This window comes from Eubacterium sp. CAG:161 (assembly GCF_000432355.1).
GTDB lineage: Bacteria > Bacillota > Clostridia > Lachnospirales > Lachnospiraceae > Eubacterium_G > Eubacterium_G segne.
Window position 1 is genome coordinate 76,385 of sequence record NZ_HF991873.1, and the last position, 57,671, is coordinate 134,055.

At 35.6% G+C, this 57,671-nt stretch carries 50 protein-coding genes, 1 riboswitch and 1 other annotated feature (1 of these 52 cut by a window edge); of the genes, 10 read left to right on the forward strand and 40 right to left on the reverse strand.

Annotated elements, in window-relative coordinates:
• From Q5O30_RS09495 to metG, 5 genes are all read right to left on the reverse strand, one after another.
• On the reverse strand, positions 1-1,466 hold a 1,466-nt coding region (locus Q5O30_RS09495; RefSeq protein ID WP_302674680.1), incomplete at its 3' end, for a glycosyl hydrolase family 28-related protein.
• A 106-nt stretch (positions 1,467-1,572) separates the two neighbouring features.
• Positions 1,573-5,769 carry a CARDB domain-containing protein gene (locus tag Q5O30_RS09500; protein WP_021953514.1) on the reverse strand — a complete coding sequence of 1,399 codons (4,197 nt, stop codon included), beginning with the start codon at positions 5,767-5,769 and terminating at the stop codon, positions 1,573-1,575.
• 219 nt (positions 5,770-5,988) lie between these two features.
• On the reverse strand, positions 5,989-6,852 hold the full coding sequence (gene rsmA, locus Q5O30_RS09505; protein WP_021953515.1) for a 16S rRNA (adenine(1518)-N(6)/adenine(1519)-N(6))-dimethyltransferase RsmA: 864 nt from the start codon (positions 6,850-6,852) through the stop codon (positions 5,989-5,991).
• 3 nt (positions 6,853-6,855) lie between these two features.
• On the reverse strand, positions 6,856-7,632 hold the full coding sequence (locus Q5O30_RS09510; RefSeq protein WP_021953516.1) for a TatD family hydrolase: 777 nt from the start codon (positions 7,630-7,632) through the stop codon (positions 6,856-6,858).
• Between the two features lie 102 nt (positions 7,633-7,734).
• The gene (gene metG / locus Q5O30_RS09515) at positions 7,735-9,684 is read right to left on the reverse strand and encodes a methionine--tRNA ligase (protein WP_021953517.1); all 1,950 of its coding nucleotides are present in this window, start codon (positions 9,682-9,684) and stop codon (positions 7,735-7,737) included.
• Positions 9,685-10,024: 340 nt separating this feature from the next.
• Positions 10,025-10,272: a binding site (T-box leader), on the reverse strand.
• Positions 10,273-10,456: 184 nt separating this feature from the next.
• On the opposite strand from metG, the gene Q5O30_RS09520 reads away from it, so the two are divergent.
• Positions 10,457-11,842 (forward strand): zinc ribbon domain-containing protein, encoded by a 1,386-nt coding sequence (locus Q5O30_RS09520; protein WP_021953518.1) that lies wholly within the window; start codon positions 10,457-10,459, stop codon positions 11,840-11,842.
• 31 nt (positions 11,843-11,873) lie between these two features.
• Complete coding sequence (locus Q5O30_RS09525; RefSeq protein WP_021953519.1) at positions 11,874-12,677, forward strand: YIP1 family protein; 804 nt, start codon at positions 11,874-11,876, stop codon at positions 12,675-12,677.
• A gap of 227 nt (positions 12,678-12,904) precedes the next feature.
• Here the strand turns inward: Q5O30_RS09525 and Q5O30_RS09530 are convergent, their stop codons facing one another.
• The 14 genes from Q5O30_RS09530 to Q5O30_RS09595 form a co-directional block, all read right to left on the reverse strand.
• The gene (locus tag Q5O30_RS09530; protein WP_021953520.1) at positions 12,905-13,933 is read right to left on the reverse strand and encodes an Abi family protein; all 1,029 of its coding nucleotides are present in this window, start codon (positions 13,931-13,933) and stop codon (positions 12,905-12,907) included.
• A gap of 268 nt (positions 13,934-14,201) precedes the next feature.
• Positions 14,202-14,879 carry a fructose-6-phosphate aldolase gene (locus Q5O30_RS09535; RefSeq protein WP_021953521.1) on the reverse strand — a complete coding sequence of 226 codons (678 nt, stop codon included), beginning with the start codon at positions 14,877-14,879 and terminating at the stop codon, positions 14,202-14,204.
• A gap of 75 nt (positions 14,880-14,954) precedes the next feature.
• Positions 14,955-15,872 (reverse strand): glycyl-radical enzyme activating protein, encoded by a 918-nt coding sequence (locus Q5O30_RS09540; protein ID WP_021953522.1) that lies wholly within the window; start codon positions 15,870-15,872, stop codon positions 14,955-14,957.
• Between the two features lie 18 nt (positions 15,873-15,890).
• The gene (locus Q5O30_RS09545) at positions 15,891-18,245 is read right to left on the reverse strand and encodes a formate C-acetyltransferase/glycerol dehydratase family glycyl radical enzyme (protein ID WP_021953523.1); all 2,355 of its coding nucleotides are present in this window, start codon (positions 18,243-18,245) and stop codon (positions 15,891-15,893) included.
• 1,061 nt (positions 18,246-19,306) lie between these two features.
• Positions 19,307-20,071, reverse strand: coding sequence for a DeoR/GlpR family DNA-binding transcription regulator (locus tag Q5O30_RS09550; RefSeq protein ID WP_021953525.1), 765 nt, complete (start codon positions 20,069-20,071; stop codon positions 19,307-19,309).
• Positions 20,072-20,140: 69 nt separating this feature from the next.
• Positions 20,141-20,977: a Cof-type HAD-IIB family hydrolase gene (locus tag Q5O30_RS09555; protein ID WP_021953526.1), complete on the reverse strand. Its 837-nt coding sequence runs from the start codon at positions 20,975-20,977 to the stop codon at positions 20,141-20,143.
• A 54-nt stretch (positions 20,978-21,031) separates the two neighbouring features.
• Positions 21,032-22,723 (reverse strand): phosphoenolpyruvate--protein phosphotransferase, encoded by a 1,692-nt coding sequence (gene ptsP / locus Q5O30_RS09560; protein ID WP_021953527.1) that lies wholly within the window; start codon positions 22,721-22,723, stop codon positions 21,032-21,034.
• A gap of 17 nt (positions 22,724-22,740) precedes the next feature.
• A complete protein-coding gene (locus Q5O30_RS09565; RefSeq protein WP_021953528.1) occupies positions 22,741-23,004 on the reverse strand; it encodes an HPr family phosphocarrier protein in 264 nt (87 codons plus the stop codon).
• A 184-nt stretch (positions 23,005-23,188) separates the two neighbouring features.
• Complete coding sequence (locus tag Q5O30_RS09570; protein WP_021953529.1) at positions 23,189-23,497, reverse strand: PTS fructose transporter subunit IIB; 309 nt, start codon at positions 23,495-23,497, stop codon at positions 23,189-23,191.
• Positions 23,498-23,619: 122 nt separating this feature from the next.
• On the reverse strand, positions 23,620-24,855 hold the full coding sequence (locus Q5O30_RS09575) for a PTS fructose transporter subunit IIC (protein WP_021953530.1): 1,236 nt from the start codon (positions 24,853-24,855) through the stop codon (positions 23,620-23,622).
• A gap of 44 nt (positions 24,856-24,899) precedes the next feature.
• On the reverse strand, positions 24,900-25,343 hold the full coding sequence (locus tag Q5O30_RS09580; protein ID WP_021953531.1) for a PTS sugar transporter subunit IIA: 444 nt from the start codon (positions 25,341-25,343) through the stop codon (positions 24,900-24,902).
• A 194-nt stretch (positions 25,344-25,537) separates the two neighbouring features.
• Complete coding sequence (locus Q5O30_RS09585; protein WP_021953532.1) at positions 25,538-27,502, reverse strand: transcription antiterminator; 1,965 nt, start codon at positions 27,500-27,502, stop codon at positions 25,538-25,540.
• A 26-nt stretch (positions 27,503-27,528) separates the two neighbouring features.
• Positions 27,529-28,476, reverse strand: a complete 948-nt coding sequence (gene manA / locus Q5O30_RS09590; protein ID WP_021953533.1) for a mannose-6-phosphate isomerase, class I — start codon at positions 28,474-28,476, stop codon at positions 27,529-27,531.
• A 112-nt stretch (positions 28,477-28,588) separates the two neighbouring features.
• Positions 28,589-28,723: a hypothetical protein gene (locus Q5O30_RS09595; RefSeq protein ID WP_302674682.1), complete on the reverse strand. Its 135-nt coding sequence runs from the start codon at positions 28,721-28,723 to the stop codon at positions 28,589-28,591.
• A 16-nt stretch (positions 28,724-28,739) separates the two neighbouring features.
• Between Q5O30_RS09595 and Q5O30_RS09600 the strand changes: the two genes are divergently transcribed.
• Entirely contained in the window at positions 28,740-30,455 is a 1,716-nt protein-coding gene (locus tag Q5O30_RS09600) for a DUF885 domain-containing protein (RefSeq protein WP_302674683.1), read from the forward strand.
• A gap of 258 nt (positions 30,456-30,713) precedes the next feature.
• Here Q5O30_RS09600 and Q5O30_RS09605 read toward each other — a convergent pair whose 3' ends face one another.
• Positions 30,714-31,310, reverse strand: coding sequence for a LytTR family DNA-binding domain-containing protein (locus Q5O30_RS09605; RefSeq protein ID WP_186840331.1), 597 nt, complete (start codon positions 31,308-31,310; stop codon positions 30,714-30,716).
• Positions 31,311-31,423: 113 nt separating this feature from the next.
• Entirely contained in the window at positions 31,424-31,750 is a 327-nt protein-coding gene (locus Q5O30_RS09610; RefSeq protein ID WP_021953536.1) for a helix-turn-helix domain-containing protein, read from the reverse strand.
• Positions 31,751-32,084: 334 nt separating this feature from the next.
• Here Q5O30_RS09610 and Q5O30_RS09615 point away from each other — a divergent pair, with 334 nt between their 5' ends.
• On the forward strand, positions 32,085-32,807 hold the full coding sequence (locus Q5O30_RS09615) for a helix-turn-helix domain-containing protein (protein WP_021953537.1): 723 nt from the start codon (positions 32,085-32,087) through the stop codon (positions 32,805-32,807).
• A 49-nt stretch (positions 32,808-32,856) separates the two neighbouring features.
• Here Q5O30_RS09615 and pfkB read toward each other — a convergent pair whose 3' ends face one another.
• From pfkB to Q5O30_RS09665, 10 genes are all read right to left on the reverse strand, one after another.
• Positions 32,857-33,765: a 1-phosphofructokinase gene (gene pfkB, locus Q5O30_RS09620; RefSeq protein WP_021953538.1), complete on the reverse strand. Its 909-nt coding sequence runs from the start codon at positions 33,763-33,765 to the stop codon at positions 32,857-32,859.
• A gap of 45 nt (positions 33,766-33,810) precedes the next feature.
• Positions 33,811-34,335, reverse strand: a complete 525-nt coding sequence (locus Q5O30_RS09625) for a spore maturation protein (RefSeq protein ID WP_021953539.1) — start codon at positions 34,333-34,335, stop codon at positions 33,811-33,813.
• 93 nt (positions 34,336-34,428) lie between these two features.
• Entirely contained in the window at positions 34,429-35,772 is a 1,344-nt protein-coding gene (locus tag Q5O30_RS09630) for a cation:proton antiporter (protein WP_021953540.1), read from the reverse strand.
• A 112-nt stretch (positions 35,773-35,884) separates the two neighbouring features.
• A complete protein-coding gene (locus Q5O30_RS09635; protein WP_021953541.1) occupies positions 35,885-36,559 on the reverse strand; it encodes an ECF transporter S component in 675 nt (224 codons plus the stop codon).
• Positions 36,538-38,178: an ABC transporter ATP-binding protein gene (locus Q5O30_RS09640; protein ID WP_021953542.1), complete on the reverse strand. Its 1,641-nt coding sequence runs from the start codon at positions 38,176-38,178 to the stop codon at positions 36,538-36,540. The genes Q5O30_RS09635 and Q5O30_RS09640 overlap by 22 nt, the downstream gene beginning before the upstream one ends.
• Positions 38,151-38,990 (reverse strand): energy-coupling factor transporter transmembrane component T, encoded by an 840-nt coding sequence (locus tag Q5O30_RS09645; protein ID WP_370553118.1) that lies wholly within the window; start codon positions 38,988-38,990, stop codon positions 38,151-38,153. Before Q5O30_RS09645 ends, Q5O30_RS09640 begins: the two co-directional genes overlap by 28 nt.
• A 26-nt stretch (positions 38,991-39,016) precedes the next feature.
• The gene (locus tag Q5O30_RS09650) at positions 39,017-39,505 is read right to left on the reverse strand and encodes a DUF4430 domain-containing protein (protein ID WP_021953544.1); all 489 of its coding nucleotides are present in this window, start codon (positions 39,503-39,505) and stop codon (positions 39,017-39,019) included.
• Between the two features lie 117 nt (positions 39,506-39,622).
• A complete protein-coding gene (locus tag Q5O30_RS09655) occupies positions 39,623-40,720 on the reverse strand; it encodes a DUF4430 domain-containing protein (RefSeq protein ID WP_021953545.1) in 1,098 nt (365 codons plus the stop codon).
• A gap of 29 nt (positions 40,721-40,749) precedes the next feature.
• Positions 40,750-40,935: riboswitch (cobalamin riboswitch) on the reverse strand.
• 60 nt (positions 40,936-40,995) lie between these two features.
• Complete coding sequence (locus Q5O30_RS09660; RefSeq protein WP_021953546.1) at positions 40,996-41,610, reverse strand: nucleoside recognition domain-containing protein; 615 nt, start codon at positions 41,608-41,610, stop codon at positions 40,996-40,998.
• A gap of 128 nt (positions 41,611-41,738) precedes the next feature.
• Positions 41,739-43,118, reverse strand: a complete 1,380-nt coding sequence (locus tag Q5O30_RS09665; RefSeq protein WP_021953547.1) for an exopolysaccharide biosynthesis polyprenyl glycosylphosphotransferase — start codon at positions 43,116-43,118, stop codon at positions 41,739-41,741.
• Between the two features lie 298 nt (positions 43,119-43,416).
• On the opposite strand from Q5O30_RS09665, the gene Q5O30_RS09670 reads away from it, so the two are divergent.
• Together Q5O30_RS09670 and Q5O30_RS09675 are read left to right on the forward strand one after the other, a co-directional pair.
• Entirely contained in the window at positions 43,417-44,769 is a 1,353-nt protein-coding gene (locus tag Q5O30_RS09670; RefSeq protein ID WP_021953548.1) for an LCP family protein, read from the forward strand.
• A 20-nt stretch (positions 44,770-44,789) separates the two neighbouring features.
• Positions 44,790-45,854 carry an undecaprenyldiphospho-muramoylpentapeptide beta-N-acetylglucosaminyltransferase gene (locus Q5O30_RS09675; RefSeq protein ID WP_021953549.1) on the forward strand — a complete coding sequence of 355 codons (1,065 nt, stop codon included), beginning with the start codon at positions 44,790-44,792 and terminating at the stop codon, positions 45,852-45,854.
• A 135-nt stretch (positions 45,855-45,989) separates the two neighbouring features.
• Here Q5O30_RS09675 and Q5O30_RS09680 read toward each other — a convergent pair whose 3' ends face one another.
• The 4 genes from Q5O30_RS09680 to Q5O30_RS09695 form a co-directional block, all read right to left on the reverse strand.
• The gene (locus tag Q5O30_RS09680) at positions 45,990-46,442 is read right to left on the reverse strand and encodes a hypothetical protein (RefSeq protein ID WP_021953550.1); all 453 of its coding nucleotides are present in this window, start codon (positions 46,440-46,442) and stop codon (positions 45,990-45,992) included.
• 94 nt (positions 46,443-46,536) lie between these two features.
• Positions 46,537-47,265, reverse strand: coding sequence for a DUF4367 domain-containing protein (locus Q5O30_RS09685; protein WP_021953551.1), 729 nt, complete (start codon positions 47,263-47,265; stop codon positions 46,537-46,539).
• 33 nt (positions 47,266-47,298) lie between these two features.
• The gene (locus tag Q5O30_RS09690; protein ID WP_021953552.1) at positions 47,299-47,715 is read right to left on the reverse strand and encodes an HIT family protein; all 417 of its coding nucleotides are present in this window, start codon (positions 47,713-47,715) and stop codon (positions 47,299-47,301) included.
• Entirely contained in the window at positions 47,708-48,349 is a 642-nt protein-coding gene (locus tag Q5O30_RS09695) for a rhomboid family intramembrane serine protease (protein WP_021953553.1), read from the reverse strand. The genes Q5O30_RS09690 and Q5O30_RS09695 overlap by 8 nt, the downstream gene beginning before the upstream one ends.
• A 219-nt stretch (positions 48,350-48,568) precedes the next feature.
• On the opposite strand from Q5O30_RS09695, the gene Q5O30_RS09700 reads away from it, so the two are divergent.
• Positions 48,569-49,030, forward strand: a complete 462-nt coding sequence (locus tag Q5O30_RS09700; protein ID WP_021953554.1) for a GtrA family protein — start codon at positions 48,569-48,571, stop codon at positions 49,028-49,030.
• Positions 49,031-49,058: 28 nt separating this feature from the next.
• Here Q5O30_RS09700 and Q5O30_RS09705 read toward each other — a convergent pair whose 3' ends face one another.
• From Q5O30_RS09705 to Q5O30_RS09715, 3 genes are read right to left on the reverse strand one after another with little or no spacing between them, the layout of a single operon-like run.
• Positions 49,059-49,619 carry a DUF5662 family protein gene (locus tag Q5O30_RS09705; protein WP_021953555.1) on the reverse strand — a complete coding sequence of 187 codons (561 nt, stop codon included), beginning with the start codon at positions 49,617-49,619 and terminating at the stop codon, positions 49,059-49,061.
• Positions 49,620-49,640: 21 nt separating this feature from the next.
• Complete coding sequence (locus Q5O30_RS09710; protein WP_021953556.1) at positions 49,641-50,435, reverse strand: RimK family alpha-L-glutamate ligase; 795 nt, start codon at positions 50,433-50,435, stop codon at positions 49,641-49,643.
• Between the two features lie 10 nt (positions 50,436-50,445).
• A complete protein-coding gene (locus tag Q5O30_RS09715) occupies positions 50,446-51,324 on the reverse strand; it encodes a RimK family alpha-L-glutamate ligase (RefSeq protein ID WP_021953557.1) in 879 nt (292 codons plus the stop codon).
• Positions 51,325-51,629: 305 nt separating this feature from the next.
• Here Q5O30_RS09715 and Q5O30_RS09720 point away from each other — a divergent pair, with 305 nt between their 5' ends.
• Genes Q5O30_RS09720 through Q5O30_RS09730 form a run of 3 tightly spaced genes read left to right on the forward strand, consistent with a single transcriptional unit; the run spans position 51,630 to position 54,879 of the window.
• Positions 51,630-52,307, forward strand: coding sequence for a hypothetical protein (locus Q5O30_RS09720; protein ID WP_021953558.1), 678 nt, complete (start codon positions 51,630-51,632; stop codon positions 52,305-52,307).
• Between the two features lie 49 nt (positions 52,308-52,356).
• Positions 52,357-54,258: a BMP family ABC transporter substrate-binding protein gene (locus Q5O30_RS09725; RefSeq protein WP_021953559.1), complete on the forward strand. Its 1,902-nt coding sequence runs from the start codon at positions 52,357-52,359 to the stop codon at positions 54,256-54,258.
• A gap of 27 nt (positions 54,259-54,285) precedes the next feature.
• Positions 54,286-54,879: a metallophosphoesterase gene (locus Q5O30_RS09730; RefSeq protein WP_021953560.1), complete on the forward strand. Its 594-nt coding sequence runs from the start codon at positions 54,286-54,288 to the stop codon at positions 54,877-54,879.
• A 499-nt stretch (positions 54,880-55,378) separates the two neighbouring features.
• On the opposite strand, the gene Q5O30_RS09735 is transcribed toward Q5O30_RS09730, so the two are convergent.
• Positions 55,379-57,214, reverse strand: a complete 1,836-nt coding sequence (locus Q5O30_RS09735) for an ABC transporter ATP-binding protein (protein ID WP_021953561.1) — start codon at positions 57,212-57,214, stop codon at positions 55,379-55,381.
• Between the two features lies 1 nt (position 57,215).
• On the reverse strand, positions 57,216-57,671 hold the final stretch of the coding sequence (locus Q5O30_RS09740) for an ABC transporter ATP-binding protein (protein WP_021953562.1). The gene runs 1,440 nt beyond the window's last position; only the last 456 of its 1,896 coding nucleotides appear in the window; its start codon lies beyond the right edge, outside the window — the gene reads right to left on this strand; the stop codon is at positions 57,216-57,218.

Sequence of the window (57,671 nt, forward strand, 5' to 3'; positions counted from 1 at the left end):
CCTGCTGCCATAAATGAATCACATAAATAGTTGTTGTAAACCTTGTGACCCTGACCACCATAGATTGCCAATAAACCGGCTCTCCATCCTAAGTCAATTGTGTTATATGCAAATACGTTATTTACTTCATCTTTTGCACCCATGGTCTGGTCATTCCACATTGCCAAGCCATCATCACCATTGTTTCGTACTGAACAGTTATATACTACTGCATTACTTGTTCCCTGACAGAAGTTTACACCGTCAGCTAAGTTATTTCTAATTCTGCTATTTACAACTTTAACTCCATCACAGTAATCGATTTTTCCATTGTAATCACCAAACCAGAAACCACACTCAAAGTGTTCTTCCCAAATATCATGAATTACGGAGCCATCTGCCCATATATCCATAAAGCATTTATAAATTGCCTGTTCATTATGTCTTGAACGTAATCCTGAGTTAAGATACATATTACAGAACTCAACATTTTTACAATATCCGTCAGCTACTGTGCTTCCCTTTGCATTTGGGTTTCCGCCTGAAACACCACCACCGGAAACTTCTTCACTTGTAAACTGAATATTTGTGTACCAAATTCCGGCACCTGTAATCTTCATATTTTCAGCACCGATAGTCCACATTCCATCTAATAAATATGTACCTTCCGGAATGTATAAATCCATTCCCTTCTTATCCGCATCTGCTACTGCCTGCTTAAATGCTGCTGTATTTTTGCTGGCAATTGCAGCATCAAATGTATCACGGTCTCCATGTTCACCATAAGCTACAGCACCGTATTCTTCAACACTTACTGAATTATCAGGCTGTTCAATTGCTTCCGGTACATCCTCGATTTCAAGGAAATCAACACCATATTCATATCCACCTGCACCTGTGCTTTGAATTTTAATCTTATCACCACTCTTTAATGGTGTATCAAGAAGAAAATGTACTTCATCAAATGCAAATGCGCCTATTGCTCCTGCACTATCGCTTGGGCTTCCACTACCAAAGTTAAAATACTGCCACATCCAGAATGAATCTAATTTTACGGTTTTTACTTTTTTGTTATTTACATATACATCCAGAGAACCCTTTACACCTGTTCCACCATTTCCGTCAGGCAGTGTAAATCTCATTGTTACACCTGCTCCTGTTGTTTTCATGGTCCATTCTACGGATGAACCACTTCCCGGAAGTCCTACATAGGACTGTGCTGAAGCCTGAGTTGCAATATTATTAGGATTCCAATCTGTAGATGTCTTAAGTATTGCTCCTCCGCTAAGCACTGCATCTGTTGAATCATATCTTGTGTATGGCATTTTTGCTCCTACACGTCCGTTTGCATCTGCTGTCGGAATAGTAAATTGATCCGCAACACCTGCTGCTTTTACTTCTTCCTGACCTTTCTTCAAAGCAACCGGCTGCACTGTCATTGCCAGTGCCAATGTGACTGCTAATACTTTTTTTACAATCTTTCTCATTAATTACTCCTTTCCGTTAGGTTTGCAGAAAGAGAGAACCAGCCCCCCAGTCAGTTCTCTCCTTCACTTTTAAAAGTTTTTTCTATAATTAATATTTAATTAATGACTATTCTATCTCAGAAGCATCAGCTACTGTATTTCCCCAATTGTAATCAACCTGTGCATAATCAGGGTTTACAACCTTAAGGATGTTGTTGTACAGGTAATCATGGGCTGTGATTGTATTCATCATCTTGTTTGAATACAATGTATCTGCTATGTCATATACTGAGTATGAGCTTACCTTGCTGTATACATATGTTCCATCACTAAGCTCTGCATATGCTCTTACCTTATACTGTGCTGAGTATTCTTTTGCTGTGTTTGCTCCAAACAGTGTTGTTCTTACAAAGTATGTTGCTGTGTCTGATGATCCGAACTTAACATTTTCTGCTGTTCCAACCGGTGTTGACTCAAGTGCTGTTACATACTTACTTGTTGTTCCAACTACCATGTCATCATCTGATACGTCAAATGATGCATCTCCTGCCTTGGTTACTGCATATATGAATCCCCAGTTCTTAACTGCCTTATTGTTGATTGTAGGTTCTACTGATCCAACCACTCTGCTTCCTCCAAGGGTTGTGCTAATCTGGTATCCTTCAATCTTTACGCTGCTGCTTATTGTTACTTTTCCGGGATCGATAACTATGTTATCAAGATCATCCGGTGTGTCAGGATTTTCAATGAGTCCTGCACTTGGTACAACAAGTGTGATGCCTGTTGTGTTATTGTTTTCGTTTACTTCATTTTGAAGACGGTTTACATCATCTACCCATGCTGTAACTGTATGTGTTCCGTTTGTTGCACTCCAGTAATTTATTCCGTTTGAACCTGAGTTACATGTAAGCTTGATTGATGCTCCTGCCTTAAGTCCGCTTGAATATGTGTCACACCATCTGATGTCTGATGTGTTTCCGTCTACCTGTAACTGGTATCCGATTACTGTTCCTGCAGGAATGTCTGTATCTCCCGCATTCATTACTGTTGCCGTAAATACTAAATGGTCTCCTGCATTTACTGTATTCTTATCATATTCAATGTCTGTTACCACAAGATCATATCCTCCTGTAACTCTTGTTACGTTGGCTGACTTTCTTCCTACATTGAATTTCTTTGTTACTGAGTTCTGTGAATCTCCTATTGCAGTTGCCACTACTGTGTGTCCGCCATATCCTGCTGTCCATGTTGTTGTGGCTGTAACCTTAACTGTTTCTCCTGCCTTGAGTCCACCTGTATATGCTTCATTCTTAACTGTTGTGCTTCCGTCTATTACTGCCTTGAATCCGATTGCCTGACCTGCAGGAATGTCATCTCCTGTGTTGTTGCAAAGCAATGCTGTAAACTTAACTGCGTCACCTTCCTTAAGTTCTGATGAACCTGATGCATTCTCCCATGCAAGTCCCTGTACTGAAAGCTCGTACTTAACTTCCGGTGCTTTTGTTGTTGGTTCCGGTGCCTTTGTTGTTGGAGCTTCTGTCGGTTTCTGTGTAGGTGCCTGGGTTGGAGCCTCTGTTGGCTTCTGTGTAGGTGCTACTGTAGGAGCCTGTGTAGGTTCCGGTGTCTTTGTTGTTGTTTCTTCTCCATCTGATAAATCAGGAAGTGTATCTGTAAGCCATGCCTGTTCAATTGATACTGCTCCTGCTGCTCCTGTTGCTCCTGTATGAACATGGAATGCTGAGAAGAATGATGGTGATACACCTGTTGCACCTAAATCTACTACAACTGTCTTTGTAGCTGAGCTATCATCAAATGATGTTCCTGCTACTGTCTTAAATGGTTTATTTGTTCCATCATCATTCTGATTTGGATCAAACCAATATACTGCTGTAGGTGGGTTTGCATTATCACCTAATCTCATTGATGTAATATCACCTGAATATGTAACTACAAGATATTTCATTGATGATGAAATTGAATCTGATACTGTTGCCTGTTTTTGCCATTTATAATCTGTTGTCCATGAGTAAGAACCTTCAAAACTTGTAAGTTCAACATCACCTGCACCAGGTCCTAAAGGTTTCTTTGTAGGAGCTTCTGTTGGTAATGTTTCTGACGGATCTCTTGTTGTTACTTCAGGATCTGTCTCCGGCTCTGTACCTTCTTTAACTATCTTCTGTCCGTTTGTAATGTCATAACCAGGAAAACTGTTTGCATTTGAGTTAGCTGTGTATACTCCACCACTGTATGTGTAATTTCCACCGGCATCAATTCCAAATTTGTAATTTGTATTTCCATATGCACTTTCGCTTGATGGAATAGTTGGAAGGTTGCTTGCATCATCACAGTAATATGGCCAATGCTTATCAGCACTCTCTGAAAGATATTTTGTTACTACGTTCTTTACAAGTAAATTCTTATATGTAATGTTTGTTCCGCTCTGTCTTACAGCAACTTCGCTATGTTTGCTACATGAGTAATCATCATTCATCTTATCAAGGCCAACACCAAAAATTAATGTGTTGTTCATTGATACACCTTTACCATTAAAGTTAAATGTACGAATACCATTAGCCTGAGCATCATATATTTCATTGTTACTAAATGTTACATTATTTACTCCACCTGAAACATCAATTGCTCCAAGACTCTCGTTCCATGAATCTTTATTTGTACCTGTTCTTACAAGAACGTTATTTGCTACTTCGATTTTTGTTGTGTTGTTGAACTGGCATCCTGAAAAGTTTGTATTCATATGAATACCTGCTGCTGTAAATGTATCTCGGATGTAGTTGTTATATACCTTATGACCTTCACCACCGTAAACAGCTATACCACCTGCTCTCCAGATAAATTCAACTGTGTTGTAGCAGAATGTGTTATTGTATTCATCATCAGGCTGGAAGTCTGTTGCGTTCCACATTGCAAGTCCGTCATCACCGTTGTTTCTTATGTCACAGTTATGAACATTTGAATCTCTTGTTCCCTGACAGAAGTTAATACCATCGGCAAAGTTATTACGAACTCTACAATTGTAAATATTTAAATCACTTTCTTTGTTAATTGAATTGCTATCGTATCTTCCAATCCAGAAACCACATTCAAAATGTTCTTCCCAAACATCGTGGATACTTGTTCCTTTTGCAAACAAATCTCTAAAGCACTTGTAATTTGCCTGCTGGTCAAATCTTGAATGAAGGTTTGAATTGATATACATATTACAGAATTCTACGCCCTGGCAATAACCTGTCTTCTCACCACAGATACCACCTGAACCCATACCTGAGTTAGTGAACTGTAATTTTGTATACCACATACCTGCACCTGTAATCTTTACGCCGTCAGCTGCAAGAATCCATGTTTCATTCATATAATGAACACCTGATGCAAGATATAAAATCTTGTTTCCTGCTTCAGCCTTCTTGATGTAACTTTCCATCTGTGACTGTGTATGTGTTCCTGCAGGTACTACTGTTGCTCCACTTGGTGCGCTAATGTAATCTGTATATTCAACTTCAATAAAGTCGATTCCAAGTGTGTAGTCTCCTGTATTTGTAATAGTAATTGTACTTCCACCTGTTAATGGTTCGCTAAGTCTGAAATGTACTTCATCAAAAGCAAATGCAGGTGTACCGTTACTATTGTTAGCATCAACAGGATGTCCACTTGGGAAATACTGCCATGCATAGTCTGATGTAACCTTTACCTCACTGCTTGATAAATATGTATTATATCTCTTTGATGAATCTTCATTGTCATAACCCTGAACAGATGCACCGTTACTTGTTTTTACTGAAAACTTGCTCTGAAGTCCAAGTGGTTTTCCTGCGCCGTCGCTTCCACCGCTTCCGTCAGGCAATGTGTATCTTACGTTGACACCGTCTCCTCCACGTCCTGTTTTAATAGTCCATGTAATTGACTGACCTTTTCCCAATTCAACATATGACTGGTTTGATGCCTGGCTGGCAATGTTAGATCTGTCCCAATCTAATGATTCTTTCTTTGTTCCTGTATAGTTATCCTGATAAGATACTGTTCCTTCATCCATTGCAGCTAAATTCTTTGCATTGTTTGTGTAAGAATTTTCAATTGCCGCAGGGCTTGTGTCGTATCTGAAATATGGCATCTTAGCGCCTACCTGCCATTCAGTATTGTTCTGTGCAGCTTCTAATCTTGACTGTGCTGCCGGTACATCGGCTGTATTAGTAGCCGGTGCTGCTTCAACTGTATTAGGTGATAAATTAAAGAAATTACCTGATACAGGCTGAACCACCATTGCTGCTGTCAATGAAAGTGCTACAACTTTTTTGATTAACTTTCTCATATATACCTCTTCCTTTCTTTAAATTTCCCCACTTCTGCTAAGTTTAACGTTAAACTAAGCTTATCACGGATTTGAGCTTTAGTCAATTTGTTTAAATCTGATTTTTTCAACAGATTTTTGTTTATTTTTTTGTGCATTTTGTACAAAAATAGAGAGTAACACCTATTGTTACCCTCTATATTATGTATAAAAACGTTATTAACTATTTTATTTTTATATCTATTTTCCCTTCAGTGCATTGCTAAGTATTGCAAATTCTTCTAAAGTCAGCTTCTCGCCTCTTATGTTTTCGTCCTTTCCTATAGCTTTTATGGCATCTGCAATCTGTTCCTTGGTAAAGTCAAGTTCCGAAGAGTTCTTAAGACCATTAACTAAAGTCTTTCTTCTCTGATTAAATGAAGCCCTTATTATTCTAAACATAAGTCCCTCATCTGCTACTGAAACTACCTGCTGTGTATGTCTTGTAAGCTTAATTACTGCGGAATCAACATTAGGTCTTGGCATAAAACAGTTTGCCGATACATTAAGCACAACTTTCGCATCTGCATAATACTGTACTGCTAAAGACAATGCTCCGTAGTCCTTACTTCCGGGACCTGTCTGCATTCTGTCTGCCACCTCTTTTTGAACCATAATTGTAATGCTGTCTATTGGAACCTTACTTTCAAACAATCCCATAATAATAGGTGTTGTTATATAATATGGAAGGTTTGCCACGACTTTTATGGGTTTTCCACCGTTTTTTTCTTCTGCCAATGATTTTATGTCAACCTTTAATACATCCTCATTTATAACTTCAACATTATCATATTCCGATAACGTATCCTTCAAAATAGGTATAAGCATCTTATCAATTTCCACTGCCACAACCTGCTTTGCCGCCTCGCAGAGATATTGCGTCATGGTTCCGATTCCCGGACCGATTTCCAAAACAAAATCATCTTTTGTAATTCCTGCTGCACTTACAATATTTTCTAATATGTTAGAATCTATAAGAAAATTCTGTCCGAATTTCTTTTGAAAGGCAAATCCGTATTTGTTTATTATCTCTTTTGTTGCTGCCGGTGTTCCAAGATACGCCATTATTTATATCCTCTTTCTTCCTATACCATATACATTTTTTGCATTTTCACATGTTATGTCAATAACCTCAGTAGGACTGATGCCCTTAATTTCAGCTATTTTATTTACAACATAAGGCAGATTAAATGAATCATTTCGCTTTCCTCTGTTAGGAACAGGTGACATATATGGGCAATCTGTTTCAATAACCATCTTATCCATTGGCATGTATTCTACCACTTCCTGAAGCTTTCTTGCATTGGAAAAAGTAACAACTCCGCCAATTCCTAAATAAAAGCCCATGTCCATAAACTGTTTCGCCATTTCCTTTGTGTATGAGAAGCAGTGAACAATTCCACCCATTTCGTCAGCCCTGTTAGCCTTCATGACATCATATGTATCCTTAGCAGCGTCACGGCTGTGAATAATAATAGGAAGCTGTGCCTCTCTCGCTATTTGCATCTGACGCTCAAAAGCTTTGATTTGCTGGTCTTTGTTTTCATTCCAATGATAATCCAGACCGATTTCTCCTACGGCAACAATCTTTGGCTTGTAAACACTGCGCTCTAACCATTCATAATCTTCTTCAGTTAAATCAGCTACATCATCCGGATGCACTCCAAGGGCTCCATATACATAAGGAAACCTTCTTGTAAGTCCTATGGTAGTCTTACATGAATGAATGGATGCTCCCACATTTACTATGTATTCGACTCCTCTGTTTCTCATACGTTCTAAAATCTGTTCACGATCATCATCAAATGCCTCATCATCATAATGAGCATGTGTATCAAAAATCATATTTCCTCCAACTTTTCCTTCATAAATGCTGACGGTAAAATGCACAATCCCACTCCCTAAGGAATGGGATTTTACATAACTTATAAAGTTTCTCTTTATATTTTAGCAGATTTCACTTCCACTTACTATATCTTTATCTACAGTTACTACTGAAAGATTTCCCTCATCATCCCCGGCTGCAAGTATCATTCCCTGAGACTCAACACCACAGAGCTTACAAGGCTTTAAGTTTGTAATAACGGCAACCTTCTTTCCTACCATTTCTTCCGGCTTATAATATTTAGCTATTCCGGATACTATCTGGCGGGTTTCTGCTCCAATCTTAATCTGTGAAACAAGAAGCTTCTTAGCCTTTGGAACCGGCTCACACTTAATTACCTCACCTACCTGAATCTGAACCTTGTCAAAATCATCAATTGTAATCTCAGGTTTAGCCTCTACTTCCGGATATTTTTCTCCTTCAATATCTTTTTTCTGGGCTGCCTTAATTTCTTCAACTTTTTCCATAACGTCCTTTATGTCCATTCTGGCAAATAAAATTTCCGGCTTTTCAGTAACCTTATTACCTGATTTGTATTTGCCAAATTCTTCCATATCGTCAAAAGCTCTTGCTTCTGCGTTAATCTGCTGAAGAATTTTCTTTGATGTTTCAGGCATAAATGGCTCTAAAAGGCTTGCGCCAATATTAATACCTTCAATTAAATTGTAAAGCACTGTTGCAAGTCTGTCCTTCTTGTCTTCTTCCTTTGCCAATGCCCAAGGCATTGTTTCATCAATATATTTATTACATCTCTTAAATAATGCAAAAATTTCAGTAATTGCATCTGCAACTCTAAGTTTATCCATTTTTTCAGCTGCCTTTTTAGGTGCTGCAAGAACAGTTTCCTTAAAGTCTGCATCTACATCATCGCTAACCCCTTTATTTTCAACAACTCCATTAAAATACTTATTTGACATGGAAATTGTTCTGTTTACAAGATTTCCCAATGTATTTGCCAGGTCAGAGTTCATTCTCTCAACCATAAGCTCCCATGTTATTGTTCCATCGTTGTCAAAAGGCATTTCGTGAAGAACAAAATATCTTACCGCATCAACTCCAAATAAGTTAGCCAAATCATCAGCGTAAATAACATTTCCCTTTGACTTACTCATTTTTCCGTCTCCCTGTAATAACCAAGGATGTCCGAAAATCTGCTTTGGAAGAGGAACGTCAAGAGCCATAAGCATTATCGGCCAGTAAATTGTATGGAAACGGAGAATATCCTTGCCAATAAGATGTAAATCTGCCGGCCAGTATTTGTTATATAACTCATCATTGTTTCCGTCTACGTCGTATCCAAGTCCTGTAATGTAGTTTGATAAAGCATCTATCCAAACATAGATAACGTGCTTTGGATCAAAGTCAACAGGTACTCCCCACTTAAATGAAGTTCTGGATACACACAAATCCTGTAATCCCGGAAGAAGGAAGTTGTTCATCATTTCATTCTTTCTGGATTCCGGCTGTATAAATTCAGGATGTGTATTAATATGTTCAATAAGTCTGTCTGCGTACTTGCTCATTCTAAAGAAGTATGCCTCTTCCTTCGCCGGTGTACACTCCCTTCCACAGTCAGGACATTTGCCGTCTACTAACTGTGATTCCGTGAAAAATGACTCACAAGGTGTGCAGTACATTCCCTCATAATATCCTTTGTAAATATCACCCTGGTCATAAAGCTTCTTAAAAATTTTCTGAACCTGTTTCTCGTGATATTCATCTGTTGTTCTTATAAATTTGTCATATGATGTTCCTACAAGATCCCAGATTGTTTTGATTTCTCCTGAAACTTTGTCAACAAATTCCTTTGGAGTAACTCCGGCTTCTGCTGCCTTTAACTCAATTTTCTGTCCATGCTCATCTGTTCCTGTCTGGAATCTTACGTCATATCCCTGCTGTCTTTTGAAACGTACAATGCTGTCTGCCAAAATTGCCTCGTAAGTATTTCCAATATGAGGCTTGCCTGATGTGTACGCAATTGCTGTTGTTAAATAAAATGTTTTCTTTGTCATCTTTTTTCTCCTTATATTTATTATCTGCTATTTTTTGCAATTATTAACATATTTGTGAAACCTTTGTTTAATATAATGATATCAGGGTCAAAAGGTCAAAAAGTCGTTCGTGCTTGCACGATAAGACTTTTGAACTTGGGACCCGCCAAACATGAGAAAGTAGCGATTTACGCAGTAAATCAGCGTATTTCGAATGTTTGAGAATTGCGGAAGCTGCTTTGCAGTGGAGCAATTCGTGGATATCAAGTTAGGGGCAAAATACCTTTTGACCCTAACATCATATAATGTAAGTATTACTGCCACCATGCTTACACAAATAAAAATAACTCCCATCTTTTTTTGCAAAGACGAGAGTTCAAACTTCGTGGTACCACTTTACTTCATATAAAGATGTTGTATCTTTATATCTCATTTGCGCTGTAACGGGTGCAACCGTCAATAGCTACTTCCAGAAATGGAATATATCCCATCTGTTTCACCATTGCTGCTCCAGGGCCATGTTCAGTAGTTTCTCTCACTGCCCGCTTCCACCTTACCGGGCTCTCTTTAAGCGAATCCGCTACCTACTCTTCCTTTCGTGGCATTTGTCTTCTGCTCATAATTCTATTATTTTATGGGCATTTTGTCAACAAAATATCATTAGGTGGGAATGGCACCAATATGTAACTATTTAGATTGTTAATTTTTCAACATGATTTGACATCTATGTGTTGTTTTTTGTAGAATAGTGTAATAAGAATATATTTTAATAAAAAGGAAAGGGGGATGATTTATGTTTTGTCCAAATTGTGGAAAAGAGCTTATTTCTGGTGCTAAATTTTGCCAGAATTGTGGATGTGACATATCCAAAGAACTTGAAGAAAATATAACATACAATCCCAACGAAAATGTAACTAATAACGTGAATGAAGCTGATAAAATCAAGTTAGGAAATTCAGCATCTTCCAAAAAGCTTAACAAAAAAGTACTTATTCCTGCAGTTATTGTAATAACAATTATTATCATAGTTGCAATATGTGCTGTTGTTTTCCATTTTTTCACCTCAAAAGAAGTTAACCTCACAGATTACGTTAAGAACGTAACTTTTGAAGGATTTAACACTAAGGGAACAGCTGAAGTGAATGTCGATACCGATAAGTTAAAGAAGGATCTTGCCGCAAAGTTAAAAAAACCTAAAGCATCTGATTTTACTGATGGTAATACTGACTATGATGATATTTTAGACCAATTACAGGGAATCTTAGATAATGTCACTGATAATTCTGCTTACGCGCAAATTCTTATGGACAGCATTTCATTTGATATAGAACCTTTGTATGACCTAAGTAATGGCGACACTGTAAAAGTGGTTATAGATTACGATAACGAACTGGCAAAGAAATTTGGAATCAAGTTCACCAAAAGTGAAAAAACATATAAGGTAACGGGATTAGAAATGATGCAGGATGTCGACCCATTTGAAGGTGTTTCAATTAACTTTGAAGGTGTATCTCCTTATTTATCAGTAGATATTTCGGCAGACAACGCTATATTTTCTGAAGATGATTATATAATTTCAGATTCAAAGGAATATTATTCTAAGGGTGATACGGTCACTGTTAATTTAAGCGAAGATGCAATAGCTGATTCTGAAACCGAATACGGATACAATTTAAAATCAATTAGTAAAAATTTTATTTTGGATGAAGTGCCTGAATATATTACATCTCTTTCACAATTATCTGATGATGATAATAATAAATTACAAAGTCAGGCCAAAGACGTTATTCAGGCATATTTTGCTCAAGAAGATGATAACTTTAAATCTTCAAAATTAAGTTATTCAGGCTCATATCTTTTGACTTCCAAAGATATTGGAAACGGCTATTACTCTGACAATAACATATTGTACTGCGTATTTAGCGCCAAAATTTCTACTATTGACACCGACACTGAAAAGGTTACCAAAAACATGTATTTTCCTGTAGAATTTAAAAATCTTACAAAGTGCGGTAATGAAGCTATTGTATACGAAGATTGCGATAACTATATTCAAGGCTTTACTGATGTTGGCTATTCATACGTAAACGGTTTTGATAAACTTAAGAAAATGTATAATGAACTTGTGGTTCAACGAAAAGCTGATTTTAAAAGCGAGTCTTCAGACGCTTTAAAATAAAAATATATTTAAAAGGAGGAGAAAATAAAAAATGGCAAAATTTTGTATTCATTGTGGCAGACCACTGGAGGAAGGGGAAGTGTGTAACTGTCAAAGTAATGTAAACCCTCAGGATGCTGTACAACAACCAAACGAAACTTTACAGAGTAATAATGTTCAAAATCAAGGAACAACTAATGGCAGCAGTACTAATCAAAACGTGTCATCCAACGAACTTGGAAACAAAATCAAGTTTGTTTTTTCCAAAGTCCTAAACATGTTTAAATCGCCTTCAGCAACTATTAACGAATTTATTGAAAAAAATGATTCACAATACGGTGTAATTATGATGGCAATTAATGTAATTGGTATATTTGTTATTTCACTTATCCAATTCCTTTACTTAAATAGTAAGCTTTATAACATGTTACCTGTTGCCCAATTGGTAATCATAGCGGTAATTATCGCAGCCGTAAGCACTTTCGGTTTTGCATCCTTATTATTTGTATTTACAAATAAAGCTTTCAAATCCGATGCATCTTTAGCCCATATTTTTTCAATAAATGGCGTTACATCTGTTTTATCAATTTGTCTTCAGATTGTTGTAATTTTATTTACACTTCTTAGTGCTAAATTCGGTTTGATTTTATCTGTAATTTCTTTCATTTATACATCTGTAATATTTATTACAAATTATAATGAAACAGTTAAATTGGATACTGATAAGAAAACTTACGCTTTATTCATTACATATGGTGCTATATTCATTATCCAATTAATTATATTCTCCATGTTTGTGTCATCTGCAATTTCAGGCACACTTGGATCATTTTCAAGTTTATTTGGTTCATACTAGGAAATTATTTTACGTTATAAAAATGCTCGCAAGCCCATTATCTATTGTGGTTTGCGAGCATTATATTTTTTCAACAGCCTTGTCAATCTTTTACTTCAACAAGTTTTCTCAAAGAATTAGTGTAAAAAAAAGAGAACCAGACACATCCGATTCTCCCAGGTACGCTCCGCAGAACAATACCGCAATTCACACTATTATTATACACAAATTGTGTCTGTGATGCAACTCTATTTGGAAATAAACTTTCTCAATTGCACTAATTTATTTGTATAATCAGTGTATACAATCCTATTATATACATTTGTCGGAATTTTATTCCTTAATTCATCTGTTATTTCTTGAAAATTATTAACTATTCTCTTCATCTCCGTTTTTGTAACTTTTAAAGCCTTAAGTATGTATATAATTAATACCAGATAGTCTGTAATGGTTTTAAATGTTATATTTGCAACCCCCGTTGTATTTGTAATAGCATTACTTACTTGTTTATCAATTTTACTACCATTTGAAAATCTCGTATCAAATACAACATCATTATGTGCAATTGCATTTCTTAAATCCTTAATCGAATATATAAGTCGCTGTGGCAACATTGCATTATTGTCATCTGACTGTTTTATATTTAACTTTATCGAAAAGTCCCTTCTCGTATCATAATTTAAGCATGAGACAAAATGTCCAAATTCTCCAAGACTCAATAACTCAAAAATACCCCAAATAGGCATATTTAAATCGTTTTGCAAATAATGATTTGCTATTTTATTCCCATTTCCAAAAGCATTTGTTTGGACACTATATATTCTATTTCTTAAATCTAACCTTCTTTTAAGTTGTCTTTTATACCGTTCTTCTGCCTCTCTTCTCTTTTCTCTACTTGAAAATGTTCTCCCTCTTGTAGAAAACATTTTATAATTATCCAAAAGTTGATTATAAATATCTAAAAAACTATCTGACTTTGTTTTTCCCACCAATATTTCAAGAACGTAGTTTTTTAATGCTGTTTCTATAATCATAACAGCCGGATAAAACAAAGCTTTTATTTGGGAATCGTAATTATAAATAGCTGATAATTCTTCAAAATCAGAAAACTGTATCCTGTTAGTAGGGCTATTAATATATCTATAGTCCTTATAGCCATGATAGTATCCCATATTCATTAATTTTCTTTTTTGAATTGAACCACCTATATTAATACACTTTTCATCTCTTAAATAGTTCATTAAACCATTTGTTGTCTTTGGTTTATTTTTTGCCATCTATTCTCCTTACTTTTAACATCATACTAAGTTGTATTTATTATAACATCATTTATACAATACTAAAATGCTTATTTATATTTTTATAGAAATATCTGTAATATTTATTATAAATCATATTGAAACAATCAAATTGGATACCAATAAAAAACTTATGCTTTATTCATTAAAAGATTAGAAGTATATATACCCACTGCGACAAAAATTATTACATTAAAAATGGCGGGCTCCGCTACCGGAAACCCGCCTATTAGAAAGAGATTGTGAATTAGCAATTTGCCATTGTTTTTCCTTCTCCTGTAATTGACTCAAAGTCTTTGTTAAATGCGTCGATTGCTGCGTCGATTGCTGCATTTTTAATAAGACCTTCAATTACGTCTGTTGCTACTGTAGATGCCCCTATTCCATATTTAGTAAGTTCAAGTACCTGCTGTGAATTCTTGAAGCTTGCTGCAAGAACTTCACATGGAAGATTATTATTTTCAAAAATATCCTGAATATCCATAGCTACCTGAACGCCGTTATATCCAAAGTTATCAATTCTATTAATGTACGGTGCTGTATATTTTGCACCGGCTTTTGCTGCTAAAAATGCCTGCATTGGTGTGTAAATAGCTGTTGCTGTAATGTTTACTCCCTCTGCTGCTAAAGCCTTCATTGCCTTAAGTCCCTGTGGTGTTGTAGGAACCTTTACAAATGTATTTTCTCCTAATTTTTCTCTAATTACTTTAGCTTCTTCAATCATGCCTTCTGCATCTTTTGAAACTACCTGAACATGAAGTTCTCCGTCTTTTCCAACGATTTCCCTCAGTTCTGAGAGAACCTCATATGGATTTCTTCCACTTTTAGCCAAAATAGACGGATTAGTTGTAACACCATCACAAGGATATAATTCCCAAACTTTTTTTACCTTCTCAATGTTTGCGTCATCAATAATTAACTTCATCTTTTTTACCTCCAAAATTCTCTCTTTCTATATTTAATTAACCGCCGTTAATTATTTACTTATACTTCTAATTACTTATATTTCCAATATAAGGTTCTTCACGCCATTGTCTGTGGCAATTTTTCCAAATGCCCTCATCTGGTCATCGCTGTATAACGGCGGATTGTTTTTAAAACAAAATTCCTTATCCACCATGTCATACTTTGCCTGTGCCAATGGATTGTAATTTAAAATCTCGTATTTGACTTCCGGATACAAACCGCTTATAAACTTCGCAATTCCTGCAATATTTTCTTCAGTAGCAGTCATACCAGGTATTAGTGGTGTTCTTATTATAACATTTTCTTTCTTTTCTGACATAAGCAGCCACTTCAAATTTTGCACTATCCTAGTGTTATCTACGCCCGTATACTTTTTATGAAGGTTGCTATCCATTATTTTTAGGTCTGCGTATACATAGTCAATATACTTCATGGCTTCCTTATATATAGGCATAGGAATATGAGATGCCGTCTCAATGGTGGTAGTTATGTTTTTTTCTTTTAAACCTTTTAAAATTTCAATAGCAAATTCATGTTGAAACAAAGGCTCACCACCGGACAAGGTAACCCCGCCACCGTATTTAAAAAACGGTGCATCCTTACAGGCTTCCTCCACTACCTCCTGAGATGTCATTTCCCTGGAATCCATGGTTAGTGCCACTGCCGGACAACCATCAATTATATTATGCCAGTTCTCCACCTTGGAAACATCCAGCTTTATCTTTCCGTCAACTTCCGTTACGCCACCGTTTTCCGCCAAATGCACACATGTATTACAATGTATGCATTTATTTGGGAAATACAGAGGTCTTTGTTTAATTGAAATCCCCTCAGGATTCTGACACCAGACACAGTTTAAGGTACATCCCTTAAGAAAAACCGTTGTCCTGATGCCATGTCCGTCATGGGTAGAAAATCTCTTAAAATCGAAAACGTAACCTTTCAAATTCACATCATCACTTTCTTAAATTTAAATATCGTCATAACTTGTTCTGGCAATAATTTCATCCTGAAGTTCTCCCGCCAGTTCCACAAAGTATGCAGTATATCCTGCAACACGGACTGTAAGATTTCTATACTGTTCCGGATTCTTCTTAGCCGCCAACAAATCTTCTTTTCTTACAACATTAAACTGTATATGAGGTATCTCCAAATCCACAAAAGTTCTTAACATCTTAGCGAATTTGTCGATTCCATTTTCAGTTTTGAAAAATTCCGGTAAAAACTTCATATTAAGAAGTCCTCCGTTAGTAGTCCAGCTCTTATCTAACCTTGACACTGACTTAAGAACCGCTGTCGGTCCATGTTCATCACGTCCGTAAACCGGTGACATACCTCCATCAGCTAACGGTGTCTGGGAATATCTTCCATCAGGAGAGGCTCCCACATTTTCACCCATTGGTACATGAGCTGAAACAGTATACATTCCTGTATGATATTTTCCGCCTCTGTAATTGGTAAACTTTCCAATTCTTTCACGGAAATATTTTGCCCATTTTGCTCCAAGATTATCAACCCACTCAACATCGTTTCCGTATTTAGGAACCTTGTTAAGAAGCATTGTTCTTAAAATCTCGTCACCTTCATAATTGTTCTCAAGTGCCTTAAGAAGTCTTTCCTTTGACACCTTTTTCTCGTCATACACCATCTGCTTAATTGCCGCAAGGCTGTCTGCCAGATTTGCTACCTGTATCATCTGAATACCTGACAAATTGTACTTTGCACCGCCTCGTGTAACGTCAATTCCTTTATCCATACAGTTATTAATAACTGATGACAAAAACGGTGTAGGAAGAAGGTCCATGTGTGCCTGCTCAACCTGCTCACATGCCTTTATCATCTTATCCATAAAATAGTCTATATTCTGTCTGAAGGCTTCTTCCAAATCTTCAAAAGTTTCATATGTTGTTAGATTTCCTCTATCCGGTGCCAGCTGCTTGCCTGTTATAAGGCACTTGCCACCTGTTAAAGTAAGTTCTAATGCCTTATTTAAGTTAAACATTGCTGCATCTGACCATCCCAGATTATCTCCCTGAGTAGTAAGTTCAACACAACCTACAATGGCATAGTTTCTTGCATCCTTTTCTTCAATATCCAAATCCTTTATCATGGCAGGAATAACCGCCTTGTCATTAAAGAACTGTGGCATACCGCTTCCAAGGGAAACAACTTTTATGGCTGCCTTCAATAATTTGTCACTGGTTTTTTCACAAAGTCTTACTGAAAGATTTGGCTGTGGCAAACCGATATGTTCCTGAGATTTCAGGAATAAATAAGAAAGTTCATTTTCATATGGCTCTCCATTTTCATCCTGACCACCTACCGCAATGTTAAATCCAATAGGGAATCCCGCAAAGAATTTAGCACTGTTTGAGTTCCTCATATATACAATTTCATTAAATTTAAGCCAAAGGCTTTCTATAATTTCCAATATATCCTGGTCACTAACACCATTTTCTCTGTCATGTTTATAATAAGGATACATATAAACGTCCATTCTTCCCGGTGAAAATGATGATGCATTTGATTCCATCTGCAGGATTACAAATAAGAACCACAATGACTGAGCTGCCTCGTGGAAAGTAACCGGCGGTCTTTCTGCAATGTTTTTACAGATTTCAGCCACTGTCTTCATGTTATCTGCCCACTTTGGATTTTCCTTAGCTTCCTCTAATAACAAATAATGATATCTCATAATGAAGTTAATAGCTCCGTCCATAACAGTTACAACACTCTTATAGAAAAGCTTCTTTTCTTCATCTGTTTCTTCATCTAAATGTTTCTGTGCCTCTGCCTTGAGACCTGCCGGACCTTTCTTAAGCCATCCTTCGCAATCAGGATTAATGTGTCCCTGTGCATGATCTTTCTGATTTATTTTTGCTACCTTTGATATTTCATCAATCTCTTTTCCGTAGCGTGCCTTAAGCACATCCTCTAATGATTTTCCCTGCCAATAAGGATATATTACTTCTCTGAAATATTTAATATCCTCTTCATGAACATTAAACTTGTCCTGTGGTCTGGTTGGAAGAGTTTCAAATTCCTTATCTACCCATGTGCTGCCGCTTTCCGGGAAAACTACTCCGTATCTCACACCGGCTGTTCTGTTTCCTACAATCAGCTCTTCCGGTTCAATGCTAATACCTATCTTTTCTAAGCAGTTCTTAAGCGAGTACGCTCTCTGCATAATACGTGGCTCACCTTCATGTGCTTTATATGTGTCTGTAACAATCTTTGCCTGTTCAATAGATGCATATCTTGGAACCGAGAGCATTCTATTCTTTAATGTTTCAATTCTGTCTGTTTTAACTAAACAACTCAACATATCCACCTCCTTCATTTCTATGGTTTCATTTTATAACGGGATATATGTAAAGTCAACGATTTTCTTATTATTTTTTATTACTTTTTATTGTTTCTTATTGTTTTCAATATGTAATGGTGATTTTGAGGGCTAAAATAAGCTTTTAAGTTATCATATTGTGGTGGGAATTAGTCCATAAGTTATGAAATAACTCCGGCGGATATGAATACATGAAATTTAAAATTATAATGGATAATTCTTGTAAAATAAGCCTTTTCATATGTTAAATATACCCAAACGCTTCCTCACATTACTGTGTAACCAACACGATTACCATAAAAATAAAGAAAATTAACGATGCCTTGGTAATTCCACATGTGCTCGCACCGATTTGAGCTAAGAAACTACCTTAGATATAAGGCATTACGTAATATTAGGGTATTTTGATGTCAAAAAAAGCCTGACTGGATTTTTTCCCAATCAGACTTCTTTATTTAAATATTCCTTACGTCTTTCCAGTAAAACCATGGTTATGCAAACAAAAATATTTTTCAAGTGATATGCTTCGTAATTTTACGCTCTCTTTTGTGATTTTCTATTATAAAAACAAATGGAAAACATAATAATCTGAAGTACAATTTCATATGCAACTAAGCAAATTGTTATTGGTAAAGCTTCATTAATAGAACCGTTAGCGTATATCCAAATTATACATATACACAACAATGTACTAATTGGATTCAATATGACTGCACACTTTCTGTACTTTTCTCCTAAATTCCCGGTAAAAATACTAGATATTAACTTTAAAACAATAAAAATAAAAAAAATGTATTTCATATAAATCTCCCTAATAAATTTTTTCTTTAAGCAAAAACACTATAACATTATTTATCAACAATATCAATGCTTGTCATAATAACACTTTTATTTTTATAAATTTTTACCGCCACATAAAATCAGGGGCACCCCAAAATGTAATCCAACATTCTAACTTCTTGAATTACACCCGGGATGCCCCTTTTGAAAGATAAATTATGACATACTTATTAAAAACAATATTTTTGTTTATCTAATCTATTTTAATAGAACAATTCCACGTTGTACTGTTGCAAGTCCTTCAGTGCTTTTTCCTCCGGTTTGCTATCCATTACAATTCCTGCGAAATCACTAATATTTGCATATTTATAATTACCTTCACGGGCAAGCTTTCTCGTTTCCAACATAACGTAGGACTTGTTGCTGACATCCATTATCATCTTTTTAGTTAATGCGTCATCTGTAGCATATGTATAAACTTTGTCCCTGTCAGTGTCCACACCTACTGCACCCATAAAAGCCTTATCAAAATTAAATTCCTGAATCTGTTTGTTTGTATATGAACCAATGAAACCGTCTCTTCCCCTGTTCATCTTTCCACCAACAAACACAAAATTTGTATCTGAAGGTTGCACAAAAGAAAGCATAACATCTATCATATTACTTACAACGGTTATTTTCAGATTGGCTTCAATAATTAATTTAATCAGTTCTATATTACTGGTAGAAATATCAAGAAAAATCATATCCCCTTCTTCTATCAGTTCAAACGCCTTTTGCGCTATAAGCTGCTTTTCTTTTACATTCTTTCCCTTTCGCTGGGAAACATATATTTCATGGGTATTCACACGATTCTTAATGGCACCGCCATAAGTCTTTTTTAACAGCCCTTTTTTCTCTAACGCAGATAAATCTTTTCGAATACTGTCTTCTGTAACTTTAAATAACTCGCTTAATTCCTTAACTAATACGGAACCTTCTCTGTTTACAATTTCGACGATTTTATTTTGTCTTTCTCTTGCCAGCATAAATCCTCCTTAGTAAAATTTATACCTACTATTGTGTACCATTGTTTAATTTATGTCAAATAAGTTTTCTTATATTTTGCCGTTTTTTAACCATTCTTCTATGGTAATTCCAACGCCGCCGTCTGCGTTGCCTTCTGTCGTAATAAACTTTGCTTTTTCCTTTGCCAAATCATTTCCTGTCTTTAATGCATAAGAACATCCGGCATACTCAAGCATTGTGGCATCATTTTCTGAATCACCAAATGCCATAATATTTTCACTATTTATTCCAAGAAAATCTGCTAACCATTTAAGTCCATTCCCCTTGTCAGCTCCCACAGCAGTTATCTCCATATTTCCTTTATATCCTGCCGAATAAACCAAATCAGGAATTTCACTTAAATCCTTCATCAAAGGTTCAATACATTCATCAGGAATATGTGAAACATTAAACTTTTCAACATTTTTAGTCCTTATAATATCCCACGGGCTGTCGCATCTCTCCATTATTTTTCTGTATTCAGTTAAAAAGACTTCAGGAAGACCTTTAGCTTCAAAATAATGTTCATATGTATAATCCGTAATGTAACCTGCACCATCTGCATAAATCTCATATACCAACGGATATTTTTCAAAAACACTTAATATTCTCTCTAGGGATTTAAAAGGAAGGTAGCAGCTGCAGAGAACCTTTGCGCTGTGCATGTCCACCACAGCTGCTCCGTTTGATAGTATCAAATAGTCTACGCAACCTAACAAATCGCATTCCCTTTTTGTTAATGAATATGGTCTTCCGGTGCTTACGGCTATTAATGCACCGTTTTCTTTAGCCTTTCTAAACGCATTAATATTAATTGGGGGGATTGTTAAGTGGTCATCTGCAACGAGAGTACCATCTACGTCAGTGGCTATAAGTTTGATATTCATTTTGGGCTCCAATCCATTAAATATTGTAATACTATTTGCATTTCGCAAATTAAATTATAATAACTTTAAGACTTCCTCCTCAGTAATGCACTGCATAACCTTTTCGGCTAATTCCTTACATGCCCCAACATCGCAATCAGAAATAATCTTTCTTGTTTTCAAAACACTTGTGGCACTTACGCTGAATTCATCCAGACCAAAAGCCAAAAGTAATGGTATTAACTTTGGATCAGCTGCTGCTTCACCACACATACCAACCATGATTCCTTCTTTTCTTCCGCACTCAATTATTCTCTTAATAGCACGGAGAACCGCAGGGTTATATGTGGAATACAGGTATGCTACCTTTGCATTACCTCTGTCAACTGCCATAGTATATCCTGTTAAATCATTTGTACCTATACTAAAGAATGCAGCTTCCTTTGCCAACGCATCTGCCATCATACATGCCGCCGGTGTTTCCATCATCACACCAATTTCTATGTTTTTGTTATACGGAACGTCTTTTTCGTCAAACTCTTTCATAATGTCAGCTACCATAGTCTTAACCTGACGAAGCTCATCTACTCCTGTAACCAATGGAACCATTATCTTTATTTTACCATATGCACTGGCTTTTACAAGTGCTTTTAACTGTGTTTTGTAAATATCTTGTCTCTGAAGGCAAAACCTTATTGCTCTAAATCCTAAAAAAGGATTTTCTTCCTTTTCAAGTCCGAGATACGGTACATCTTTGTCGCCTCCTATATCAAGGGTTCTTATAATTACCGGCTTACCTTTCATTGTTTCGGCAACCGCTTTATATGCTTCAAACTGTTCATCTTCCGTAGGAATGCTGTCTCTGTCCATAAACAAAAATTCAGTTCTGAATAATCCGATACCTTCTCCGTCACATTCAACAGCTTTCTTTGCATCTTCCGGCTTTCCAATATTGCATACTAATTCTACCTTTGTTCCATCTTTTGTAACAGACGGCTTTCCGGCATATGCCTTAAGAAGAGCCTTATCCTTTGCAAACTGTTCACGTTTATCTTCAAATTCCTTAACAACATCCTCTTCCGGATTAACTAATGCCTCACCACTTGTTCCGTCTAGAACAACAGTGTCACCATTCTTTACAATATCACATATTCCTTCAATACTTAAAACCGCCGGAATTTCCATTGCTCTTGCCAATATAGCTGAATGAGATGTTTTTCCACCCATCTCTGTAAGAATACCTTCAATATTTTCAGGCTTAATTCCTGCTGTCATAGATGGAGTCAAATCTTTTGCCACTAAAACAGTTCCTGCCGGTACCTGGGAAATATCAACATCTTCAATTCCCATAAGTAACTTAATCATTCTTGCTTTAATGTCTCTAAAGTCTGTAGCTCTCTGCTGTAATAATTCATCAGGTATCTGTGAAAACATTTCTGCTGTCTGCTCTAACACCTGATCAACTGCCATTTCAGCAGTAATCTTTTCAGCTACAACAAGTGAGGAAATCTGTTCCTCAATCATTGGATCCTGAAGCATTTGTATATGACCTCTTAAAATGTCTGCGTCCTTTTTACCAACAGTTTCATCCATTTTATCAGCCATCTTATTTGTAATTTCCACAAACTTTTCAATTGCCTCCTGTAATCTGGCAATCTCTGAGTCTGTTTCCGGAACATGCTTTGTTTCAATAGTAATGTCGTGGTCTTCAATTATAACAACTTTTCCTATTCCGATACCTTCGGAACCTGCAATACCTTTGTACATAATCTTACCTCTTATTATTATTCACCAAAATTCTGACTTTCAAGTTCAACAATCTTTGCCATTGCTGCTTCTTCGTCCTCACCATCACACTCAAAGGTTACTTCTGCACCTGTTTTGATACATGCTGAAATGATGTTTATAAGACTCTTTGCGTTTATTCTCTTTTCACCAAATACAATTGTTATGTCGCATGCGAATTTACCCATTTCCTTTGCGATAACTCCTGCCGGTCTCATGTGTAATCCCTCCGGATTGTTTACTGTTAATGTCTTGCTTACCATATTTTCGTTCTCCTTCTTATTCGATACTTTATTTAAATTGCTTTCGCAACAGTTTTCTAATTTAATGTTTTACTCTACGATTCTCTCTTAATTTTATATATCCGGGCAGGCATACGCTCCACCCGCCCGGATAAATTTGGCTTAATAATTTTAATTTGAGTTTGGCTTAAACAGCTATCTGCTATTATTTAAGCATTCCAACCATCTTAGCTACGATGGCATCTGCCTGCTTAATTGCCTGACCTGTAGTGATTTTAACTTTCTTTAAGTTATCAAAACGACCTGCATTCTTAATAGGCATATCTGTTGTTAATATTACTGCATCTGCTGTAGCAATATCTTCTGCTGTAATAGCGTTTTCAATACCTATAGAACCCTGTGTTTCAACCTTACACTCAATTCCTGCTTTTTTGCAAGCCTGCTGAATAGCCTCTGCTGACATATAAGTATGTGCAACCCCTGAAGGGCATGCTGTAACTGCTAAAAATTTCATATCATTCACTCTCTTTCTTGTTAATTTAAATTCGACTTATCAGTTTATTTTATACAAGTTATATTTTCCTGACTTAAATCCGACTTATCAGTTTATTATACAAATTATATTTCTTATATGATTTATTCAAATGAGATATCAACATCTCCTAAATCCTCCGGTTCAGGTGCAACATAATCTTTCTTTAATAATGCACACAAACCAACGTAAATTGCTACACCAACTAAAATACAGATTACGTAAAGTGGCCAACCTGACATAAAGCTTTCACCCTGAATAACAGGAGCTACAATTAAACCACCCCAGCAAGCTGACATCTTAGCACCAACTCCAAGGAATCCTGCAAGACCACCTGCAATTGCTGATGCAATCATGTTAATAGGAATCATTCTTGTCGGATCAGCAGCTGTATATGAAATAGCACCTTCTGTAATACCACAGCAACCCATCGCTATAGCACCGATGCCTGCATTCTGTTCTTCCGGTGAGAACTTCTTTCTTAAAACTAATGAAGCAACACCACATCCGATTGGAGGAATACAAATAGCAATACCAACAGGAGCTGCGAATGTGTAAATACCTGTACCTACAAATGCTACCATTAAAATTGAGTAAGCAACTTTGTTTACAGGACCACCAAGGTCAAATGCTATCATAAGTGATGCCAAAGCACTAATTCCTGCAAGGGCAAGACTTCCATGATTTCCATGTGCCATATCTGTCATTACACCTTCAAGCCATGTCATAAATGATGCAATTGGTGCTCCACATGAGAACATTATAGCACCTACAATTAACACACCAACTACAGGGATAATGATAATCGATTTAAGTGACTGCATTGACTTTGGAAGAGGAATCTTCTTTAAGTAATGCGCTACAATACCTGCAATTAAACCTGCAATAGCTGCTCCTATAAATCCGGCTGAAGCTGTCTGTACTGTTCTTGTTGAATTAACATAATACTGAACATTGTCAATTGTTGTTAAAACTGCTCCATCAGGAACTGTAACACCCTTAGTAATTTCTACCAAAGTCTGAACAGGTGCTCCTAAACCTGTAGGAATATTCAGTGCCATAAATCCGCCTGCCATACCTACTGCAATTCCGGGTCTGTCTGCAATTGAGTAAGCAATATATGCTGCAAATACAGGACACATTAATCCAAGAGCATCAGCTCCGATTGTCCATAACCAATAAGGAAGACCTGAACCCCATCCCGGAGCTGCTCCTTCACCTGTTAATAATACTGCGATGGCCATTAAGATACCACCACCAACAACAACCGGAATCATATATGACACACCATTCATAAGGTGCTGTTTGGTGTTTTTTAAGATATCTACCAATTCTTTCATAACTTTTCTCCTTTTCAAAACGTATTTTATCCTGACCTCAGGATTTAAACTGTGCCAATAAGTTCAATAACTTCATCGGCATTTTTTGCATTCTTTAATTGTTCTCTAAAGTCTTCATGCATAACCTTTCTGAACAATCCTGCAAGAATTTCTAAGTGTCTGTCACCCTGTCCCGGTGAAGGAACACCGATTTGGAATATCATGTCAACGCTTTCCGTATCATCCCATTTAACAGGATGCGCAAGACGTACAAAAGCAAGTGATGGTTCCTTAACATGTACTGACTTTGAATGTGGTGTAGCAACTGAGAAACCAACTGCCGTACTTGAACTTGCTTCTCTTGCCATAACATCTGCTACATAACCTTCTTTGTCAATAAGTCTGTCGTCCTTGTCCATCGCATCAGCTATTAATCTGATAATCCCTTCTGCATTCTCTGCCTTAACGTCAAACATAACAATCTCTTTGCTCATTAATTCTTTAGCCAAACCTTTGTCCTCCTTTTCTTAAAATTATTACCACCATTGTGTAATTTCATTCTAAGGGCTTTATTACTTTTTTTCAATTCTCGCAAAAAAAGAAAATTGCACTAAAGTTAGTGCAATTATTCTCAAGCTTAGTATTTTTCTTGCATTGAAACGTTTTGAAAAATCAAAAGCTTTTCATTATTTTTTATTAATTTTTATTGTTTATAATGCAATTCTCTTTTGAATATGTCCCCTATCTCCTCCGGAGTCTGACATTTACGTATTTTTCCTATTCTGGTTTCTGAACCTACCAATCTGGTAAATGCCATGAAAAATGACTTAGTAGTTTCAATGTTGTTAAAGTTAAGGGCTAAAAGGAATATTGTGCTAACCATTTTTCCTCCCCAGTTTACCGGATACTCAAGTTTAACCACAAAAACTTTTGGTTTTATAACATTTTCCGGCATTCCATGAGGAATGGCAACTTCATTTCCAATAGCTGTTGATTCTATTTTTTCTCTTGTTATTACATCATCGTAAAATTCTTTTTTTACATATCCACCTTCGCAAAGACGCTTGCAAACCTCTTTAAGAATGGCCTCACGCTCCACTTTTTCCCTGACAATCAGTATATGGTCCTTATCAACTATTTCATCAAACTTTTCGCTTCCAAACCGTGGATTTGACAATGCCTCAAAGCATGCATCCTTAATTTTCTGTTCATCATCCCTGCTGACAATAGGCGATATATGTACTACCTTGTCCTCATATTCAAAGTTTGGCAGTAACGACAGGATAATATCAGAATCATAGTCCTCTATATTCTCTATTTTTTGGGAGGATAATATGGCAACTATCTTTACATCATCAATTTTGTTTTCTATTTTTCTTGCCACAATATTAGCTGCGGCAATTCCGCTGGTACCAATTAACACCGCTTTGACGTTTTTCACATTTCTGTGAAGTGCACCTCCTAAAAACAGTGCGATAAAAGAGATTTCATGGTCTGTAGGTATCTCTCCTGTATATTCTTCGTAGAATTTTCCCAATGTAAAGCATGTGGCAAAAATTCCCGAATACATTTCCCTTATATCTCCTAAGAAAGGATTGCTAACCTCAAAACCATACTGTGTTCTAATAAATGACGGTGGAATAAACGCTTCTAAGCTGGTTCTTAAAAGTTCATTTCCCTCTAAATCCGCATTTAAAATTTCAGAAAGATATTTTAAAATTTCAGCGCATATTTCCTGATTTTTGCTGTCAAATCTGCTATTGTTTACCAGTTGTGTACGATTTTTCTTAAGCTGCACTGCTGCCGCTGCAAATAGTATGTCTATATACTGCTTCTCATATTCATTAATCTGCATTTTTCCCAGCTGCTCATACATCTGACACACTTTTCCAACAATTTCAGGATTGCTTAATTTTCCTTCTTCTTTGACAATATTCTTCTCTATAACATTTCCCATTCTGATTCTAAATAACTGGATGCTAAGATATTCTGCCAACATTCTAAAGGAATAGTCTGTATAGGCAACATCAAATTCCTTCTCTATTGCCCCTATTACTTCAATGGCCTTCTCATAATTATCCCTTCCAAAGTTATTTATCCACAAATACTCTTCTTCATAATTAACCCTGTAATCGTGTACATTGTCCACTTTATTATTTCCAATGGCATATCTGCAATAACTTTTCATTGCCTTTCTTATGGAAAATTCCTCACCGGAAATAAACACACCATGTCCTGCAACCCTGTTAATATGAATATTATATTTTTCAAGTTCCTTTGATATGGTGTTAATGTCATCGCCAATCATTTTCTTACTAACATTTAATTCCTCTGAAAACAATGACAGGGTATAAGTGTCCCATCCGCTTAAAAGAATGTACATTATATAACCCATTCTCTGTTTTTTGGACATTACCATTTTTTTGTCACGTTTCATGGCACTAACCTGCTCAATCTGGTTTTCAGAAAAGTCTGCCACAAAACCTATTCCCGGCTTTCTTTCCAAGGTCATTCCCTGCTCCTTACAAAAATCCGAGACCTCCTTAATATAGGTTTTTACACTTCTTTCTGATACGCCAAGATACAGTGCCAGAGTCTTTGACGTAATAGGTGTACGGTTATTGTCAATTAATTTTTCTAATATCTGAAGACTTCTTTCTGATAACATATCTCTTTCAACTTTCTTAATATCTTTTAGCAGTATGATATCATTACTGTTAATTTTCCCTCAATGTTACATTGTTTTAATGTAGCAGGAATAATAAAATGTTCACCCTTTCCTATCTTCTGTCCGTTTATCATTCCGCTTCCATCTATAACACTTGCATTAATAAATGGTTTATCATTTTCAAAACTGTATTTTCCGTCTATTTCCCATCTCTCTAATGTGTAGAAAGGACATTTTACTAACCTTTCACTGCTCATTCCCGGATAGTTATTAACAATTCTCTCCTGGTTGTAATCAACGTGAGGAGCTTCAATACAGTCTATACTTTGTTTTAAATGCAACTGTCTTGGTTTTCCGTTCTGCAGTCTGTCATAATCATAAACTCTATATGTTATGTCACTGCTTTGCTGTGTTTCTATGAGCAATGTTCCGCCTTTAATTGCATGAAGACATCCGGGGTTTATCTGGAAAAAATCACCTTTTTTAATTGGAACAACTCTTATTAATTCATTCCATCGTCCCTGATTTATCATATCTGCAAGTTCTTTTTTATCCTTTGCATTATGACCTATGACAATACTGGCATCTTCCTTGCAGTCAAGAATGTACCAGCATTCCGTTTTCCCTAATGAACCATTTTCATGTTCTGCCGCATAGGCATCATTAGGGTGTACCTGAATGCTTAAATCCTGCTGCGCCCCTATTATTTTTACAAGAAGTGGGAACACGTCGTTTTCAATATTTCCAAATAACTCTCTGTGATTTTCATAGCACCATGACAATTTTTCTCCGGCAAATTCTCCGTTTAAAATTGTGCAGTCACCACTTTTGTGTGCACTTATTCCCCAACATTCACCTGCATTGTCTCCAGCCTGCTCATATCCAAAATTTTTCAATAAATCTCCACCCCAGATTGCGTCCTTAAATACCGGCTGCAAAAGAATAACTTCATTTGAGTAACTTTGTCTTTCCATGTTAAATACCTCTTTTTCGTTTTTTCTCAGTAGCTAATTTCAACAATCCTCTTTCCAATATAACTTTGATTGTAACATATTTTACAAAAATATCATACATTTTAATATTTTTTTATATTTTATTATAAAAGGACTTTGGAGTCACTACAAAAATGACGTTAAAATTAACTACTTTTTCTAATTTTTTCAAAAGAAATCTCTTTTCATCGATTATTATTGGCATTTTTATTATCTTTTTATGTGCCATTACTGTTTTCCCTCTTTTGTCCGAAAAAAAAGAAAATTCCTTTGAAAACAATACACAGCAAAACTTTAATATCTACGCAGACAAACTTTTAACAGACCAACTCTCTTCCGACACTCTCAGTTTGCATTTTTATTTATCTGATACTTCAAAATACGGACTGGATAACATTACCCCCACTTTGGGAAACTATACATATGAGTCTATGACTTCATCCCAAAACCACTTTATAAACGAAATTAATCTTTTAAAAAACTTTAATTATAAAGACCTTTCCACGGAGCAGCAGATAACCTATGATGTTTTAATGGAGTATTTTAAAGATCAGCTGGATTTTTCCGACTTATGCCTTTGTTCTCAGGTATTAAGTCCTACTACGGGGCTTCAGGCTCAGCTTCCTGTTCTTTTATGTGAATATACTTTTTCCTCCCAAAAGGATATTGAAAATTATCTTTCTATTTTGTCTCTCATAAAGGATTATTATGGACAAATATGTGAATTTCAAAAATTAAAGGCTGAAAATAATTCTTTTATAAGTAAATTTGCCTGTGACAAAATAATTGCCCAGTGTAAGGAATTTATTGGCAACAAAAATACCTGTGAAAATCTTTTGCATACATCATTTTTAAACAGATTATCCGGTGTTACATTTTTAACTGACCAGGAAAAAAATAATTATATAACAAGGGATATTAATGTAATTGAGGAAAGCATTTACCCTGCCTACGAAAATATCGCCAATACTTTGTGGTCATTGCAAAAAAAGGGAGCCTGTAAAAACAAAAACGGTCTTTTCTACCTGAAAAACGGCAGGGATTACTATGAATATCTTGTAAAAAATTATACGGGAAGTTCTAAATCTGTCAGTGATTTAAAAGCTGAAATTCAGCTTAATCTCACAGGGTATGTGCAGGCAATTTATTCTATTCTCACAAAAGACCCTGAACTGGAGAAAAAGTTTTATGGTAAAACAGAATCCGACTTAAAGCCCAATGACATTATATCTTCACTGTCAAAGAAAATTTCCAATAATTTTCCTACAACAGTGGGAGACAGCCGGCTTTCCGAAATTTCATACACCTTAAAATATGTGGATAAAAGTCTTGAGGATTTTTTAAGTCCTGCTTTTTATTTAACTCCTCCTATAGATAATCCACAACACAACATTATTTATATAAACGGTAGCGAAAGTATGAAAAATCAGGATTTTTATGCCACAATTGCCCATGAAGGAATACCGGGGCATATGTACCAGTCATGGTTCTTTTCATCTACTAATCCCCACCCTGTAAGGCACATTATTAACTACGGTGGCTATACTGAAGGGTGGGCAACTTATGTGGAATTTATGTCTTATCAGTATCGTTATAAAGACCAAAATCTTGCCAAAGCCTTTGCCTGTAGTTCTGCATATTCTCTGGCTCTTTATTCTATTTGCGATATTGGAATTAACTATGACGGATGGACTTTTAAAGACACCACCAAGTATCTGGCAGATTATAATATCACTGACAAAAAGGTTTGTGAATCCATTTTTCAGTCTGTTATAGAAGAGCCTGCCAATTATCTTCAATATTATGTAGGCTTTATGGAAATTACCCGGCTTAAGGATTCTCTTAAAAAGAAGCTGGGAGATTCCTTTAACTTAAAAGATTTTCACAAGGCTTTTTTGGCTGTGGGACCTGCGCCTTTTGATGTGGTAAATAAGTGGATAATGTACGAATATGCCAAATAATTTCTAAATTCAACAAAGCCGGATATTCTGCCTGTATATCCGGTTTTGTTTTAGGTATTAATATTTTATCTACAGCCCTTTTCAACTGTATATTATGATGTGAGTGACAAACTCGCATAGCAACGAAATAACCCCATTACATCATTGGATGGCACAATCTATTTTGTGCACTCACATCACAATATAATTATAACAACACTACTTAATAATTTACATTTTTGTACTGAAATGTACTTTTTCTGTATTGAACGGCGGTTTTTAACTGCTAAACTTACTTTTCATACTTTTTATCATTGATGGCCCGATATCTATTTCCTCTTTAGTTCCTGTAATTGTTATAATTCGGTTTACATAATCTATACTTTTAATGTGTCTTTTATTTACCACGTAAAATCTGCTGCACCTTACAAAATCCCCTGAACTTATTTCTTCAATGATATTTTCAAGAGTTCTGTTTTTTACGGTAAAAGCTTCCTTTTTCGTGTATATGTAAAGTCGTCTTCTTTCACTTTTTATGTACAATATATCCTGTATTTTCACAGAATATATTATGCCCTCATCTTTAATATAAAGATTCCTTTTTTTAATTTGAGGTTTGGGAAATTCTAATGCAGTTTCTACAACTTTTATAAGTTCACTTCTATCGTAAGGCTTTTCCATAAATGCATAGCAGTGTAACTGCTCGTACATAAATAACTTGGGATCTTCTAAATATGACAAAAAAATAATAGGTGTAAAACAATATTGTTGCACCCTACGTATTGCCTCTGCAAAACGTATGCCCCCTACACTGTCTCCGTCACTGTCAGTTGCCACGGTATCTATAATAAAAAGGTCAATATAATCATGTAACATTATTCCACATGCCTCCTGAAAGTTATCTGACCTATAAATTTTTATTTTGTGATTTTTAAATTCCGGTAAATTCAATACTCCCTTTTTACTATCATTTAATAATAGAATTTTTTTCATTCTTCATTCTTATCCTTTGTTTTTCCATAAATATTATCTAATTTTAAAAGCAATAACATTTTATCATGCTCAGAATACTTTCTTATATCTTTTTTCCCCTTTTTATCAAATAGAATTTCGTCCGCCGAAATATTATATGCCTGGTTTAACTTACACAAACATCCCGTAGATAAATTTCTCTCTCCGTTTTCTATTTTTCTGTATGTTGAGTATGACATTCTAATATCCTCAGCAACCCTTTCCTGAGATAAACCTATCTTTCTTCTGAGTTTTATTACACGTTTAGAATATTTCAACATTTCATCTCTTGTATATCTTTTCATATTTCACTCTCATAATGTATAAGTTAGTAAAAATGCTATTCTTTTTTATTTATTAACACCAGTCACTATTACTGTACCAAAGGGACATAATTTTGCAGAACCGGCCTTCTAATGTATTTGGGATTACCTATATTATTATTCAATAAAGTTTCATTATTACTTTAAATTGTTACTTTTTCCTTTTATTATTATATTCTTATAACTTTTTAAAAAAATAATTTTCTTTTTTACACATACACCGTTATTGTTGCACTAAATATGTTATAATTATAGGTATTATTTTCTTTTATCATATTTCACACACATCTTATTTGCTAAAAGGAGAATTATTTTCATGAATAACAAAGATGAATTCCTTTATTATTACAAAACCGTACTTATGAACAATATCTATAGAAAACTGTACTTTTATAACTGGTCTCTCAGGCAATTATCGGAAGAAGCAGGTCTTCCCTATGAAACCATTAAGAAATTAACAGGTGGAAAAATAAATAATCCATCTATATATAATTTGATAAAGATTTCTGAAGCTTTTCAATGTAGTGTTGACGAGCTTATTTCAGATACTGCTTCTGTGCAAAATAACAGTCCCTCTTTGTCAAACAGATGCTTCAGTTTTTTATCCGAATTATGTGATCTTGAAGATCATCTTTTAGAACATAATCAAAAATTTGACACTGATTATATTGCTATTGTTAATGCACATGGCTTCTATTCCCGTGGTTTTTCATGCACAAACTTAAGCTCTGATATTTACAATTTTGCTAAATACAGAAAAAAGTATGGTGATTTAGATATTTTAGGGATAACCATTTATGACTCATCCCCTGACCGTTTATTTTACAAAGATGAACTTATTCTGATATGTAAAGACAGATATCCTTCTTACGGGGAATGTGGAATATTTATGTATAAAGATAAGATTTATATTAGAAGATATGTCCCTGACAGATATTTTTGCCTTGAGGCATTACGTGGTTTTGACAAGCCCCTCATTCTTAAACATATTGACGAATGTCTTTTCTTAGGAAGAATCATTGGTATTATTAAAAAATAAAACAGAGCAGGCTTAAACCCACTCTGCTTATAATAAAAACACTTATAAATTACATTTCAAATGTTTTTCCTAAATTTTCAACTTCTTCTTTTGTGGCAAGATTATCGCTGAAAGCACTGGCACTTCCTGTAAGTAAGCCGTTTCTAAGTGCCTCTTTGTAATCCCCTGATTTTAGGTATCCTGCAATAAATCCCGCTACCATGGAATCTCCGGCACCAACGGAATTTTTCACCTTGCCTTCAGGGCATTTGCTCTTATATACTTCACCGTTTTCCGCCACTAAAACAGCTCCTTCTCCTGCCATGGAAACTAAAACATTTCTGGCACCTTCCTGCTGCATCTTCTTTGCATAAGGAACAACATCCTCTCTTGTTTTAAGCTCTACGCCATATATTTCTCCCAATTCATGATTGTTAGGCTTAACAAAAAATGGTTTATATTTAAGAACATTTAAAAGCAAATCCTTTGTGGCATCCACAACTATCTTTACATCCTTATCTTTTAAGTGTTCCATTATGTCACTATACATTGTTTCAGGCATTACTGATGGAATACTTCCTGCAAGAACCAAAATATCTCCGTCCTTTATTTTGTCTAACTTCTTGTACAATTCCTTAATGTCTTCGTCCTTTATTGCCGGTCCCATACCGTTTATTTCGCTTTCTTCCTGAGCACGAATTTTAACATTAATTCTTGTTATTCCATCTTTAACCCTGATAAAATCAGCATTTACTCCGTTTTCTTCCAACATTTTCTGAACATTGTCACCGGTAAAACCTGCCAAAAAACCAAGGGCTGTATTTTCTATTCCAAGATTACTAAGAACCATGGAAACATTTATTCCCTTACCTCCCGGAAACATAAGCTCCTCAGATGTTCTGTTTACACTTCCTAACTTTAAGTCATCCACTGAAACAATATAATCAATAGATGGATTAAATGTAACTGTATATATCATTTCGTACCTCCGCATTTTCACTTCTTAATTCAAAATATATATTATTTAAATTACATTTGCAAGCATTACACTGGCAATTGTCCCTGAAATTGTTGTCAAAATTGCACCAGCTAAAGTCCATCTTGTTCGCGTTACTTTTGCAGTTATATAATACACGGACATTGTGTAAAACACCGTTTCCGTACAGCTCATCATTAACGATGTTACCTTTCCCATGTATGAATCCGGCCCATATTCCTTAAATATATCAAGAACCATTCCCGTAGCTGCTGATGATGAAAATATTTTGACAATTGTAACCGGCATTAGTTCTCCCGGAAAACCTATGGGATTGGTAACCTTTCCAAGCAATTTTCCCAACACTTCCATAAATCCTGATTCTCTTAAAACGGCCACTGCCACCATTAAACCAATAAGAGTGGGCATTACTTTTATAACTGTTTTAAGTCCTCCCGTGGCACCGGTTACAAAATCATCATATACATTTTGCTTTTTTATTATGCCATATAAAACTATAAATAACATAATTCCCGGAATAATAAAGGATGATATTGACACTATTACTGACATACAAATAACCCGAAAACAATTCTATTCACATATATTTTATGGCAAAAAATAAGAACCTATGACTTTGTGCCATAGGTTCTTACGTTAAATTCTTTATTTCTTTACTCCGGTAACCATTTCAGTTCTCTCTTCAACATTTTCTACTAACTTACTTGTAGCAACCACATCTGCATTTGGTCCCTTTTTCATAAATACAGGTTTTAATATAATCGGTGTAATAATTGTAGTTACAATTACCACTATAATAACCGGTGCTACAACGCTTGAACTCATAAGTCCTGCCTCAATACCTTTGTTTGCAACTATAAGGGCAACTTCACCTCTTGAAATCATTCCCACACCAATTCTCAAACACTGGTAATCCTTGTATCCGCACGCCTTAGCTCCAAGCCCGCATCCTATAATCTTTGTAAGGATGGCAATAATTGCAAGACCTACAGCATACAGTGCAATAACCGGTCCCATATGCATAACTGCGTTTCCATCTACCTTAAGACCTATACTTGCAAAAAATACAGGGCTTAAAAACATATATGCCACAACATCAAATTTTGATGCAATAAACTGATCTTTCTGTGTCATGGAGATAATTACACCGGCAAAGAATGCTCCTGTAATATCTGCAACGCCAAAGAAATATTCTGCACAAAACGCCATAATCAGACATATAACAAATGCTATAATTGCGTGTCTGTGCATTCCTTTTCCAGCGTGCTCGTACCATTTCTTGTATAATTTGTAAATAATAAATCCAAATACACCTACAAATACGAAGAATAATAAAATCTTCAAAAGCACTATTCCCAGTGATTCTGAATTACCTGATGCACCAGAACCACCTGTTCCAAGACTTATAACCACTGTAAGGGCTATAATTCCCAATATATCATCGATAATTGCAGCTCCTAAAATTGCATTTCCTGAAGCTGTCTTTAATTTTCCCATTTCCTGAAGGGTTTCAACGGTAATGCTAACAGATGTTGCCGTTAAAATAACACCTACAAACACCGCCTGTACAAACACTGTACTTCCCTGCGCCGGTTCAATCCAGCCTTCTTTTAAGAACCAGAACGTAAATGCTCCGCCACCAATAAGGGGTACTATTACACCACAAAGTGCAATTATAAAGGATGCCAGTCCGCATTTTTTCAGTTCGTTAATATCTGTTTCAAGACCTGCACAGAACATAAGAACAATAACACCTATTTCCGCAAGATGGTCAATAAACGCTGTCTGGTGAAGTGTTAATGCCTCTAAATGATGTCCTCCTACAACTACTCCTGACAATAAGTTACCTAAAACTGCCGGTCCTAAAATCAGTCCTGCTAAAAGTGCGCCTACAACCTGTGGCATATTAAAACGCTTAGTTACAAGTCCCAAAATTTTTGTACTTGCAAGTATTAATGCAAGCTGCCACAAATAACCGTATTCTTCCATGATTTTTCCTCTTTTCAATTGCTAACATATTCTTTTATCAAATTTCACACCGTATCATAATAACACCTTATTATTGTTTATTCAACTTTTTTCGTCTTTTTTTTACCAGACCTTAACTAAACATTTTATACTTAATTTTCAACCGCTCCAGCTTCTTTATGGTGGCATTTGAAATTAAAAATAATACCACAAAAGTGGAAACTGCATGAATTAAATTAAACCCAATCCCGCTTAAATATGTTGCCACAAAAGTCTCTGTTTTAGGGGTATCAGTATACATAAAAACCGTGGCTGTATCCAGTATAAATCCGTATATAACAAAGGTTGCCAGAAAACCGTATATGGAAATTATCCATTTATTGTAAGCATACTTTATGTTCTTTTTTGAAAATAAAACTCCTGATAAAAAGCCGATTATGCCAAAGGCTATCATCTGCCACGGTGTCCACGGGCCCTGCCCAAAGAAAAATCCTGATACAAAAGCCGTAAGGGCTCCACATAAGAATCCTGACTGCCTTCCTAACATGACTCCCGTTATTATAATAATGGCTGCACATGGCTTTACCTGAGGTGTCATAAAAAACGCCAGCCTTCCCACCACAGCTAATGCCGTCATAACTGCCAGTGTCACTATTTCTCTGGTTTTTGGTTTTCTTTTTTCAAATGACCACAGGAATATAAATATGGATATGACAATAATGCACATTGACGTGAAATAATACCCTCTCATCATTAATCCATATATATCTATTGAGGCAGTATGCATTATACATTTTTCAGATAACATACAATATCCTCCATTTTCACTGCACCTTTAATGGTGCTTCTTGACATTTTTGCCACTGTAGTAGTGTAGAAATTGTTTGATGTAAAAAAATCTCTGCTATTATTTACTGCTATTAATTTTCCATCGGCAAACATTCCGCATCTGTCTGCGTACTCACCACAAAAATCCAAGTCATGACTTACAATAATAATTGTTTTGCCGTCAGCACTTAATTTTCTTAACAAGTTTCCCAGTTCTTCTTTATAAACTTCATCTATTGCCTTGGTAGGCTCGTCTAACAAAAGTATATCAGGATTTTCCATTAAAATCTTTGCCAGCGCCACCTTTTGCTGCTGCCCTCCACTTATATCATAGGGATGCCTGTTTAATATATCCTGAATTTCCATTTCTTCTATTAGACTGTTCTCACAACCTTCAAGCTCCTTAGAAACCTTGTCCCTGCTAAAGAGGTTTTGCACGCTTTGAGGAAGCAATGCCACCTTTCCCTTTTTGGTAATTTTTCCGCGATAAGGCTTTTTCACCCCGGATAAAAGCCACATTGTTGTACTTTTCCCCGTTCCGTTTCCTCCTAGAATAGCAAATATTTCACCTCTTTTTACGGAAAAATACAGTCCCTTTATTATATCTCTTTCATATTTTTCGTACCTAAACCACAGATTTTTACAGGTAATTGCCATCTCTTTTTTATTAATATCTGCTTCTTTATGATTTTCCTGAATGAATTTCCCCTTTGACGAATCCCCCTTCCTGTCTGACCGGTCAGTGGGGGGTTCTTTATCCTGTAATTCCCTTTCAAGCCATTTTCTTCCATCTTTTATGGAAACAGGGGGAGTACCTTTTTTGCCACATTCATAATAAACTCTCGTAGCATAAGGCATAAGCTTAGAAATCTTCTGATTTTTGATTTTATCTGCAATTTCTAAAGGATTTCCCCATTCCATGATTTTTCCATTATTCATAACCACCAGTTTATCCGCCATATCCAAAACATAACTTAACCGATGTTCCGACATAATAATGGTTACACCTAAATCTTCATTGATTTTTTTTAACATACTTACAAACTTTTCCGTTGCAATGGGGTCTAACTGGGAAGTTGGCTCATCTAACAATAAAATTTCCGGATTCATGGTCATTACTGCTGCTAAATTAAGCAGTTGCTTCTGTCCTCCTGATAATTTATCAGGCTTTAAATAATACAAATCCGTCAATTCAAAGTATTCTGCTATTTCTGCGGTTTTCTGTCTTATTTCTTCAGATTTAAGGCCAATATTTTCCAAACCGAAAGCCAGCTCGTGCCACACCTTATCTGTCACAATCTGATTATCAGGATTTTGCATAACAAATCCTATTTTTTCTGCCTGCTGCCTCTCCTTTAAATCCTTTATATTGATGCCATTATACAAAACATTTCCCGTTATTTTTCCATTAGGACATATAGTAGGCTTTATGGTTCTCAAAAGTGTACTTTTTCCACACCCTGTCTGACCGCATATAACCATAAACTCCCCTCTATGTATCTCCAGATTAATATTACATAAAGCAGGATTTTCCAAATATTCTCCCTTTTCCATATCCGGGTAGAAAAATGTTAAATTTTTGATTTCAATCTGCGCCATCTTATGCCCTCCAAAATATTTACCGCCATAGGGGTAACACACAAAAGTATATATGCCACGTAAACCATAATTTGCCCTTTTGTCCTAACAAAAGGATAATAATAGGTGTACAAATCTCCTGCTGCCCACCGACTTATAACCACCCCAAATAATATTATCATCCACAGGCTTAATAAAATATCTCTTTTTTCTATTCTATAATTATTGTAATTAGTTCTTTTAGCACATCCATATCCTCTTGCCGTCATCGAATCTGCCGTATCCACGGAATTTTCCAACGCCCATGTTATGGTAATGGAAAAAATATGAAGGCTTGACTTTATTTTATTAAAGAACCCTTCCGGTTCCCCTTTAAGAGCCCTGTGGGTCATGGAAATTTCCTTAATTTTCTTTGTAAATTTTGACACAAACCTGAAAATCATAGTTAAAAGCAACGCCACTGATGGCATTATCGCTCCTATTAATGCCAGAATTTTATCCTCAGTCATTATTTCATTAAAGGTGGAAAGCCAGAAAATCATGGCTACTATTACCAAAGCTGCGAAAACTCCGTATACTATAGATTCCAAGGTTACGGGATTTCCCGTAAACATATAAAACAACAATGTTGCCCCTTTATGGGAAAAAAGCGGATTTATTACTGCCGAGGCCGTAAAAATAAAAAATGCCATAATACAAAACTTTACACTTTTTTGTTTTTTTAAATATATATGGTAAATTATGGCACACACTGTGGAAATAATCACCATTACCTGCTGCATTTGAAACATTGTGATTATTAAAACCACCATATAAAAGATTATGTTCACCACCGGGTGAAATCTTGAAAATTCATCTGTCAATTTTTTAAATCCTCTCCTAAATCACAGGTGTAATGCCACTCAATGTTGTCTCCATCCTTTATTTTGTAATCGCTACACCCCACATTTGGGTATTCTCCATTTACGCAATACATCCATCCTGACAGCTCCCCACAGGAAAATTCGTAAATATTATTAATTCCCTCTATATATGCAGTTCCTGTGGTAAAAGATGCTTCCATTAATATATTTTCATTTTTAAGTTCTCTTTTTAAAACGTCATAAACATTTTCCCCTTCATTAAAACTAACTTCTTTTTTCTTTAAAATAATTCCATCTTTTGGAATATAATCCTTAACTGCCTTATCAAGCTTGTCCTGATTATCAAAAATTTTGGAACATTCCACCATTATTGTGCATTTCTTTCCACTGTTATCCGGGGTTCCTTTTTTTCCACACCCTATAATCATTAAACTTAATACAGCAATTAAAACAAACAATATTGCCTTTTTTAAATAATATTTCATCTTTTCACCTTGGTTTACATAATTTCATGAATTTAATTTCATAATAAAGTTTATCGGAAGGAACTTTATTAAACTTCCTTCCGATATTTAAGTCTGATTCTAATATGTTTTTATAATTTATTTTTTGATTTTAACAGCTTTAACCTTGCTCCATCTTCCATAGTATTTAATACCATTAACCTTCTTGTAAGCACGAACTGTTACATAACATTTCTGATTCTTTTTAAATTTCTTAGTTGTTAAGGTGCTCTTCTTTGTAGACTTAACTACCGCCTTTTTGAATTTCTTATTGTTAGAATATTTGTACTGGTATCCTGTAACACCTTTGATTTTCTTAACAGCGACTTTTGCCTTAAGTCCCTTAACATTCTTAATTCCCTTAACAGAAGCCTTTTTAACAGTTGTTTTCTTTACAAAATCCTTCTGAACATTCTTAAGCTTTGTTAATTCATTCTTAACCTCTGTCTCTGAAGGATTGTACTTTTCAAGAACTTTAATTGCTTTGTTATATTCTACCTTTACATCAGCATCCTTCATCATTGTCTTGTTATTTACAAGAGTTGCTGCTTCCTTTATAAGTTCATCCTTGTTAGCAAAGGTTACTTTCTTAATTCCTGTATAGCTTTCTGTGTCGCTTCCAATATCTGCACCGTAACCATATACTGAGAACTGCCATCTGATAACGTCACCGTCTTTAACAGGTGTTGAAGCTGCTCCTTCATTAGAAAATACATTATTTATGGTAAACATCCAGCCTGCCATTGTATGATATGAAGAACTTCCAAGGCCTTTGTTTGCGTATGAGTTTCCATCATTTGCTGTGTTAGTTGGTGCTTTAACAGGATTTGGATTGCCCCAAACTGTTGTGTCAGGCATTGCAGATATTTCTGCCGGAATGTTTATCTTGCCTGTATCTGCATTTTCAATGCTTGCAAGGTATCCATTGTCATCGTACTTAAATCCCTTTGCATCCATAACTCTCTTAAATACAGTATCTACTGTATCTCCATTCTGGATTTCTACCTGAACCGGGCTTACAAGATATCCCTGACCTATGGTAATTCGCTCAACAGTCATTGTTACAGTTCCTGTTTTTGCAACATTCTCAGCAGCAATAACAGTATTATCTGTTGTTTTAGCCGGCGTTGCCACTCCTGCCACTACCAACATACATGAAAGTAAAATGGCAAAAAATTTCCTTGTTATCTTATTCATTTGTTCCTCCTTCTTCGCCTTGCCTGCGAAATCCGGACAACTGTGTTGACATATCCTGACTTTAGTTCAACCTACTAAAAGCGCCTTCCGGTTTTATCCGTGGCATAATGCTTTTTTCGTCCCTATTACAGTAGAGAAAGACTGTGCCGGATTTTCACCGGACCTCCCTTAAACTGAAAATTTTCCCTTACATAATCTGTATTGGATTTTCTTCAGACCACAGTTATTCCATGTATTTTTTACGTTCCTATTCTATAACACCCCCCTATTTCCTGTCAATTTACTTTTCCCTTTAAGGTACATTTACACATTATTTTGCAAAAAATAATTCCCACCACTGTGCTTATGGTTGTGGCGAGTATTGCTGGTGCTACAATTGATGCGGGATTAGCAGAGCCGTATTGGCTTCTGTATGCAATCATATTTACGGGAATTAATTGAAGTGATGATATGTTAAGTACCAGAAATGTACACATTTCATTTGTGGAAATGTGACCGGGAATTATCCGCCCCTTTTGAGGTACCGGGTCTGCTGCAAGTTCCTCCATTGCCTTAAGACCTGCCGGGGTTGCTGCCCACCCCAGTCCAAGAATATTTGCTATTATATTGGTTGTAATGTGGGTTCGTGCTTTGTGATTAACGGGAAGTTCCGGAAACATCCACTTTATTGCCGGCTCTAACATTTTTTCAGCCTTTGCTATAAGTCCGCTTTTTTGTGCCACTTCCATAAATCCCATCCACATGCTCATTATCCCCAGCATTGTAATACACAGCTTAACCGATTCCTCCGCTGACTCAATGGCACCGTTTCCCACCTGTTCTATGTTTCCTGTCAAAAGTCCATATACCACACCAATAATAATCATAAATGCCCATATATAATTAAGCATAAATTTACCTCTTAAATGGTTGTTAATTAATAATATGATGGAATATTGGGGATTTATGTTACAGGCTTTATAGTATACAAAAACAAGAGCCATCCCATTAATTTCTAAGGGAATAGCTCTTGTATATTTTAATCTTTATGATTTTTTTCTTTTTCATGAATGCTGGCTGTTTTCTGATTTTCATCAACACCTTCTGTATTGTCCTTCATGAACATAATCTTGAAAGTCATTAAAATCAGCTGTATATCCATCCACATTTTGTAATGCTGAATATAATACATGTCAAGCTTTAGCTTGTCATATGGTGTCGTATTATACTTACCATAAACCTGTGCATATCCGGTAAGACCAGCCTTTACCTTTAATCTGAATCTAAATTCAGGAATTTCTTCTTCATATTCAGCAGCAATCTCCGGTCTCTCCGGTCTTGGACCCACAACTGACATCTGACCTATCAGAATGTTAAACACCTGAGGTAATTCATCTAAATGTGTAGCACGAAGAACCTTTCCTACCTTTGTTATGCGGTTGTCATTCTTTGCTGCAAGTCTGGCGCCATCCTTTTCAGAATCAACCTTCATGCTTCTGAACTTTAATATTTTAAACACCTTACCATCCTTTGTAAGTCTTGGCTGTGTATAGAAAATCGGGCCTCTGTCCCAAATCAGATTGCCTATGGCAACAAGTATTGTAACCAATATGGTTGGTGGACAAAGAATAAGTGCGATAATTATATCCACAATTCTCTTTACAAAATCCTGCTCCCACTTAAGTCCCTTAACTTTAGTAACCAAAAGCGGTGAGTCAAATAATGTATTCTGACCTGCTCCCGTAATGATAATATCTGACAGTTTAGGAGTAATATATGCTCTCTTATCATACAAATAACAATCCTTGACTATTTTATTTCTCTTAGCACTTGGAATGTCACACAACAAAACTGCCTGATGGCTTTTTATTGCCTTCTGCAATTTTTCCGAATCCTCATCACAATGGATAGAGTCTTTTATGATATATTTATCTTTTCGCGTTTCTATTTTATTCACCAGATTATCAGGATCCCTGTCACTATATATAAGTAATATGTCCTTAGGCGGATACATCCATTTGTAAATGCCCATTGCCAATCCACACCATACAAGACAACATAAAACATTGTCAAAACACATTCCTATAATTGGTGCAGGATTTACCATTTTCATTGAAAGTAATGAAATCTGCAAGTAAATAATGAAGTTTGTAAACAGCAATGGAAGCAGCTGGGAGAACACCAGATTTGAATACTGGAGACTTCCTAATTTGAACGCCCCGTATACGTTACTGAATATAGTAAACATTAACGCATACACAAAAAGAAGTACCATGTGTCCTTTACGGAAGAATTCCTGCATCATTCCACTGCTATAATAATGGTCCCAAAAGTACCAAAATATAGCTGTTTGGGATGCAATTACCGTTGCAAGAAGCAACAAATAGATAATTCTTCTAAATGCTCTTGAATTTCTCATTTCTTCTCCTATTAAACTAATAAGCTGGCTTGTACCATATTTTCAATACAACTCCAGCTCCAAAGATAACATCATTCTACCAAAGCATACATTATTTGTCAATTAATGCTATGTCCTATGCCTTAGCCATTATGTTGTATCTTTGTTTTTTTTTAATTATGTAGTATAATGAGCACACACTTATTATGTACATAGTTTGTTCATTAATTTGTGTTTTAATTACTTTTGCAACAATTTGATATATCTTACGATAAAACAGATTTGTAACCAATCTGTAGCTTTAAAATTGGAGGTTTTTATGAGCAAAAAGCAAAACAGAGTTTCTGAAGCCAAAACCGGTGATTATGGTTACCGCTCCGAAACAAGGAATTTATCCAAGTCATCTTCTAAAAAACGTAAATCCGGTGGTGGAAAAGCCCTGGGCGTTATTTTAGTTATGATACAACTTATTTTATCTATTGTATTTACAGGACTTATTGTGTATAAGAAGCTTGCCTTTTTAACAGCTCCGGTACTTGCGGGAGTTATAGGGGTTCTTATTGTTTTTCTTGGTCTTGTATTTTTCCTTTTGCAGAAATCAGGCAAAGCTCCTGCTTTTGGAAAGGTCATCTCGGTAATTGTTATTATTATATTGTCACTGCTTATTTATTTAGTAGCGCCGATTCCTCAGATGTCCGGTTCAAAGGTGTCAAAGGATCCTTTTATTGTTGTAATTTCTGCAGCAGATACTTTTGGTGAATTGAATTCAAAAGAAAATACAAGAACTGATACTAATATTTTGGCTGTTGTTAATCCTAAGACTTATTCAGTTTTAATGATTTCAACACCTAGAGATTACTATGTTCCTGTTCAGGCAAAAAGTGTCGCTCCTGAGTCCTATGATAAGCTGACCCACGTTACCCTCTATGGAAACGGAATTGCCCACAAGGACGGCAAGGACCTGACATCCAGCGACTGGCAGTGGGCATATGAAGTACAGTGGCATCCGGGACAGGACGCTTTGATGGATACCTTAAAGTATTTATACAAATATGATATTAAAAAATCTGATTATCATTACGCAAAAGTAAACTTTACAGGTTTCGCCGACTTAATTGATGCTTTGGGGGGAGTTACGGTAAATGTTGAAATTCCTTTTTCAACTGAAGCTTATGCATCATATGACGCAAAGCATGAAGGAAGTAAGATTTATACTTACAAAAAAGGAAACATGGAAATGGATGGTGCCACAGCCTTAACTTATGCCCGTGAGCGTCACTCCTTTGCCAACGGTGATATGCAGCGTAACAGAAACCAGGTAGCAGTTTTAAAAGCTCTTGAGAAAAAATTATTAAGCGGCACAATGCTTATTAATTATAACAAGATTCTTGATGCCATTAAGGGAAGTTTTTCAACAGACCTTGATATTTCATCCCTTGCTAATATGCAGCTTTCTCTTTCTACAAAGAAGGATTACAATGGTTGGAATATTATGTCCTACAGCGTAACAGGTCAGACTTCCTGGCAGACATTAACATACACAGGTTCTTCAAAATCCGTTGTATTACAGGATGAACAATCAGTAAGCAACGCCACAAACCTTATTAATATGGTATTAAACGGTGACGATGCTTCTGCCATAAAAAAACAGATAAAAAAATATAATAAATAGATGTTTAATGGAGTAAGACAATGAAAAAAATTATATTAACAGGTGGCGGTACAGCCGGCCATGTCACACCAAATATCGCATTACTTCCTAAGCTTAAGGAATCCGGTTTTGAGATTAAATACATTGGTTCTAAAGGTGGCATGGAACAGAAATTAGTGGAAGATGCAGGTCTTGATTATTACGGAATATCTTCAGGTAAACTTAGAAGATATTTCAGTTTTAAGAACTTTACAGACCCTTTCAGAGTTATTAAGGGATACTTTGAAGCTAAAAAGATTATTAGGAAATTCAAACCCGATATTGTTTTTTCAAAGGGTGGTTTTGTAACGGTTCCTGTGGTTTTTGCTGCAAACAGATACAAAGTACCTGTTATTATACATGAATCAGATATGACACCGGGACTTGCCAACAAGCTTGCCATTAAAAAGGCAACTAAGGTTTGCCATAATTTCCCGGAAACAGCTAAATATCTTGGAGCTAAGGCAGTTCATACTGGTTCTCCTATTCGTGCGGAACTATTTACGGGAGACAAAATTGCAGCTCTTGACAAATGTGGCTTTACTGCCAACAAACCTGTAATTATGGTTACCGGCGGAAGCCTTGGTGCTGAAAATGTCAACAGGCTTGTAAGAGAAGCCCTTCCTGAACTTTTACCTGATTTCCAGATTGCCCACCTTTGCGGCAAGGGTAAATTAGATGAATCATTAGTAGGAACTTCAGGTTATGCCCAGTTTGAATATATTAGTGATGAAATGAAGGATTTCTTTGCAATGGCTGACTTAATTATTTCCAGAGCCGGTGCTAATTCCATATGCGAGATTTCTGCACTGAAAAAACCTAACATTCTTATTCCTCTTTCTGCAAGGGTAAGTCGTGGTGACCAGATTTTAAATGCCCGTTCCTATGCGAAGCAGGGATTTAGTGAGGTTTTAGATGAAGATGTGGCAACAAAAGATGATCTTATTGCCATGGTACATAAAGTCTTTGATAACAAATCACATTACATTGAATCCATGGAAAAATCAGCCGGAACCGGCGGAGTTGATAAAATTATAGGCTTAATTAATGAGATAACTGATAAATAAAATTATACACAAAAAGAAAGCGTGACCTGTCATAAACAGTAGCCACGTTTTCTTTTTGCTTTTATTTCAGGTATATACCTGTATTTTCTCTTTCTAATAGTATAGTCTGTATTTTCTTTTGTTTTTATATCCAACCTAGTATGTAACCGTTTTTGAGTAGCATGCAGCAGCTTCCGTAACTTTTGAACCGGAATATACCTTTACTACCACTCTTAACCTGTAGTCATAACCTTTTGTAACAGTAGGTTTCTTCTCTAATAAAAAGCTACCTGTTCCACTACAACTCTTTGTCCACTCTTTGTAAGTTGAAAAACTATCATCTTTAGATGTTGACCTGCGCTGAAGTGTTAATACCAATTCAGACTTAAGGTTTTTCTTCATAACATGTCTTCCGGTGCATATTGCCGTGCCACTGCTTAATATGGCTAAATCTGACGTTATGCTTGAAATATTGGTATACCGTAATTCCACATCACCGGGATTTGTAGTAGTTGTACCTGATTCCCCTATGCCTTCATCTGCATATACATTGCCTGAAAACAACAATGTCAAGGTTAATAGCATACATAACAATTTCTTTATTCTCATAACTTACCTCCTTTCGCTACATCCTTATAATTAACAACGTACGAAAAGGCAAATCGGAACAAAAAAATTTTACTTTTGTATGTTTGCACAATTTTTAATTACATTTTTTAGTACTTTTTGCTATTTTAATTACAGTATCTTTGTCAATTTCATTTGCGGAAAGTTCAAAGAAGTATTCATCCTCTTTCCATGTTATGACTATATAATTATCTTCTTCTGATACTAATGCTTTATTTCCATTGATGTCTACATATTCCACCTTTGCGCCTTCTGTATCTACCTGTAATGTGGAATCTTCTGACATTTGGCTGAATATAAAACTCTTATCTCCACAGCTGTACTCATAATCCTTAATTCTTGTTGTACTCTGTGATTTTGTTAAAGTGAATCCCTCCGGAATATATGAAATTTCATATGTATTGTCTGTTCCTATGGAATATTCACTATTTTCTTCATTGTATATTGAACCTTTACTGTCATCACTAACAATTTTGGTATTAGTTGCAGATGATGACATTTTAAAATTCAATATTATCTCTCTAAGTCCCGGTACTGTAACAATTGAAATATTAATGAGAATCAAAATAACGGCAACTGCTGTAACAACCTTATATGGGAAGGCTTTTATGCCATTTCTAAGCCATATTTTTTTAAATTCTCTGTTACATATTTTTCTAAAGCCTTTAACCTGTTCCTCATCAGGATATGCAAAGCCATCATTAACATCATAATGCTCTTTATCAAGAATCTCCTGTCCCTTTATATTCATATATCCTGACAAAGCTTTTCTTAAAGTATCTTCCGTAATTTTTTCATCTTTCAATTTCAGTACCTCGTAACCTATGTATAAAATCAGCTATTTGCTTAAAATTTCTTTAACCTTACCTGCTAACTCATTTAAATAGTCACTATCTGCTGTTCCCTGTTCCCACTTAATATTGGCAGTATCACCTTCATAACGGGGAATAACATGAATGTGGAAATGAAAAACTGACTGACCTGCCATTTCCCCATTATTCTGTAAAATGTTAATTCCCTCACATCCGGTTGTTTCCTTAAGTGCCTGGGCAATTTTCTTTGCCACTGAGTATGCTTTTCCTAATAAATCATTAGGTATCTCAAAAACATTTGCCACATGTGCCTTTGGTATAACAAGGGCATGTCCCTTAGTTGCCGGCCCTATGTCAAAAATAACTCTTACATCATCATCCTCATACAAAGTAGTTGATGGGATTTCTCCTGCTGCTATTTTACAAAAAATACAATTATCCATAATAAATTTCCTCCTGTTTTCTTTTTTTAGGTCTGTATAAAATAAAAGCCAATAGCACACCAATCAGGGCTCCCCCTAAATGTGCCATCCAGTCTACGCCTTCTTCCATGTTTCCAAATACCATTAGGACAAACAATATAATTAATCTGATTGCAGTTCCGTTACCGTCTAATCTTCTGTTTTTGAAAATTATCACAAGCAGCACCCCGAAGATTCCAAATATGGCACCTGACGCACCAATGCTTACAGGGGCATCATTTAACTTCATTTCAATAAGTGATGAAAATACTGCTCCACCTACTCCACTAACCATATACGTTATAAAGTATTTAACAGCTCCATATTCCTTTTCCATCTGGTAGCCTAAAATTCCCAACATAAACATGTTGTTTAATAAATGCTCCGGACCTGAATGAATAAACATATGGGTAATAAGTCTATACCACTGTCCCCCCTCATATACACCAGGCCAGTACATTGCACCATGCTGATAAAGGTACATGGAATCCTCAGTGTCCCCAATCAGCTCCATCCCCAGAAATATTACCACGTTTATCACTATAAGCGCTATTGTCACATATGGCAGACTTCTGTTTACTAATTTACCGTTTTTATTGTAATAATATCTATCCATGCTGTGCGTCCTTTTCCACTTTATTCTGCATTTAATATAACATATTTTATTATACTTTACAAAAATAATTTATGGTATTATTATGGGGTATGTGCCTTTAAAATGCGCTACATTGATTTGAGGCGGAAACCAAATAAACGAAGTTTATTTATTAAGATGTTTCCGACGACTTGCCGCCGACCTAAGGAGGGGGCGCTACATTAACTAGGGAGGAAACCAATGAAGACTATTAAAAATCTTTATTATCAATATAAGGAAATTATTATGTATTTAATTATGGGAGTTTTAACAACTCTGGTGAACTGGGTTGTATATGCCGTTACTGTCAGGGCACTTCCCATAAGCGGTGAGGTTACAAAAGTTGCCGTTGCTAACGTTATAGCCTGGATTGCAGGTGTAATCTTTGCATATTTCACCAATAAAATCTGGGTTTTTGAAAGCTATAGCTGGAAACTGAAGTTTGTACTTAAAGAAATGTCCATGTTTGTAGGTGCCCGTCTTATAACCGGTTGCATCGAATGGCTTGGAGTACCGGCGTTGGTTAAATTAGGACTTAACCAGAAATTCCTTGGAATTGACGGAATGTTCAGTAAAGTTTTAGTAAGCGTAATTGTTGTTATTTTAAATTATGTATTTAGTAAGCTGTTGATTTTCAAGAATAAAGAAAATCAGGCAGATTAAAAATAAAAGGTAGTTGGAGAATTTCCGACTACCTTTTATTTTTTCGTTGTTTTTCCTCTTTAACCCTTTTTCTTATATATTCAAAGGTTTCTTTTTCTCCCTTTTCATAATTCATAACAAGAAGTTTTGACAATTCCTCCTTTGTTTTGGAATTGATGCTTCTGTGAGGTGTTCTGTAGTTAAAATAATCCAGTGGGGATTTATCCGTGTAATTTTTCCCTTTATAGATTTTACTTGCAGCTAATCTGTCGCAAAACATTTCTGCCACATAATTATATGGCATTTCCACCGGTTCATTTCTCTTTGTTTCCAAATTATAATCCACCCAGTATTCGTAATGATGCCTGTTTCTTCCTTTATGGTGCATCCACGCCTTGGAATATCCGTATTCTTCCCTTTCGCCTTCGTTAGGACTTCGCTTTCCGGTATAATATTTCACTCCCGGCACAAACTCAGTAGGTGTATACTTTGACAAATCATGTCTAAGTCCCTGCCACAAAATTCCTGCTTTTGCACAGTTTGCTATAACCTTATGTCTATGTTTCGTTATTGTTCTAAAATGCCCAAACAGCCTTTTCCAAAAATTCATCTGTCACTCCTGATTTCAAATTTATTTTCTAACTTCCCTTGCAATATACTCTGCAAATAGTTTTACGATATGAATGTCAGTATTTTCATAAATCATTCTGGCTCCTACGGCATCCTCTATTTCATTAAAAACTGCCTTGCCTTTATGAAAAATAAAGTCAATTCCGGCGTAATCCATTGGCAAAACATTAAGTATTTTTTTAACCATTGAGATTTCATAATCCTTTAATGTATAGGGTTCTGCCTTTCCCCCTAAGCTATAATTGCTTTTGAAACTTTCAGCAGAAGTCCGCTCCATTGCCTGTACAATTTCATTTCCAATAACATACACCCGTACATCTCTTCCTAAATCTGAGCAACATTTCTGGAAAATAAAATCATTTCCCTTCATTTCATTTATAGCTTCATTCTTCTGCTGGAAGTTTTCAACCATAAAAACCTGGGTTCCACCGTGACCATTGCAGCTCTTTATAATATAAGGCTTTCCTGAACTTTCTGCTTCCTCTTCACTCATGAGAGGCATAAAGGGAACAATTCCTTCTAAATATTCATAACTTTTTCTTTTATCATTGGCTATTTCCGTTATTTTTCCACTATTAAAGACTCTTATGTTTTTTCCCTCAAAATATCTTGAAACATCAGCATTCCTACTACGGTTTATAACAAAATCAGGATTTTCAAGTTCTGCTAATTCCACCCTGTCAATAATAACCAATTCCACATCTATATTATATTCATTTAGTGTTTCTGTGATAAATTTAATAAATCTTTTATTTTTAGTCAAATCCTCTGTATTGTAAATAATGTACCCTTTCATTGCAACTCCATTAATTAATTTTCTTTAAAATATAATCAATAATTTTTTCTGCCACATTTACACCTGTGCAGTCATAAATGTTTTTAAAATGGGCATTGGAATTTACTTCGCACAAAACCGGTTCTCTATTTTTTCCAAACATTATATCAACCCCAGCGAAATCCAATCCTAATTTTTCGCATACTTTAAGTGCCATTTCGCATTGTTCTTTAGTTGGCTGATACTTTTCCATTGAACCCCCGTTAGTTATATTAGCCCGAAAATCATTCTTATTAACACGTTTCATTGCCGTAACAATCTCATTTCCCACTACATGTATTCTTACGTCCTGACCTTTAGAGCTTTCTATATACTCCTGCATAATAAAATCACAGCCACCGATTTTCTTTATTTGCTCCACAGCCTCATAGTAATCTTCCACCTTATACACCTGCTCCCCGAAAGAGCCTTTATTTTCCTTGATAATCATAGGATATCCCAGGCTTCCCTCTACCTGAAGTACAAAGGTGTAATCAGAATATTCTTTTTCAAAGGTCATAGGTGCACAGTAGGTTTTCGGCATTTTTATATCTGTGTTTTTTAGTTTTATAAAGGTAAGTGATTTATCATCACAGATTTCTATGGCATCTGCACTGTTAAAAACCCTAAAGCCTTCTGCCTCAAGAAGCCTTGCCAGTTTCACATCCTTATCCCAGAAAATAACGAAATCAGGTTTTTCCCGCCAGTTTACCTTTGAAGAATCTGCCGGAAGTATGGAATCTAACCTGTCATTTTCCAATATTCTCAGTTCACATCCTGCTTCCTCTGCCGCCTTTAAAAGCCATGCATATATTTCATCAAACTTTTTGCTCTTAAGATAACCATTTACTATAAGCCATCCTTTTTTCATGTATGTTCCTCTTTTCTCTATACTAAATGTTTTGTAATTATTTCCCCATAACATCAAAGAACGGTTAAGGCCCCCTTGCCATTAACCGTTCCGGACTGAAAAATATGTTAGTATACTTATGAGTCTTAGGAGAGACTCTCCTGACAGATAAAAATCTGCCTGGGAAATAAGTATTAGGTACTACATTGCTATTATAACAAAATAAAATTAATATTCAACATTATTTTTGTTTAACCCGCCTTTAATTATATAGTTTTTTATGGTATCATTTGTTAATAAATATGGATTTTGGAGGAATATACTTAATGAGTAGCCGTACATCTGTTAATAAAAACACAAATCAGAAACAAAAAAACACTAAAAACAGTGCACCTTACATAATTATTGCATCTTTGTGCATTATTGTTGTCTTTGTGGTAGTAATATTCACACTGAAATTTGGAGATTCCAATAAATCTGCACCTTCCAACCAGACAGCTGAAAGTCAGACGGCAAAAACCATTTCCGTTGTTGCGGAATCCGGTGCCCAGGATGGAACGTGTAACGCTAAAATCACCAGCGAAAGAAAGATTAAATTTTCTGATTCCTACAAAGAAATAAAAAAATACGAAGATAAACAGTATGATACTGTAGATGGAGATTATAAGGAATCCACAGACGGTTACGGATATCTTACTTACAAATTTGATATTGCCAACACCGCTTCATTCTTTGGAATGTCTGTAGCACCGTCAGACCCCAATGCCCTTTTACAGTATGTTTTTTTTAATGATAAATTATTGGAAATCCGTATACAATACGGTTCTTTAGGAGAAACTTCCTATGAAACCATTTTATCAGATATTACGAAAAAATATGGTGGCGCTACATATTCAAGAGAATATTCTAATGGAAATAAAGAGAGTTGGTGGAAAACCAAGTCTATAACCCTTACGGCTTATTACCAAAATGAGGGAGTAAGTGTATACTATCGTAAGAACTAATTTTTAGGAAGGATTGTGATAATCTTAACCGGTTATCCTGTTAAATTTTATGTCATATAATGATTACATTCGTGCCTCAAAAATGGGGCAAAAGGATTATCAGTCAAAGCTTATTGCAGGAGAAATTCCTACTTTAGAAGCCCTTGATGATATTTTACACGAAACAAGAGATTACAGAGAAGTTTCTATTGGTCTGGTACAAATTCCCTTAGACCAGATTGTAGGCACCAAAACCAGTGGAAGAAGTAATTCTTTTTCCAGTAATTTTATGCCTATTCTTGATGTGGATTCTGAATTTGCCAGCAAGTGGATAAACCTCAGCATAAGTCAGGTTAATGAAGGAATTAATTCACCTATTATTGCCTACGAATATATGAACAAATTTTATGTTTTAGAGGGCAATAAACGTGTCAGTGTTTTAAAGTATTTTAAGGCTACCTCCATAATGGGGGAAGTTACCCGTATTGTTCCAAGAAAAACCGACGATAAAAACATAAAAATCTATTATGAATATATGGATTTTTATGAACTTAGCCATATAAATTATATATATTTTTCAAAGCTTGGAAGTTTTGAAAAGCTTCAGTCTGCTGTAGGTAAAGCCCCTGATGAGCACTGGTCTGACGATGAAATGGCAGACTTCCGTTCATTATACTTATTATTTAAAAGCGAATATATTTCCCACGGAGGAGATGAATTAAAACATATAACTCCGGGAGATTCATTTTTGTCTTTTATTACTTTATACGGATATAAAGAACTTTTAGCCAAAAGCGACAATGAAATTAAGAAGCTGATTTCCCTTAATTACACTGAATTTGAATTAATGTCCAAAAAACAGGTTGATTTGAGAATGACTGCTTCCATGAAAAAGCCTTCCGTTTTAACTAAATTGCTGACACCTTCACAAAATTCCCTGAAGGTGGGATTTATATATGAAAAGACCTCTGCCTCTTCTTCATGGACTTACTCTCATGAATTAGGTAGGGCCCATTTAGAAGAGAGTCTAAAGGACGAAATAACTACAGTATATTATGACAATGTTACTATAAATACCATAGAAGCCACTTTGGCAAAGGCAATTGCTGAAAATTGTGATGTTATATTTACCACTTCACCTGCTTTTTCCCAGGCAAGTCTTAAATATGCAATTGCTCACCCTAAAATTCATATAATAAATTGTTCTCTTCATGCTGCTCACAGTCATATGCGTACTTACTATGCACGTATGTATGAGGCGAAATTTATTATGGGTGCCATTGCCGGTGCCATGTCTGAGCATGACAAAATCGCTTATATTGCTGATTACCCTATTTATGGAACCATTGCCAATATAAATGCTTTTGCTCTGGGTGCAAAAATGACCAACCCCCGTGCCCAGATACACCTTTTGTGGCGCTGTCTTAAAGATTTTGATTTTGACCAACAGCTTTCAGATTTACAGCCGGATTGCGTTTCCGACCATGATTTGTCTGTTCCCGAAGCCGGTAGCCGCTATTATGGTTTATATAAAATGTACAGTGACAGTGTCTGGAATCTTGCCATTCCCGTGTACCACTGGGGACCTTTTTACACCCAGTTAGTGCGTTCCATATTAGACGGCACATGGAAATCCAGTGAAGGCAAAGATGCCACAGCCATTAATTACTGGTGGGGAATGTCCCAAAAAGCCATAGACATTATTAGCTCTCCATGGCTTCCTGAAGGCATAAAACGTCTTCTGGGACTTTTAAAGAAAACTATCTGTTCCGGTGAATTTAACCCATTTTCCGGTGTTATTTATTCTCAGGACAGAACTATTAGAAACAGCGAAAATCAGACATTGTCTGTAAATGATATTATTACAATGGATTGGCTTTCTGATAATATTATTGGAAAAATTCCGGTTATTGAAGAATTAACGGAGCATGCCAAGCCTGTTACCCTACAACAGGGATTACATGACAAATAACGGATTAATAAGATAAAGGACTTTAAAATGAAAATATTAGTAATTGCAGATGTAGAATCCCCTTATTATTGGGATTTCTACTCCGAGGACAAACTTAAGGGCATTGATTTGATTATATCCTGTGGTGATTTGGCACCTCAATATTTATCTTTTCTTGTAACCCTTTCCCATGTTCCTGTTTTGTATGTACACGGGAATCACGATGGATGCTACAAGGATACCCCTCCTGATGGATGTATTTGTATTGATGACCGGATATATGTACACGATGGATTGAGAATCATGGGACTGGGAGGCTCCATGAAATATCACACAGGTCCATATCAATATACGGAAAAGCAAATGCGAAGACGTTTTAAAAAGCTTATACCCAGGATTTTCCGGCATAAGGGAATTGATATTTTAGTCACTCATTCCCCTGCTCTTAAAATTAATGATGGTGAAGACCTTCCTCATAAGGGATTTGAAGTATTTCGGGAAATAATGGATAGGTATCACCCTAAATACTTTTTACACGGTCATGTACATAAATCATATACCAGCAAATTTAAACGCTATGATGAGTATCAGGGCACTATTATAGTGAATGCCTGTGAAAAATGCATTATTGATGTAGAGTAAAAGGCTGATTCAGAAAATTTCTGAGTCAGCCTTTTTCGTAAAAAATCATTTTTTAATTTTCCACATACTCCACACTATATGTTGAGTCTCCTTCATTTATGATATTTATCACCATTTTATTTTTCACTTTTTTCTCCTCTACCAATGAAACTGCAACTTTAGATACCTTACTTTTTTATACTTTCATAAATCTTTTCTTTATCATATTCTGGTGCGAATTTTTGTGCTACCTCACATATACTTCTTATATTATCAATATTTTCTTCCAGTTCATCTGCTATCTGTTCAACCGATTTGTTTTTACTGAGCGTCCTGCCGAAACTCTCTTATTTTACCAATCAGTATACCATATTCGCCTAAAATTGAACACTGTTCAAGTAATTTTTGATTATGGCCTATGTTAAAGTAAGAACACATATCTGTTTTCGGAAGAAAACAATGAAATATAAAAAAGAGCCGTACTCTAATGATTGATCATTAAAGTATCAGCCCTTTCATTTTAATTATAATGTTTTGCCTGAGTATTATACATATTGAAATACAGACCTTTGGTGTTTTTCATTAATTCCTCATGAGTTCCCTCTTCAACTACCAAGCCATTCTCAAGAACTATTATTCTGTCGCAGAATCTGCAAGATGATAGCCTGTGAGAAATGTATATTGCCGTTTTTCCATGAACTAGTCTGTCAAAGTTTTTGTAAACCTCATATTCAGAAATAGGATCAAGAGCTGCCGTAGGTTCGTCCAGTACGACTATTGGTGCATTCTTATATAATGCCCTTGCAATGGCAAGTTTCTGACCCTGCCCTCCTGACGGTTCAACACCATTTTCCACAAACATCTTGTAAATATGGGTTTCATCTTTATCTTCAAGGCTGTCAATCCATTCTTCAATTCCGGCAATCTTATATATTTCTTCTAAATCAACATTTTTGTCCTCAAAAACTGTTACGTTTTCCTTAATCGTAAAAGCAAAAAGTCTGAAATCCTGAAATACCACAGATAACAGCCTTACATATTCTATGAAACTGTACTCTCCGGCTTCCCTGCCGTTTATTAATATTTTTCCTTCGTAATTATCGTATAGATGACATAGTAATTTTATGAAGGTTGTCTTTCCGGCACCGTTTTGTCCTACAATGGCAACATGTTCCCCTGCCTTGATTTTTGCAGATACATTTTTAAGAATGTACTTTTCCGTGTTTGGATATTTAAAGCTTACATTCTTAAATTCAATTTCACACTTATTAATTTTTGCCAAAATATCTTCTGTTTCTTCCAATGTTATATTGTCTGACAATCCATTTTCTACTGTTGTTTTATCAAATTCATTGTCTTCAACAGCTACACTTTCAACAAAATCAATATAGAACTTTAGAACTGAAGATGTATAATTCATTTCCAGATATGAATTAACTATGTTTCTAATTGCACTTGCAAACTCGCCTGTAGCCTGAAATAAACTTGAAAACTCACCAATGGTAATTGTCTTGTTAAAAATATTTACTACAAGAAGTATATAAATTGTCATATCACTTATAGAATAAAATATGTTATTTACATTCCAATATTTCAAAAAGCCTATGAAATATTTTTTACTTGTACCATATATTCTGTCAACATAGCCGTCATATTTCTTTTCAAATATTTCTGACGCATCATAAAGACGAATGTCCTTTGCATATCTGCTTTCCTGCAATTCAGTATTAAAATATGTACTGCCTCTTTCCACCGTGCTCATTTCTTTGAAGAATTTACGTCTGCCCTTGTTTACTTTCGATGTAGTATAGGAGTTTACTGCAAAGGAAATAATTACCGGAATCATCAGCCACGGAATCCTTGTACAAACAAGAACTACAACTCCCAATGCTACAAAGAAATTAGTAATTATGTTTGCCAATGCTGTAATAAGACCGTTAACCTGCCCTGTTTCGTTTAATGCTCTTTCCGCATTTTTAATAATATCTAAAACATCTGTGTCTTCTGTATTTTGAAACTTCATGTTAACGCAGCTCATACACAAATTGGTTTTAAGTATTCTGTCAAACTTTTCACAAATCTTAGAGATGTTTTCTCCTGTCCACTTCTTCACATTTGCACAAATAAAATTTCCGCCACAAATAAAGGCTACCCAGAACACAATCCACCCCATGTTTCTTTTAGATGCATCTGCAATTTCATCAATAAGGTACTGGGTTCCTAAAATTGTAATAAAAGGAGACACGGAATTAATAATTATGTTTACTATAAGAAACATATAATACATTTTATCATTTTCCCATGCGAATTTTCCAAAAAACTTAAAGCATCGGATACTTTCTTTACTATTTTTCATACTACTGTCCTCCTTCCATTTCAACTTTCAATGCTTTTGCATCTCCATTATTAGTTGTTTCGGTGCTTTCCGCATTATCACTATTTTTTTGTTTTTCCTCATAATACTGGGACTGAATGCCAAACATATATGCGTATTTTCCATTCTTTTCCATTAATTCCTCATGAGTTCCCTCTTCCACAATCATTCCGTCTTCAAACATTGCAATTTTGTCACAAAATCTTGTACTTCCTAATCTATGGGATATGAAAACTGCTGTCTTACCCTTTATCATGTTTTCAAATTCACGATACATTCTGTCTTCTGCCAAAGCATCAAGTGCTGCTGTAGGTTCATCCAAAATAACAACTTTTCCATCTTTATACAAAGCTCTTGCCATGGCAAGTCGCTGTTTTTCACCACCTGATAAATCAATTCCCTCTTTATCAAATATTTTTAATAAATTGGTATGCACACC

Coding starts and splice junctions, on each gene's coding strand:
- Q5O30_RS09605 (WP_186840331.1), bottom strand. CDS start 31,310: ATGTTACATGATTATATTGACCTTTTTATTATAGATACCGTGGCAACT.
- manA (WP_021953533.1), bottom strand. CDS start 28,476: ATGGAAAGACAAAGTTACTCAAATGAAGTTATTCTTTTGCAGCCGGTA.
- Q5O30_RS09675 (WP_021953549.1), top strand. CDS start 44,790: ATGAAAAAAATTATATTAACAGGTGGCGGTACAGCCGGCCATGTCACA.
- Q5O30_RS09500 (WP_021953514.1), bottom strand. CDS start 5,769: ATGAGAAAGTTAATCAAAAAAGTTGTAGCACTTTCATTGACAGCAGCA.
- Q5O30_RS09700 (WP_021953554.1), top strand. CDS start 48,569: ATGAAGACTATTAAAAATCTTTATTATCAATATAAGGAAATTATTATG.
- Q5O30_RS09655 (WP_021953545.1), bottom strand. CDS start 40,720: ATGAATAAGATAACAAGGAAATTTTTTGCCATTTTACTTTCATGTATG.
- Q5O30_RS09725 (WP_021953559.1), top strand. CDS start 52,357: ATGTCATATAATGATTACATTCGTGCCTCAAAAATGGGGCAAAAGGAT.
- Q5O30_RS09640 (WP_021953542.1), bottom strand. CDS start 38,178: ATGGCGCAGATTGAAATCAAAAATTTAACATTTTTCTACCCGGATATG.
- Q5O30_RS09575 (WP_021953530.1), bottom strand. CDS start 24,855: ATGAAAGAATTGGTAGATATCTTAAAAAACACCAAACAGCACCTTATG.
- Q5O30_RS09520 (WP_021953518.1), top strand. CDS start 10,457: ATGTTTTGTCCAAATTGTGGAAAAGAGCTTATTTCTGGTGCTAAATTT.
- Q5O30_RS09630 (WP_021953540.1), bottom strand. CDS start 35,772: ATGGAAGAATACGGTTATTTGTGGCAGCTTGCATTAATACTTGCAAGT.
- Q5O30_RS09615 (WP_021953537.1), top strand. CDS start 32,085: ATGAATAACAAAGATGAATTCCTTTATTATTACAAAACCGTACTTATG.
- Q5O30_RS09715 (WP_021953557.1), bottom strand. CDS start 51,324: ATGAAAAAAGGATGGCTTATAGTAAATGGTTATCTTAAGAGCAAAAAG.
- Q5O30_RS09730 (WP_021953560.1), top strand. CDS start 54,286: ATGAAAATATTAGTAATTGCAGATGTAGAATCCCCTTATTATTGGGAT.
- Q5O30_RS09595 (WP_302674682.1), bottom strand. CDS start 28,723: ATGGCACATAAAAAGATAATAAAAATGCCAATAATAATCGATGAAAAG.
- Q5O30_RS09735 (WP_021953561.1), bottom strand. CDS start 57,214: ATGAAAAATAGTAAAGAAAGTATCCGATGCTTTAAGTTTTTTGGAAAA.
- Q5O30_RS09705 (WP_021953555.1), bottom strand. CDS start 49,619: ATGAATTTTTGGAAAAGGCTGTTTGGGCATTTTAGAACAATAACGAAA.
- Q5O30_RS09530 (WP_021953520.1), bottom strand. CDS start 13,933: ATGGCAAAAAATAAACCAAAGACAACAAATGGTTTAATGAACTATTTA.
- rsmA (WP_021953515.1), bottom strand. CDS start 6,852: ATGGCGTATCTTGGAACACCGGCAGCAACAAAAGAGATAATAAACAAA.
- Q5O30_RS09690 (WP_021953552.1), bottom strand. CDS start 47,715: ATGGATAATTGTATTTTTTGTAAAATAGCAGCAGGAGAAATCCCATCA.
- Q5O30_RS09550 (WP_021953525.1), bottom strand. CDS start 20,071: ATGCTGGCAAGAGAAAGACAAAATAAAATCGTCGAAATTGTAAACAGA.
- metG (WP_021953517.1), bottom strand. CDS start 9,684: ATGACAAAGAAAACATTTTATTTAACAACAGCAATTGCGTACACATCA.
- Q5O30_RS09680 (WP_021953550.1), bottom strand. CDS start 46,442: ATGAGAATAAAGAAATTGTTATGTATGCTATTAACCTTGACATTGTTG.
- Q5O30_RS09695 (WP_021953553.1), bottom strand. CDS start 48,349: ATGGATAGATATTATTACAATAAAAACGGTAAATTAGTAAACAGAAGT.
- Q5O30_RS09535 (WP_021953521.1), bottom strand. CDS start 14,879: ATGAAGTTAATTATTGATGACGCAAACATTGAGAAGGTAAAAAAAGTT.
- Q5O30_RS09510 (WP_021953516.1), bottom strand. CDS start 7,632: ATGATTTTTGATACACATGCTCATTATGATGATGAGGCATTTGATGAT.
- Q5O30_RS09570 (WP_021953529.1), bottom strand. CDS start 23,497: ATGAAATTTTTAGCAGTTACAGCATGCCCTTCAGGGGTTGCACATACT.
- Q5O30_RS09585 (WP_021953532.1), bottom strand. CDS start 27,502: ATGTTATCAGAAAGAAGTCTTCAGATATTAGAAAAATTAATTGACAAT.
- Q5O30_RS09610 (WP_021953536.1), bottom strand. CDS start 31,750: ATGAAAAGATATACAAGAGATGAAATGTTGAAATATTCTAAACGTGTA.
- Q5O30_RS09525 (WP_021953519.1), top strand. CDS start 11,874: ATGGCAAAATTTTGTATTCATTGTGGCAGACCACTGGAGGAAGGGGAA.
- Q5O30_RS09670 (WP_021953548.1), top strand. CDS start 43,417: ATGAGCAAAAAGCAAAACAGAGTTTCTGAAGCCAAAACCGGTGATTAT.
- Q5O30_RS09625 (WP_021953539.1), bottom strand. CDS start 34,335: ATGTCAGTAATAGTGTCAATATCATCCTTTATTATTCCGGGAATTATG.
- Q5O30_RS09660 (WP_021953546.1), bottom strand. CDS start 41,610: ATGCTTAATTATATATGGGCATTTATGATTATTATTGGTGTGGTATAT.
- Q5O30_RS09565 (WP_021953528.1), bottom strand. CDS start 23,004: ATGGTAAGCAAGACATTAACAGTAAACAATCCGGAGGGATTACACATG.
- Q5O30_RS09710 (WP_021953556.1), bottom strand. CDS start 50,435: ATGAAAGGGTACATTATTTACAATACAGAGGATTTGACTAAAAATAAA.
- Q5O30_RS09555 (WP_021953526.1), bottom strand. CDS start 20,977: ATGAATATCAAACTTATAGCCACTGACGTAGATGGTACTCTCGTTGCA.
- Q5O30_RS09720 (WP_021953558.1), top strand. CDS start 51,630: ATGAGTAGCCGTACATCTGTTAATAAAAACACAAATCAGAAACAAAAA.
- Q5O30_RS09635 (WP_021953541.1), bottom strand. CDS start 36,559: ATGTTATCTGAAAAATGTATAATGCATACTGCCTCAATAGATATATAT.
- Q5O30_RS09545 (WP_021953523.1), bottom strand. CDS start 18,245: ATGTTGAGTTGTTTAGTTAAAACAGACAGAATTGAAACATTAAAGAAT.
- pfkB (WP_021953538.1), bottom strand. CDS start 33,765: ATGATATATACAGTTACATTTAATCCATCTATTGATTATATTGTTTCA.
- Q5O30_RS09650 (WP_021953544.1), bottom strand. CDS start 39,505: ATGAAATATTATTTAAAAAAGGCAATATTGTTTGTTTTAATTGCTGTA.
- ptsP (WP_021953527.1), bottom strand. CDS start 22,723: ATGTACAAAGGTATTGCAGGTTCCGAAGGTATCGGAATAGGAAAAGTT.
- Q5O30_RS09665 (WP_021953547.1), bottom strand. CDS start 43,118: ATGAGAAATTCAAGAGCATTTAGAAGAATTATCTATTTGTTGCTTCTT.